The 57671-nt window shown below is 36.5% G+C and carries 55 protein-coding genes, 4 tRNA genes, 2 pseudogenes and 1 riboswitch (1 of these 62 running past the window's edge); of the genes and pseudogenes, 11 read left to right on the forward strand and 50 right to left on the reverse strand.

Annotation, left to right across the window (positions count from 1 at the left end; all coding sequences use genetic code 11):
* Positions 1-238: 238 nt before the first annotated feature.
* Positions 239-1885 (forward strand): DUF2075 domain-containing protein, encoded by a 1647-nt coding sequence (locus tag U8D43_RS14365; RefSeq protein ID WP_335871871.1) that lies wholly within the window; start codon positions 239-241, stop codon positions 1883-1885.
* Entirely contained in the window at positions 1882-2184 is a 303-nt protein-coding gene (locus U8D43_RS14370) for a nucleotide pyrophosphohydrolase (RefSeq protein ID WP_335871872.1), read from the forward strand. The genes U8D43_RS14365 and U8D43_RS14370 overlap by 4 nt, the downstream gene beginning before the upstream one ends.
* A gap of 95 nt (positions 2185-2279) precedes the next feature.
* Here U8D43_RS14370 and U8D43_RS14375 read toward each other — a convergent pair whose 3' ends face one another.
* The 3 genes from U8D43_RS14375 to U8D43_RS14385 all read right to left on the reverse strand — a co-directional run bounded on the left by U8D43_RS14375 (position 2280) and on the right by U8D43_RS14385 (position 5831).
* Positions 2280-3782 (reverse strand): recombinase family protein, encoded by a 1503-nt coding sequence (locus U8D43_RS14375; protein WP_442893612.1) that lies wholly within the window; start codon positions 3780-3782, stop codon positions 2280-2282.
* Entirely contained in the window at positions 3779-3955 is a 177-nt protein-coding gene (locus U8D43_RS14380) for a hypothetical protein (protein ID WP_335871874.1), read from the reverse strand. The genes U8D43_RS14375 and U8D43_RS14380 overlap by 4 nt, the downstream gene beginning before the upstream one ends.
* 308 nt (positions 3956-4263) lie before the next feature.
* Positions 4264-5831 (reverse strand): IS3 family transposase gene (locus U8D43_RS14385; RefSeq protein ID WP_442893613.1). Its coding sequence is split into 2 segments (ribosomal slippage): positions 4264-5348 and positions 5348-5831, totalling 1569 coding nucleotides; the frame shifts between segments, so codons are not numbered across the junction.
* A gap of 74 nt (positions 5832-5905) precedes the next feature.
* Here U8D43_RS14385 and U8D43_RS21055 point away from each other — a divergent pair.
* The 3 genes and pseudogenes from U8D43_RS21055 to U8D43_RS14395 all read left to right on the forward strand — a co-directional run.
* Positions 5906-6013, forward strand: a pseudogene (locus U8D43_RS21055) (recombinase family protein); the annotation flags it as partial.
* Between the two features lie 3 nt (positions 6014-6016).
* On the forward strand, positions 6017-6721 hold the full coding sequence (locus U8D43_RS14390) for a recombinase zinc ribbon domain-containing protein (protein WP_335871876.1): 705 nt from the start codon (positions 6017-6019) through the stop codon (positions 6719-6721).
* 69 nt (positions 6722-6790) lie between these two features.
* Positions 6791-8455: a recombinase family protein gene (locus U8D43_RS14395; protein WP_335871877.1), complete on the forward strand. Its 1665-nt coding sequence runs from the start codon at positions 6791-6793 to the stop codon at positions 8453-8455.
* Here the strand turns inward: U8D43_RS14395 and U8D43_RS14400 are convergent.
* Together U8D43_RS14400 and U8D43_RS14405 are read right to left on the reverse strand one after the other, a co-directional pair.
* A complete protein-coding gene (locus U8D43_RS14400; protein ID WP_335871878.1) occupies positions 8427-9977 on the reverse strand; it encodes a recombinase family protein in 1551 nt (516 codons plus the stop codon). The genes U8D43_RS14395 and U8D43_RS14400 overlap by 29 nt on opposite strands.
* Positions 9970-10104: a hypothetical protein gene (locus U8D43_RS14405; protein ID WP_335871879.1), complete on the reverse strand. Its 135-nt coding sequence runs from the start codon at positions 10102-10104 to the stop codon at positions 9970-9972. Before U8D43_RS14405 ends, U8D43_RS14400 begins: the two co-directional genes overlap by 8 nt.
* Positions 10105-10316: 212 nt before the next feature.
* Between U8D43_RS14405 and U8D43_RS14410 the strand changes: the two genes are divergently transcribed.
* Entirely contained in the window at positions 10317-10565 is a 249-nt protein-coding gene (locus tag U8D43_RS14410) for a hypothetical protein (protein ID WP_335871880.1), read from the forward strand.
* A gap of 324 nt (positions 10566-10889) precedes the next feature.
* On the forward strand, positions 10890-11984 hold the full coding sequence (locus tag U8D43_RS14415; RefSeq protein ID WP_335871881.1) for a hypothetical protein: 1095 nt from the start codon (positions 10890-10892) through the stop codon (positions 11982-11984).
* Positions 11985-12017: 33 nt separating this feature from the next.
* Here the strand turns inward: U8D43_RS14415 and U8D43_RS14420 are convergent, their stop codons facing one another.
* On the reverse strand, positions 12018-12383 hold the full coding sequence (locus U8D43_RS14420) for a DUF7674 family protein (RefSeq protein ID WP_335871882.1): 366 nt from the start codon (positions 12381-12383) through the stop codon (positions 12018-12020).
* 27 nt (positions 12384-12410) lie between these two features.
* On the reverse strand, positions 12411-12938 hold the full coding sequence (locus U8D43_RS14425) for a hypothetical protein (protein ID WP_335871883.1): 528 nt from the start codon (positions 12936-12938) through the stop codon (positions 12411-12413).
* A gap of 152 nt (positions 12939-13090) precedes the next feature.
* Between U8D43_RS14425 and U8D43_RS14430 the strand changes: the two genes are divergently transcribed.
* Positions 13091-13339, forward strand: coding sequence for a hypothetical protein (locus U8D43_RS14430; protein ID WP_335871884.1), 249 nt, complete (start codon positions 13091-13093; stop codon positions 13337-13339).
* A gap of 87 nt (positions 13340-13426) precedes the next feature.
* Here the strand turns inward: U8D43_RS14430 and rlmH are convergent, their stop codons facing one another.
* From rlmH to U8D43_RS14520, 18 genes are all read right to left on the reverse strand, one after another.
* Positions 13427-13906 carry a 23S rRNA (pseudouridine(1915)-N(3))-methyltransferase RlmH gene (gene rlmH / locus U8D43_RS14435; protein ID WP_335871885.1) on the reverse strand — a complete coding sequence of 160 codons (480 nt, stop codon included), beginning with the start codon at positions 13904-13906 and terminating at the stop codon, positions 13427-13429.
* A gap of 83 nt (positions 13907-13989) precedes the next feature.
* The gene (locus U8D43_RS14440) at positions 13990-14148 is read right to left on the reverse strand and encodes a CxxH/CxxC protein (protein ID WP_335871886.1); all 159 of its coding nucleotides are present in this window, start codon (positions 14146-14148) and stop codon (positions 13990-13992) included.
* Positions 14149-14313: 165 nt separating this feature from the next.
* A complete protein-coding gene (locus tag U8D43_RS14445) occupies positions 14314-15528 on the reverse strand; it encodes a S1C family serine protease (protein ID WP_335871887.1) in 1215 nt (404 codons plus the stop codon).
* A 299-nt stretch (positions 15529-15827) separates the two neighbouring features.
* Positions 15828-16622: an MBL fold metallo-hydrolase gene (locus tag U8D43_RS14450; RefSeq protein ID WP_335871888.1), complete on the reverse strand. Its 795-nt coding sequence runs from the start codon at positions 16620-16622 to the stop codon at positions 15828-15830.
* Between the two features lie 5 nt (positions 16623-16627).
* Positions 16628-17431: a two-component system regulatory protein YycI gene (locus U8D43_RS14455; protein WP_335871889.1), complete on the reverse strand. Its 804-nt coding sequence runs from the start codon at positions 17429-17431 to the stop codon at positions 16628-16630.
* Positions 17418-18749, reverse strand: a complete 1332-nt coding sequence (locus tag U8D43_RS14460; RefSeq protein WP_335871890.1) for a YycH family regulatory protein — start codon at positions 18747-18749, stop codon at positions 17418-17420. The genes U8D43_RS14455 and U8D43_RS14460 overlap by 14 nt, the downstream gene beginning before the upstream one ends.
* The gene (gene walK / locus U8D43_RS14465) at positions 18746-20563 is read right to left on the reverse strand and encodes a cell wall metabolism sensor histidine kinase WalK (RefSeq protein ID WP_335871891.1); all 1818 of its coding nucleotides are present in this window, start codon (positions 20561-20563) and stop codon (positions 18746-18748) included. The genes U8D43_RS14460 and walK overlap by 4 nt, the downstream gene beginning before the upstream one ends.
* Positions 20564-20569: 6 nt before the next feature.
* Positions 20570-21280 carry a response regulator YycF gene (gene yycF, locus U8D43_RS14470; protein WP_335871892.1) on the reverse strand — a complete coding sequence of 237 codons (711 nt, stop codon included), beginning with the start codon at positions 21278-21280 and terminating at the stop codon, positions 20570-20572.
* Positions 21281-21777: 497 nt separating this feature from the next.
* Positions 21778-23238, reverse strand: a complete 1461-nt coding sequence (locus U8D43_RS14475; protein ID WP_335871893.1) for a peptidoglycan DD-metalloendopeptidase family protein — start codon at positions 23236-23238, stop codon at positions 21778-21780.
* A gap of 247 nt (positions 23239-23485) precedes the next feature.
* Positions 23486-23558 (reverse strand) — tRNA-Phe (locus tag U8D43_RS14480).
* A gap of 391 nt (positions 23559-23949) precedes the next feature.
* Positions 23950-24026: transfer RNA gene (locus U8D43_RS14485), tRNA-Asp, on the reverse strand.
* 141 nt (positions 24027-24167) lie between these two features.
* Positions 24168-24239: transfer RNA gene (locus tag U8D43_RS14490), tRNA-Glu, on the reverse strand.
* Between the two features lie 10 nt (positions 24240-24249).
* Positions 24250-24322, reverse strand: a tRNA-Lys gene (locus tag U8D43_RS14495).
* Positions 24323-24722: 400 nt separating this feature from the next.
* Positions 24723-25235: a P-loop NTPase family protein gene (locus U8D43_RS14500; RefSeq protein ID WP_335871894.1), complete on the reverse strand. Its 513-nt coding sequence runs from the start codon at positions 25233-25235 to the stop codon at positions 24723-24725.
* Positions 25236-25706: 471 nt separating this feature from the next.
* Complete coding sequence (locus U8D43_RS14505) at positions 25707-26120, reverse strand: DUF350 domain-containing protein (RefSeq protein WP_335871895.1); 414 nt, start codon at positions 26118-26120, stop codon at positions 25707-25709.
* Entirely contained in the window at positions 26117-27391 is a 1275-nt protein-coding gene (locus tag U8D43_RS14510; RefSeq protein WP_335871896.1) for a glutathionylspermidine synthase family protein, read from the reverse strand. Before U8D43_RS14510 ends, U8D43_RS14505 begins: the two co-directional genes overlap by 4 nt.
* Positions 27384-27686 carry a hypothetical protein gene (locus U8D43_RS14515; protein WP_335871897.1) on the reverse strand — a complete coding sequence of 101 codons (303 nt, stop codon included), beginning with the start codon at positions 27684-27686 and terminating at the stop codon, positions 27384-27386. The genes U8D43_RS14510 and U8D43_RS14515 overlap by 8 nt, the downstream gene beginning before the upstream one ends.
* Positions 27687-27774: 88 nt before the next feature.
* Positions 27775-28224, reverse strand: a complete 450-nt coding sequence (locus U8D43_RS14520) for a hypothetical protein (RefSeq protein WP_335871898.1) — start codon at positions 28222-28224, stop codon at positions 27775-27777.
* Positions 28225-28348: 124 nt separating this feature from the next.
* Here U8D43_RS14520 and U8D43_RS14525 point away from each other — a divergent pair, with 124 nt between their 5' ends.
* Positions 28349-29392: an ion channel gene (locus tag U8D43_RS14525; protein WP_335871899.1), complete on the forward strand. Its 1044-nt coding sequence runs from the start codon at positions 28349-28351 to the stop codon at positions 29390-29392.
* A 153-nt stretch (positions 29393-29545) separates the two neighbouring features.
* On the opposite strand, the gene U8D43_RS14530 is transcribed toward U8D43_RS14525, so the two are convergent.
* The 13 genes and pseudogenes from U8D43_RS14530 to U8D43_RS14585 form a co-directional block, all read right to left on the reverse strand.
* Positions 29546-30838 (reverse strand): adenylosuccinate synthase, encoded by a 1293-nt coding sequence (locus U8D43_RS14530; RefSeq protein ID WP_335871900.1) that lies wholly within the window; start codon positions 30836-30838, stop codon positions 29546-29548.
* 599 nt (positions 30839-31437) lie between these two features.
* Complete coding sequence (dnaB, locus tag U8D43_RS14535; protein WP_335871901.1) at positions 31438-32802, reverse strand: replicative DNA helicase; 1365 nt, start codon at positions 32800-32802, stop codon at positions 31438-31440.
* 131 nt (positions 32803-32933) lie between these two features.
* Positions 32934-33383, reverse strand: a complete 450-nt coding sequence (gene rplI / locus U8D43_RS14540) for a 50S ribosomal protein L9 (RefSeq protein WP_335871902.1) — start codon at positions 33381-33383, stop codon at positions 32934-32936.
* Positions 33383-35353 (reverse strand): DHH family phosphoesterase, encoded by a 1971-nt coding sequence (locus tag U8D43_RS14545; RefSeq protein WP_335871903.1) that lies wholly within the window; start codon positions 35351-35353, stop codon positions 33383-33385. Before U8D43_RS14545 ends, rplI begins: the two co-directional genes overlap by 1 nt.
* 44 nt (positions 35354-35397) lie before the next feature.
* Positions 35398-36339 carry a YybS family protein gene (locus U8D43_RS14550; RefSeq protein WP_335871904.1) on the reverse strand — a complete coding sequence of 314 codons (942 nt, stop codon included), beginning with the start codon at positions 36337-36339 and terminating at the stop codon, positions 35398-35400.
* A 404-nt stretch (positions 36340-36743) separates the two neighbouring features.
* On the reverse strand, positions 36744-37694 hold the full coding sequence (locus U8D43_RS21060; RefSeq protein WP_442893614.1) for a methyl-accepting chemotaxis protein: 951 nt from the start codon (positions 37692-37694) through the stop codon (positions 36744-36746).
* Positions 37689-38753, reverse strand: a pseudogene (locus U8D43_RS21065) (HAMP domain-containing protein); the annotation flags it as partial. The gene U8D43_RS21060 and the pseudogene U8D43_RS21065, both read right to left, overlap by 6 nt.
* 109 nt (positions 38754-38862) lie before the next feature.
* A riboswitch (cyclic di-GMP riboswitch) is annotated at positions 38863-38945 on the reverse strand.
* Between the two features lie 334 nt (positions 38946-39279).
* On the reverse strand, positions 39280-39516 hold the full coding sequence (gene rpsR / locus U8D43_RS14560) for a 30S ribosomal protein S18 (protein ID WP_335871906.1): 237 nt from the start codon (positions 39514-39516) through the stop codon (positions 39280-39282).
* Between the two features lie 47 nt (positions 39517-39563).
* On the reverse strand, positions 39564-40085 hold the full coding sequence (gene ssb / locus U8D43_RS14565) for a single-stranded DNA-binding protein (protein ID WP_335871907.1): 522 nt from the start codon (positions 40083-40085) through the stop codon (positions 39564-39566).
* Between the two features lie 71 nt (positions 40086-40156).
* Positions 40157-40444 carry a 30S ribosomal protein S6 gene (gene rpsF / locus U8D43_RS14570; protein WP_335871908.1) on the reverse strand — a complete coding sequence of 96 codons (288 nt, stop codon included), beginning with the start codon at positions 40442-40444 and terminating at the stop codon, positions 40157-40159.
* A gap of 285 nt (positions 40445-40729) precedes the next feature.
* Positions 40730-41830: a redox-regulated ATPase YchF gene (gene ychF, locus U8D43_RS14575; RefSeq protein ID WP_335871909.1), complete on the reverse strand. Its 1101-nt coding sequence runs from the start codon at positions 41828-41830 to the stop codon at positions 40730-40732.
* Between the two features lie 312 nt (positions 41831-42142).
* On the reverse strand, positions 42143-42343 hold the full coding sequence (locus U8D43_RS14580) for a DUF951 domain-containing protein (protein ID WP_335871910.1): 201 nt from the start codon (positions 42341-42343) through the stop codon (positions 42143-42145).
* Positions 42344-42356: 13 nt separating this feature from the next.
* Complete coding sequence (locus tag U8D43_RS14585; protein ID WP_335871911.1) at positions 42357-43250, reverse strand: mechanosensitive ion channel family protein; 894 nt, start codon at positions 43248-43250, stop codon at positions 42357-42359.
* Between the two features lie 631 nt (positions 43251-43881).
* On the opposite strand from U8D43_RS14585, the gene yyaC reads away from it, so the two are divergent.
* The gene (gene yyaC, locus U8D43_RS14590; protein WP_335871912.1) at positions 43882-44508 is read left to right on the forward strand and encodes a spore protease YyaC; all 627 of its coding nucleotides are present in this window, start codon (positions 43882-43884) and stop codon (positions 44506-44508) included.
* A gap of 95 nt (positions 44509-44603) precedes the next feature.
* Here the strand turns inward: yyaC and U8D43_RS14595 are convergent, their stop codons facing one another.
* From U8D43_RS14595 to rpmH, 12 genes are all read right to left on the reverse strand, one after another.
* On the reverse strand, positions 44604-45311 hold the full coding sequence (locus U8D43_RS14595; RefSeq protein ID WP_335871913.1) for a DUF554 domain-containing protein: 708 nt from the start codon (positions 45309-45311) through the stop codon (positions 44604-44606).
* A gap of 291 nt (positions 45312-45602) precedes the next feature.
* Entirely contained in the window at positions 45603-46454 is an 852-nt protein-coding gene (locus U8D43_RS14600) for a ParB/RepB/Spo0J family partition protein (protein WP_335871914.1), read from the reverse strand.
* The gene (locus tag U8D43_RS14605) at positions 46447-47208 is read right to left on the reverse strand and encodes a ParA family protein (protein ID WP_335871915.1); all 762 of its coding nucleotides are present in this window, start codon (positions 47206-47208) and stop codon (positions 46447-46449) included. Before U8D43_RS14605 ends, U8D43_RS14600 begins: the two co-directional genes overlap by 8 nt.
* Before the next feature lie 242 nt (positions 47209-47450).
* On the reverse strand, positions 47451-48323 hold the full coding sequence (gene noc / locus U8D43_RS14610) for a nucleoid occlusion protein (RefSeq protein ID WP_335871916.1): 873 nt from the start codon (positions 48321-48323) through the stop codon (positions 47451-47453).
* A 114-nt stretch (positions 48324-48437) separates the two neighbouring features.
* A complete protein-coding gene (gene rsmG, locus U8D43_RS14615; RefSeq protein WP_335871917.1) occupies positions 48438-49154 on the reverse strand; it encodes a 16S rRNA (guanine(527)-N(7))-methyltransferase RsmG in 717 nt (238 codons plus the stop codon).
* A gap of 18 nt (positions 49155-49172) precedes the next feature.
* On the reverse strand, positions 49173-51068 hold the full coding sequence (gene mnmG / locus U8D43_RS14620) for a tRNA uridine-5-carboxymethylaminomethyl(34) synthesis enzyme MnmG (RefSeq protein ID WP_335871918.1): 1896 nt from the start codon (positions 51066-51068) through the stop codon (positions 49173-49175).
* 111 nt (positions 51069-51179) lie between these two features.
* Positions 51180-51428, reverse strand: coding sequence for a hypothetical protein (locus U8D43_RS14625; RefSeq protein WP_335871919.1), 249 nt, complete (start codon positions 51426-51428; stop codon positions 51180-51182).
* Between the two features lie 82 nt (positions 51429-51510).
* The gene (gene mnmE, locus U8D43_RS14630) at positions 51511-52896 is read right to left on the reverse strand and encodes a tRNA uridine-5-carboxymethylaminomethyl(34) synthesis GTPase MnmE (RefSeq protein WP_335871920.1); all 1386 of its coding nucleotides are present in this window, start codon (positions 52894-52896) and stop codon (positions 51511-51513) included.
* 531 nt (positions 52897-53427) lie between these two features.
* On the reverse strand, positions 53428-54048 hold the full coding sequence (jag, locus tag U8D43_RS14635; RefSeq protein ID WP_335871921.1) for an RNA-binding cell elongation regulator Jag/EloR: 621 nt from the start codon (positions 54046-54048) through the stop codon (positions 53428-53430).
* On the reverse strand, positions 54045-54824 hold the full coding sequence (gene spoIIIJ / locus U8D43_RS14640; protein WP_335871922.1) for a YidC family membrane integrase SpoIIIJ: 780 nt from the start codon (positions 54822-54824) through the stop codon (positions 54045-54047). Before spoIIIJ ends, jag begins: the two co-directional genes overlap by 4 nt.
* A gap of 285 nt (positions 54825-55109) precedes the next feature.
* A complete protein-coding gene (rnpA, locus tag U8D43_RS14645) occupies positions 55110-55481 on the reverse strand; it encodes a ribonuclease P protein component (protein ID WP_335871923.1) in 372 nt (123 codons plus the stop codon).
* A 196-nt stretch (positions 55482-55677) separates the two neighbouring features.
* Positions 55678-55812: a 50S ribosomal protein L34 gene (gene rpmH / locus U8D43_RS14650; protein ID WP_335871924.1), complete on the reverse strand. Its 135-nt coding sequence runs from the start codon at positions 55810-55812 to the stop codon at positions 55678-55680.
* Positions 55813-56678: 866 nt separating this feature from the next.
* Here rpmH and dnaA point away from each other — a divergent pair.
* Positions 56679-57671, forward strand: the 5' portion of a protein-coding gene (gene dnaA, locus U8D43_RS14655; RefSeq protein ID WP_335871925.1) for a chromosomal replication initiator protein DnaA. It continues 354 nt past the right edge of the window; only the first 993 of its 1347 coding nucleotides appear in the window; it begins with the start codon at positions 56679-56681; its stop codon lies off the right edge, out of view.

Consider the following 57671-nt stretch of genomic DNA (forward strand, 5'->3'; position numbering starts at 1 on the left):
AAGCTATCATTTATCTCATTTACAAGACTTCTTTTAATAAATGATCTCCCAATTGATTGGTTATCCGAAATGAGTGTAGTTTTAAAAAACGCCCGGATTTTCTACGGGATTAGTTTGCCTGAAAATGGATAATCAACACGCCTGTTGAAGGGTTATTTTTCTATGGTGAAATATTGGAGAACTTTTGACTCTCCAGTATGATACTATTATCTTAAAAAGAAACAATGAGGCTACAAGTATGAGTGAATTAGTATTTGAAAAGAGAGATTTTACACGGGACTCTGACTATACCGTTAAGCAGGTTCATCTAAATAATTATCCTATCGTCTATATTCTTTATAACGAGAGAAAAAGGCCGTCAGCTTATATCGGACAAACCGTTCAGGCTACAAGAAGGTTAAAGAACCATTTAGAGGATAAAAGGCGAAGGAATTTGAACCGATCTATTTTGATTGGACATGAGAAGTTTAATCAGTCTGCTACGTACAATATTGAGTCAAACTTGATTAATTATTTTATTGCCGATAACCACTTTCAATTGCAAAATGTAAGTCAGACTAGTTCAAGGGAAACTCACAATTATTTTGAGAAATCATTCTATAACGAAGATCTTTTTCAAGCAATTTGGAAGAAGCTTCGTGAAGAAAACATTGTCAGTGAGACTCTTGAAAATCTTCAGAACAAAGATATTTATAAACTATCACCATATAAAGAACTGTCACCTCTTCAGCTGGATATTAAAAATGAAATCCTTGATTTCTGTAAGGAACATATCATGTTAGAAGGCAACCATGTGATTACAGTTGAAGGAGATGCTGGCACAGGTAAAAGTGTCCTCTTAAGCTCGTTGTTTAATACTCTTCAGGATTTATCTAAGGATAGTAGCTCTCTTCTACAAAGATCCGATAATTACATGCTAGTGAATAATGGCGAGATGCTGAAGACGTACAAAAATATTGCTAACAGCTTGCCGAATATTAAGAAAAAAAATCTAATGAAGCCAACACCATTCATTAATGAGAAAACGAAGTCAGGAACATCAGCAGATATTGTTCTCATTGACGAGGCGCATCTACTATTAACAAAGGAAGATAGCTATAACAATTTCAACTATAAGAATCAATTGGATGAAATTATTAAACGTAGCAAAATTACTATCGTCATCTTTGATCCAAAGCAAGTATTGAAAATTAAAAGCTATTGGAACAACAGTTTGCTTGAGGAAATTACCAAAAACTATTCCGCCAAAACCGTGAAGTTAACAGACCAAATGAGGATGAATGCCAGTCCTGAAACAATAAATTGGATTGATCACTTTATCGCCAAAGAAGTACTTCCACTTCCGGTAGATACAGACTCTTCATTTGAGCTTAAGTTTTTCAAAGATGCTGAGTCGTTTAAAGCAGCTATAGAAAGGAAGAATAACGAAATTGGACTATCGCGTATTGTCTCAACCTTTGACTACTTACATAAAAAAGACAAGAAATCTTATATTGTCGATGAAGAAGGAATAAACATGCCTTGGAATAACACAATGAATAATGTAGCATGGGCTGAGAATCCGGAATCGATTAGAGAAGTCGGCTCTATCTACACTGTGCAAGGCTTTGATCTTAACTTTGTCGGTGTAGTTCTTGGCCCCTCCGTTAGCTATAATGGAGAGGAAGACAAGCTAGTTATTGACCCTTCTAGATATAAAGATAAAGGGGCATTTGCTTCACGCTCTGACTTATCACCAGAGAAGAACCAAGAAATCAAGGAAGAAATCATCCTCAATTCCATTAACGTCTTAATGAAGAGAGGAATTCACGGCTTATATATTTATGCTACAGACCCTATATTAAGAAAACATCTATTAGCTTTAGAAAGGAGAGGAAAGGTTTGAGCGATATTCAAATCTTAATCAATAAAATAAACAAATTCCGAGATGATCGTAACTGGAGACAATATCACAACCCCAAAGACCTTGCTATCTCTATTTCTATTGAAGCAGCCGAACTACTTGAAGACTTTCAATGGATCAGTAGCGAAGAAGCAATAAAAACTAATAAAGAAAACATCCGCGAAGAAGTCGCGGATGTCTTAATCTACTCATTGATGTTGTGTTCTGATCTTGATTTGGATATTAATGAGATTGTAGAGGAGAAACTCTTAAAGAATGGAAGGAAGTATCCTATTGGATAAGATAAGGGACTTCCTCTTCCATATTGATTTATATTAATAGATAACAGGATCAACCCTTTTCCTTACTTGATAGCGAAAAAGCATGACAATTATAGCTAACTAACAGGATTAACCAATTCATTAACCTCTTCTAAATCAAAATGATAAATAACATCTTTTATACGACGATCTTTTGTTTTTTCTCCTCTAGTTACTTGAATTTCTTTAATAACAGAATGAAAAAACGATTTCTTTTCATCATCAGAGAGTGTATGGTAAAACTCTTCAAAGTTCTTAATCGAACAATAAATAATATCCATTATAGATTCATTTTGTTTCAACTCTACTTGCTTAGCAATGTCAGCAAGATCACTGTTTATTTTGTTTATTTCAGCTTGCTTTGTTGCTAAATGGGACTTTATCATATCGGTATCTAGATTGAGGGATGTGTCACTAGAGTGTTCCATTATTTTCAACATCTCTCTTTCTAACCTTCCTATCTGTTTTTTTAGTTTACTAGCTTCTTTCTCCAAAGGATTTAATTCATAGCCTAATATTGACTGTGTTACTGAGTAAACAGTTGAGGGAGATACTTTTCTTTTGAGCTGATGCAGAAAATCCTTAAGTACAACCCCCTCAGCATACTCCTTTTTAATGAGATTGGAAGAACAGACACTACTCCCACTATTTTTATTTTTATTGCATTGGTAATACTTGTATTTCTGACTGCTGTACCCTTGAACCATAGATCCCCCGCATTGAGGACATTTAAGTATTCCGCTAAGGGGATAGGAGCCTGGATGTATCTTTCGAGGCGTATAGCTTCTTGCTTGCATTACCTTTCTAGTTTCATCCCACAATGACTTTTCAATGATTGGAGTATGTTTCCCTTTTCTAAGTTTCCCTCGCCATTTAGAATTACCTATATACTGCTGATTCTGTAACACAGTTTTTATTGCATTAACTGTCCATTGATTTTTATTTTTAGTCCTTATACCTTGGATATTAAGGTTAGCAGCAATCTTTTTGTAACCCCACTTTTCTGAAGCACATTTTTCAAATATATATCTGACAACCTTCGCTTCCTCAGGAAGTAATGATAATTTCTTATTTATTACTTCATACCCAAAGATTTTCCCACCTAAAAACTCTCCATCTTCAGCTCTTTTTTCCATTCCGGAATTCGTCCGAAATGAGATGAATTCCCTTTCCAATTCAGCAACCAATGACAAAACATGAACAAGAATCTTTGCCGTGGGATCCTCTGTATTTATACTGTCAGCTATTGATATGACATGTTTGTCAACTGCATTAAGCTGTTTCATAAAATACAATGTATCTAACGAATCACGGGACAATCTGTCTTGCTTGTAGACGATTATGTAATCTATTTCTTCATACTCATCTAAAACTCGGTTATACATTTCAATAAACCCGTCCCTACCTTTGAATGAACTACCCGACTTTAGATCATCTTCGTAAACGTCAACTAGTTCAATATCATTCTGCATGCAATACTTAGTTATCTCATCTTCTTGTTTTTCCAAGGACGTGTTCCCAAAGTCTTTTTCCGACCTTGGACTTCTCCGTTTATACCCTACCGCTCTTTTCTTCTTCATTGTAATTCCTCACTTTCTTTTTTAAGCTGCTTCTCTATGTGGCTCGAATATTTTATTATTAATTCCGCGAAGTTGTGTAAAAAGTCTGAAGCCTTAACCTTCTCCACATCTTTTTCAATCGTTAAAACTGATTTATAATGTTGGTTGTAATCAACCTGTATGTTTTTCTTCATATACAACACCTCTTTAAATTGTTATTCTCTAGAAATCTTCAGCAAAATTTATATCTGAATCAGAGGGCATTTAGACAAAAAAGCACCACTAACAATATCTGGAGAACAGAAATAGATGTTCTTCAAATACATCGTTAGCGGCGGTGGTTGTCAATATAGTTGTCGTATTTAATTACTTTAGTATTTTAAAAGATTGGATGAATCCCCTCGTTCAATCAAAGCTACCGCGCTTCGCTTGCTGTCCTGGTGATGTAGATCGAAAGGAAAGGAACTCTTTCAATCTACATCACCAGGGAAATGGGGGAGTGTTATGGTTTCTTCGATACTTCTGCCTTCCCCTCGTCTCGCATTGGATTTAGCGCTACTTGTTTATTTGGCGTCCAATTTCTTATCCCTCGTGTCCAACGCTCTGGATGCTTTTCCTTCGCTGCTTCGTATACTTCTTTTCGCTTTTCCAATATGGCTATGTGTTCTCCAGTATGACACTGTACAGGTGTCACAAATTCCAGTCCACTATGCAGATGAATCTCGTTGTACCAATGGACAAACTGCTGTGCCCATTGTCTCGCTTCCTCAAGCGATGCGAAACCTTTGTTCGGGAAATTCGGGCGATACTGGAGTGTCCGAAACATCGCTTCTGAGTATGGATTATCATTACTCACACGTGGTCTTGAAAAGGAGCTTTGAATCCCCAATTTCTCTAGTAAACTCAAGAATGTCTCAGCTTTCATCGGGCTCCCATTATCTGAATGTAACACGAGGGGTGTTCCTTGAATTTTTTCATTGAAGGTTGCTTTCTTCACGAGCGTTTCGGCGTGTTTTGCCTCTTCCGATTCCCACACTTCCCAACCGACTACTTTTCTACTAAATAAATCCAGAATTAAATAGAGGCGATAATACATTCCTTTCACAGGCCCCCCAAGCCATGTAATGTCCCATGACCATACTTGGTTGGGCGCGATGGCCAGATGACTCTCAGGAATTCTTCGCTCGGGCTTTTGACTACGACCACGGTGGTGTTGCATCTTTTCTTCGCGTAATACACGATAAAACGTTGATTCTGAGGCGATATAAGTCCCGACGTCCGCAAGCTTTGGCACAATTTGCGTCGGTGGTAAATCGGCGTATTCTTCTTGTTTGACAACCGTCAGTATTTCCTCTTTTTCTTCCTCAGACAACTTATTTTTCGGCGTTGGTCTTTTCGTGATGGAGCGCTGATCGACCTCTACATCTCCCTTTGCCACCCAACGCTCGTACGTTCGAACGCTGATTTGAAGTTCCACGCAAGCCTTCGCTAATCGCGCACCATTTTGATTGGCTTCTTGTATGAGTTCGACAGCTAATACGCGATTTGACGGGCTAATCATTCTTCCTCGTCGTCCCCCCAAATCGCTTGGGCCTTTTTTCGCAAAAGCAATAACGCCGCAGCTTCAGCTAGTGCCTTTTCTTTCTTTTGTAGGTCTTTTTCTAATTGCTTGGCACGTTTCTTTTCATCCTTCAATGCACCATTCAACTGCTTTGCTTGATCGAATGCCTGACCATTTGCCTGAAGGCATACACGTTTCCATGCTTCAATCTGTTCACGATACAGACCCTTTCTACGACAGTAGTCTGCTAACTCCGACTCGTTCATCGCAAACGTCTCCATGACAATTAAAAACTTATCCTCGCTTTTCCATTTATCACTTGTTTGACTATTGCCTGGCGTTGCCACACCAGCTGTGCGTGCTTCCTTACGCCACTTGTATAAAGTAACTTCTGAGATGCCTTCTTCTTTCGCAATTTGTGTCACTGACTCATTTTTTGGTGGCATCATACGTGTAACAATCGCTTCTTTTCGTTCCAGCGAATATCGTACTCTATTACTACTTGTCATATCAATCGACCTCCGTGTTATTTACTTAACTATAACACTAAAGTACCTTACGACATTTATCCTAACAGAGAGGGATATTACAAAACCAAATTTATATCGGGAATACTAAATGGAAAGGTGAATATAAAAAAGGAATCCATGTACCTATCATTGAACAATCACTGTGGGACAAAACGCAAGAAGTAATGAAGGCACGTAGTTATCAACCATTAAAAGTTCATCCCGGCTCCTACCCATTATCTGGATTGCTAAAATGCCCTGAGTGTGGTTCTCCTATGTTACAAGGTAATAGTAGTAAAAAATATAAATATTATCAATGCAGTAAAAATAAAAATAGTGGAAAAGTCGCTTGTTCTTCTAATTTAATTAAAAAGGAATATGCAGAGGAAACGGTTTTTAAAAGTTTTACTATGTATATAAACAGCTTAGATTTATCAGCATCTGTAGATGGAGCGATTGCAGCTACACTCTCTTTTGAACTTGAACCCTTAGAAAGAGAAATGGATAATCTTAAAAAGGAGATAAAACAAATCAAAGTTAAAATGGATAATGTCATTGAATTAATGTATGATACAGAACTTTCTTTGGATAAGGAATTCCTAAAAGGTAAATTAAAAAAACAACAAGATCAATTGAATAGAAAAAACTCAAATCTAATTGAAATAACACAATACATTAAATTTAAACAGAATCAGACATCTAACGAGATTATTAATTTTTGTTCTAACAACTTCAATGATTTTTCTTCATTACTCCTTAATGAAGAAAAAAAGTTGTTACTAAATCATATCATTAAGGAAATTCATGTCACCAACGGAGCAACAACAAACGATAGGAAAATTAAAAATATAGTTTATTACTTTAATAATAATGACTTAGCAAAGTTGTAGGAGAAAGGGAACTTCCCTTTCTCCTTTCTTATTTTTTAATATAGTATTTAGTTAAAAGGAGGAGGTATTTTGAAAATACAAAGAGTCGCAATTTATTGTCGTGTTAGTACTGAAGAGCAAGCATCGGAGGGTTATAGTATTTCCGCTCAACTTCAGACACTTCGTCAATATGCTAGTTTATATGGCTGGGAGATAGCCGACGAATATGTCGATGAAGGAATTAGTGGTAAATCAATAAAGGGACGTCCCGCTATGCAGAGACTTGTATCTGATGTAGACAAGGGAAAATTTCAGGCGGTCTTGGTTTGGAAGATTTCACGTCTCTCTCGCAATATGTTAGATACACTTGTGCTACTAGATCAATTTGAAGAAAACGATGTACAGTTTATTTCTTACTCGGAGAACTTTGATACTGGTAGCCCTATAGGTCGTTTAGTCGTTCAACTTATGGCTTCTATTGCTGAAATGGAGCGTAATACCCTTTCCGAAAACGTAAAGCTTGGAATGACTCAACGAGCCAGAGAAGGATCGTGGAATGGTGGTCTTATTTTTGGCTATGATTCAGTAGAAAAAGAATTAGTAATAAACCCTAAAGAAGCAGCCATTGTAAGATTGATCTTCAATATGTATTCGGAAGGGAAAGGTCTAAAAGCAATTGCTAATTCACTTAATAAAGATGGCTATCGGACAAAGCATAATAGGCATTTTTCTATCAATGGTATTGCAACAATATTAGATAATCCAGTTTATATAGGAAAAATAAGATGGTTGCAAGTAGAGAATTGGGATAAACGAAGAAGAAAAGGTAAAAATCCAAATCCTATTATAGTAGATGGAAAGCATGAATCGATTATATCAAATGAATCATGGAGTATCGTTCAAGCACGTAGACAAAGTAAGTCCTTTAAACAGCGTCAATCAAATGAACCTTTTCTATTAAGTAGTATTCTTAGGTGTCCGGATTGTGGCCAAGGTATGGTTCCATCAATAACCACTTCTACTCGAAAAGACGGATCAAAACATAAACATCGCTACTATGTATGTGGAAATTTTCATAATAAAGGATCTTCCTCTTGTAAATCAAATTCAATTAAAGCTTACGAAGCAGAAGAGTTGGTAATTAATGGACTAATAGACTTTTTAAATGATGCAAAGCAATTCACTAAAACAATTGAAGCTTTGAATAAGCAAACCGTTAAAGCAACCGTGAAAACTAAAAACGAAATTGAAGCCGTAGAACAGAAACTAATTGAAGTAAATGCAATGCAGGAGAGATATATGGAGGCATTTGAAAAAAATCTCTTTCCCATTGCCATTCTTCAAGAACGTCTCCAAAAGATAGCAAAAGAAAAAGCTGATTTAGAACAAAAGAGAAATGAACTTAGCATACATCTAAGTTCATCTGATTCAAAAGTTATATCACCTGATCTAATAAGAGAGTTACTAGAAAAGTATTTGGAGGTGTTTCAACATGCTACCAGAGATAAGCAAAAGCATCTCTTTCAACTGCTACTGCATAATATCTCTGTTAAACATTTAAAAGGTCACTCCCGCTCCATTGATAAGATTACGTTGGAATTTGATTTTACCGAAGTTAACATATCTAATACGTTTACTCTTATCCATGTACTTTTCCACAAAGCAGGTGAATTTACAGATTCAAAAGACAAAATATCACCTTATTTACAACTTTTTTTGCCTCTATTTATGATAAGGTTCTGCTCCCCTTATTAGATAGTAAAGCATTTTCTGAAGAAAACCAGAAGGCGATTTTCTTTATATCCTTCCGATTTTCATCCATTTGTATTTCCTTGATTAAAGCACGAACTAACATTTTTTTCTCTTCACCATCTGCTTTATGGAACAGTTCATTAAAGTTAAGAAGAGCAGCAATTACAATTTCGTTATCTATCTTATTTGAACTAGATAGCTTTTCAATTTCTCTTTTCTGCTGTTTAACCTTCTCTTGAAAAGCCTCAATGTCAGATTGAATATTTATTGATAAACGATTATAGTTTGTAATTTCCATTTTATCATCAAAATAATCTTTATCTAACTTTGCTTGTCTACTCAAAAGAGAATTCAATTTTGATTGATAAATTCCTAATTCCTTTACCATTGGCTCAAAATGATTTTCTTTTTCAGCATCTAACTTTTCAATAATGTTGTTAACAATTTCATCGTCTCGAACCAATTCAGAAATTACGTTTAATACTTTTTGCTCTACCACATCTTTTTTGATTAGGTTTGTACTACAAGCTGATTTACCTTTGCTATGGTAAGCCTGACACATGTAATAGATGTGATAACCTTCACCGTTTCTCTTTTTGGTTTTACACATTACAGTACCCGCACCGCACTTTGGACATTTCAATACACCTGTTAGGAATAAATCCCCTTTAAAATTACGGTTGTTAGAATAAGCTTCCTCTTGCAACTTATTAACGTTTTGAACCTTATCCCATAATTCCTGATTGATTATAGCTTTATGAACTCCATCAACATACGTAGGTTCGGATTTACCTTTTCTCCTTTTGTTATTCCAATCTCGATACTGACCCCATTTTACCTTTCCTATATAAGCTGGGTTTTCGAGAATTAGACTAACCGCTGTGATACTAAACGCATTGCCCTTTTTGGTAACTTCTCCTCGTTCATTTAAAATATTTACGATTGCTTTGTAACCAAGACCTTGTTCTCTTAATAGAAAGATTTCTTCAACAACCTTCCTCTCTTTTTCATTGATAACTAAGGTTTTTTTAACATTGTCATAACCAAGGATTTTCCCACCATTCCATTTTCCTTCTTCTGCTCTCTTCTGCATTCCATTATTTACTCTATCAATAATAGTCGCTCTCTCATACTCAGCAAAGGTGCTGAGTAAAGAGATAAACATATAACCATTAGTGGTGCTTGAGTCAATATCAATAGATGTCACAATCAACTTTTTGTTTTTTGGTTTCAATAGATTGTTACATAATGTCAAGACTTCCGCGTTATTTCTTGATAAACGGTCAACCTTCCAGACAAGTATAGCGTCAACTTTATCTTGATTGATATCCCTTAAAAGACGCTGAACCTCTGGTCTGTTAAAATCCTTACCTGAATATCCATCATCACAATAAACATCAACAACGTTGTACCCTTTACGTTCTGCAAATTCCTTTACTACTGACTCTTGAGCTTTTAATGAGAAATTGTTTGCTTGTTCATCTGTTGACACTCTGATATAAATTGCCGCACGAAGTTTACTCATTTTCGTTACTCTCCTTTTCATTTGCATATTTTTTGATTAACCCTGCAAGTACACTTACTAATTCTTTCTTCTTCATTTCCTCTGTTGTAGGAACGATTAAATTTGTCTTTTCCATTGTGTTGTTCATGTTGAAAACCTCCGAATAAATTTTTTTATGTTTAATACATGAATTTTCAAATCAGCGCTGTTTGTATTTATAAGATACAAAAATAAAAAAGCCATTTGGGGAAAAACGCAATTTATTTTTTTGAATTTAAAAGTTTTTATTTTATGAATTGTTTGACATTTAATAAATTTAGGTTAGAAAGTAAAAGGGTTTTAGATTTAGGGGGTGAGTCTTTGGATTTAAAAGCTAATAAAAACGGGTTATTTTCAAAAGAAGAGGTCAAACGTTCTGGTCTTCCAATTTACGACTTTACTAAAGAAGATGATGTTGGAATTCCTTTTGACTTTTGCACTCGTAGCCAATTAAAACTATTAGAAATTGACTTAAGTGAGGAACAAAGAAACTTGATAAGGGGTTTTGTTCGTCAAAAAAGTTATCGTGGTTTCGCTGCACTCTATTCTTTTAAAGAAATAAGTGAATAGATTTAAGAGAAGGTTTTTTCAGGAGAGGCTCAAGTGCAGAGCGTCTCCCCCAATTGACGCATTTTGCACATTGAGCCACCTCCTAAAAATTATGTACTCAAAAAAAGTTTTTTTGAAAAAACACAAAAAACAATGAGCACACAATTTTGAAGGGAGGAACCCTGAATGCGTAAGTTTGAAAAGTAGAAGAGTCTATTTTTCAAGACTGTTATGCTTTTCTAACTTCCAGCAACGAACGAAGTGAGGCGGTAGTAATAATCGGCTCCTCTAATAGCCGATTAGGTTTGTCATTTTGCAGTTGTTTTTATTTTTAGGGGTTTTAATATGAATGATATACAAGTATTTTTAAATTATTTAGACGGCAAGTATCCTGAAGTTTTTGGTGTATCAATAGATAAAGTATCAATATTGGGAAACTGGTGTTATTGGAATGGTAAACATCCTTTTCAAAGACTACTTGACTCGATAGATACTCCTATTTCTATACGAAAGGGAGACAATACTCCTGAAATTGAAGGATATATATTTGAAAAGATATGGTTTAAAACAAACGATAAAAAGAAGTTTAAAAATGTAAGAGAATTCAAGTTAGAATTCAATCCTAAAAGGATAACTTCCGATGAGGATATTTATTTAAAAGAGAAAATTTTACCTTTACTAAAGAATGTTGGATTTACTAGATTGGATTTTGCCTTTGATGTTGAAGCTGATTTAGCCGATTATATCTACTTCGCTGGTAATAGTCCTAAGAAAATAGGTAAATACATTGGAAAGAATGGTAAGTTAGAAACAATGTACATAGGAAGCAAAGAAAGTGAATGGCACGTTTGTATATACGATAAGAAAAAAGAAAAAATGAAGGAACTTTCAAAGGAAGAAAGAGCTTTAGAAAATGGAATAGAGTATGAGGCAGATTTAACTGATTGGGAACGTGAACAACTTCAAAGGCGGAAACATTGGTGGAGAATTGAAGTTCGCGTTAGACGTGATAAAGCTGACCCTGAAATTGCTGAAGATGAGTTGTTCCAGTCCTTACATATTGTTAAACCTAGCTTTTCTAATGTGGAAAGTATTCAAGAACAAGCACTCATATATTTCTTAAATCACTTTCCTGACAAAATTGAAGAAATGAATTATCGACCGAAAAAAAGAGCACAGTCGTTATTATTAGGCACCACTGAATATGATTTGGTATCTGTATTACGTTTAGCCTTTGCACAAAATAAACATAAGTTAGAAATCCAATTAAAGGATTACTTATCATCTGCTTCGTTACAAACATATGAGATTGAACAAATTTACACAGTAGACGAAAAGATTACATTAGAACAGGGTAAAGAAATTGAAGCTAATAAACTCACTTTTTCATCTAATTATCAATTACGTCATTTCCATAACAATATTAGACCATCATCTTAAATTGATGGTCTTTACTTTCAAATTAAACAACTTTTATTTCAAATATCTTTCCAATTGCTTTTCTATTTCATCAGAAGCCTTTCTTGTTTCTTTCCCCATATATTTATAAGCTTTATTGAGGACTTCTTTATTATCTCCAAGTCTTTCAAGTATAGTAACACTTAATAATTCCTTAACGAATTCATCACCCTTAATTGCCATACTTTCAAAGAACTCGAATAACTTTACAAGGTCTCTTGAATTTTCCTCTTTTACAAGGAAATCAATAAAGTAATCATTACATTCACCAAAGAAAACGTGAGGTAATATTTCATTATTAAATTTAACGTGCTGTTCTAATAATGATTTAAAGTTAGTGAATTCCTTTACAAATTGCTCAGCTAAATTGTCTTTATTCACTTTTACACCACCTAATACTACTTCTATTTATTTTTGCAAGCCTTTTACAGTAAGTTCAAAAGTATCACCATCGAGTTCTAGCTCCACATTGTTATCCCAATTAAGAAATTCATCACATGTAATTGATAGTTTATTGTTGGACCAACCATGAAATTTAATCGTATCCATTTTTATTGGACTTTCCACTGGTATTTTATTTTCTAAGGTTGATTTTATAATTTGAATGTCGTAATAATTAGCTATTATGAAATCTCCTGAAGGCGTAACTGTAAGAGTTTGATATCGAGGGTCCGACTCATATTCAGCTAATTCTCCATCATGGCAATCAATTTTAAATAAGTAATCTGAAGTGAGAACAAGAATAAAGTTATACTTTTTTGAAAGTGCAACATCTCGCGGAAATCCCCGAAAGTTTCCACACCAATCAGTAAAATCATCATTTGTGAATTTAATCCAAGTCCAATCTTGAGAGTTCCACGGACTCGAAATGTCATATATCCTCTCCTTGTATTCACCTGAATATGGCTGGGCTATTATCTCTGCTTTAGTAATCATTTCTTAACCTCCATACGCTATTCAGTTTAAGAATTCTGTTTCAGTATCCTAACAACTAATTCTTTTATAATTAATTTTAACAAATTCTCTAAATATGTATTATTATTTATTCGCTAAAGCAAGATAACTTTCAGTAACAAGGAGTGATTTAAATGTTTTTAAGTGGTAAAGGTCGCGTTATTTCATGCGGTCACTTTAATACAAAAAATAATAAACAAATGAGTGTTTTAAATGTTCAAGTAAATGGTGAGGTTCATAAATTTTTCGGAAGTGGTAAAGTTCATAAATTCAACTTTGGAGATATTATTGAATTTCTAGTAATTGCTCAAAAACAAAAAGGGCAAGAATATACTTTTTATCTTGCTAAAGCTGAAGGAATTAACCAAGATATTGTGAAATAAATAAAACGGCAGTATTTCTGCCGTTTTATACTCGGAGTAATTTTAACAATGAACTATCTAGAATTACTTCAAAACTCTGCTTTACCATCACTTGTGATAAGGTTCACCCCGATTAATCCGAAACGCTCTATAAATCTGCTCCACCAAAACCAAGCGCATCAACTGATGGGGAAAAGTCATCTTCGAAAATGACAACTTCTCATTCGACCTCCTCAAAACCTCATCACCTAACCCTAAGGATCCACCAATCACAAAGGCCACCTTACTCTTCCCATACGTCGCCAGCTTGTCCAAATTATCTGCCAGCTGCTCCGAAGATTGCATCTTTCCTTCGATCGCTAGGGCAATCACATGGGTATCTGCGCCAATTTTACTAAGAATTCGTTCGCCTTCTTTATTTTTGACGATTTCCATATCAAGTTTGCTTAGTTGCTCTGGTGCTTTTTCATCAGCTAGCTCAATAATATCGATTTTGGCATAGGCCGAAAGTCGCTTTACGTATTCATCTATTCCTTGTTTTAAGTATTTTTCTTTTAATTTTCCAACTGTTATGATTGTTATATTCACAGGTCATCCTCACTTTACAAACAACTTATCCACAACACTTATCCACATATCCACATTTTCTATCCACATATGGTATAGGAATATTAGTTCGCCACAATATATTCTGCCTGATTATTACAATATTCACAGGCTGTTGATAACTTTTTTTCTGAATCCACAGCCTCTAATTGAGGTGCCACTTCATGTTCGTCAACTGCCACATCTAGTGCCAGCTCTACGTGTTCTTTACAACAGTAAATCATATTACTTTCTCCCCCTTGTTGATATCAATATGTTCAGTATGTTTAGAAGTAGAAATTATTATCCACAGACATCATAACATGTCATAAGAAATGCGCAAGGCGCCTGGAGCTAGACAACAAAAAGCAGAAAAGAGAAGTCTCTTTTCTGCTTTTTGTTATCCTCACCTATAATCTTGAAGTATCCGTTAACGTCATCGTAATGGTTTGAGTTTCTCCCCCTCTGTAGAAGGTTACCTCCAACGTATCACCTATTTCTTTTTCATTATAAAGGTGCTTTCGTAATTCAATCATGTCTTTAATTTTCACCCCATCAAGCTCTGTGATCACATCTAGTTCTTCTAAGCCTGCTTGAGCTGCGGGGGAGTTTGGCGTCACTTTCTCAATTAACACACCATCGATCACGTCTTCTGGTAATTTTAATGTTTCCGCTTGGTGATAAGCAGAAATTTCATTCACGTTTCTTAACGCTACTCCCATAGCCGGACGACGGATTTTTCCGAATTTCTCTAAGTCCTCTATGACCGGTTGCGCATAATTTATTGGAATCGCCAGTCCAATACCTTCTACAGCCGATTGGGCGATTTTCATCGAGTTAATCCCCACAAGTTGCCCCGAAATATTAACTAAGGCACCGCCGCTGTTTCCTGGATTGATTGCTGCATCGGTTTGTAGGACTTCTGCGTGCCAATCAATCGTTCCGTTTTGGTCGACATCGACAGGAATTGTTCTTTCTACACCGGAGACAATTCCTTGGGTGACAGATCCTGAAAATTGTAAGCCTAAGGGGTTCCCAATCGCGATTACAGGCTCTCCCGCTTTAAGTGCAGAAGAATCACCAAATTCAGCAATATCATTGACTTTTGTTCCTTCAATCTCCAACACGGCTAAATCTGTTAATGAATCGCCACCACGAAGGGTAGCCGGTACTTTTGATCCATCGGCCAAGGTGACCTCGAGCTGATCCGCCCCTTGAATTACATGATAATTCGTCACAATATAAGCGAGATCCCCTGCTTTTTTATAGATTACACCCGAACCCGTTCCTGCTTCTTGTGCTTCGCTAGACCAAAAACCACCTGCTTGAATGTTTGAGATGCCAACAACGGTATCCCCTGCTTTTTCAACAGCATCGGTTACATTTGTCGTCACGTCAACCGATATATTTTTCGTTGCACTCGTCCCATTTTCTGTGATTGACTCTGAATCCTCTGATATGGAAACATTCGAAAGCACATCATAGTCAACTAGTTTAGGAAGAGCCACAACTACTAATAATGCCCCTAATACCAGTCCTACTAAGCTTGCGAGAAAGTATCCGCCTTTATGACTTCTCTTTTTATAATGAGTGCGACTTTCATCTTGTTCATCATAATAACCCAATGTTTCTCATCCTTTCGTACATCTATTCTCTATTGTGAGTTTATATCTTATATTATAATCAGCGTACATTAAAATTTCATGAGAAAGGCATTAAAAATTTCACTAAATTTATTTTTTAAATGGCTTTTTCGAATACATCTAGACTTCAGACGTCTTTTCCGTTTGTTTATTGTACGGAATTGTTACTCAAACAGGTGGTTTCACCCATAATGAAAGGGAAGAGCAACCATGCATACGAAAAAGCCATAAAAAATAGAGAAAAGAATAAACCTCTTTTCTCTTCAACGTCTTGCGCATTACTAAACTAGTGTAAGCTCACAGGCTTTTTTCGGATCTGTATCATACAACGCAAATTGTTCTCCAACCACATGCCCACGGCTTAAGAGTGTTTGTTCTACACTCATTCTCGCTAGATCCTTCATATTGTTGTCCGCACTTAAATGTGCCAGATAGATTCTTTTCGTATTTTCGCCAACGACTTCGCTCATCGCAACGGCTGCATCTTCATTTGACACATGTCCCACGTCCGAAAGAATCCGTCGCTTCACACTCCATGGATACCTTCCCATTCTGAGCATATCGACATCATGGTTACTTTCAAAGACATACACATCGGCATTTGAAATGATGCCTTTCATTCGATCGCTTACATAACCGGTATCCGTGACGACGACGAACTTCTTGCCTTCGTGATGAAAAATATAAAACATCGGTTCGGCTGCATCATGGGAGACACCAAACGATTCGATATCGACACTCCCAAATGATTTCACACTTTCCATATCAAAAATGAATTTCTGCTCCGTAGCTATTTCTCCTACGAGACGTTCCATAGCTTTCCATGTTTGTTCGTTTGCAAAAATCGGTAGTTTATATTTACGTGCCAGAACACCGATTCCTTTTATATGGTCACTATGCTCATGTGTAACAAATATTCCCGATAAATCTTCTATTTTCCGGTCGACTTGTTGAAAAAGGTTCTCCATTTGCTTTCCACTAAAGCCGGCATCAATAAGAAAGGATTTTCCACCGGCTTCGACAAATGTAGCATTTCCCGTACTGCCGCTCGCTAAGACACTAAATTGCATGTTCATGTAACTCACTCCACTTTCTCTTCATTGCTGTTTAAATCTAGCACAGTACCTTCAATCGCATTGACATACAAATGTTCGACTCCTACACTTTCATGCTCAACAACGAAATGCCAGGTTGGCGTAAGTACTTGAGATTCAGTCAATTGAACGAGCGTATGATAGCCAATTTCCATATCAACAATCTCACTATCAGGACGCAATTTTCCTTTCGATCGCAATACTTCAATAATATCAATTGCAGGCAAAATATCCTCTTCCTCCGTATAAGATTCTATGGAAGTAAGCATCGTTTGCTCATAAGATACCACTTCAAAGTCGTCATTCAGATAAAAATCAATATGACCGTAACGATTTTTATAGAGTGGCTTATTGTTGTACACCTGAAAATAGGTAATTATTTTATTCGTCTCATCGTAATAACCAAATCGATAGATATTGCCATTAAAGATATATTGATTAATAACCTCAATCATTTTAGTCCTATTAAATTCTTCCCCTAGGGAGTACGGCTCCTTAAGAATCGACTTTATTTTCGTATTATTATTAATGAGACTGATTTCTTGCATTTCTAGCTGAATCAAATCTTCTTCCAAAAATTTTTTTGTTTTAGCCGAAATACGAGGCTCTTTTTTAACCAATTTATCCAAACTACCATAGGTGATATTATCAACGGCTAATTGCTCTTCAATCGTAGGGTCATGCAGGTTTTCATATTGTGCATTTAGTTTTTTGGCTAAGAGTGTAATGAGAAAAATATTTAATACCGTAAATACAATGATAAAAATAGTTTTCGTCCTATTCCAATCCATTTGCCCTTCCTCCTAATTCTTCAATCGATAGCCGATACCATATACCCTTGTATTGATAGTACCAAGATGGCTCTAGAATAATGACATTCGACGTCGAAGGGCTGTCTGGATCTTTATACAAATGATAACCAATCATCAAATCTTGCAATTCTTTGTCATCGATATTTTTACTATCTTGTAAAAAAGCTATAGCACTTTCTCCAGAGACTAGTTGAACCGGTTCTGATCCAAGATCCACGCGTAAATTAATCTCAAAATAAGGTCGGTCGTAAATATAAATATCCTCTATACCCCATCGCTGCGTCATTTCAGCCATATTATTTTCGTTAAATACTGGGTAACCTTGATGAAATAATCGATAGACTATTCGTCTACTACTCGGATTAATCTGAAAATAGCGAAAATCATCTGTCCAACCACCATGAACATTGATAAAATTAATCGATTTCTCTACAAGATCACTACTAAATAGTAATCCATTGGTTTCTTGACTAGGATTCACGTAGCGAAGCATATTAGATACGTACATCACTTCCATAAAGCTTGTTCCATTCGAAAACTCTTCCCCTTGAAAAAGTAAATCCTTTTTAACATTATTAGGATCCGTAAAAAGCGCGTTCTTAAAATTTTCCGGATCAATTTCATCGTATAAATACTTCTGAATCGGTAGTTCCGAAACATTTACCGGAAAATAGATTCGTCGCTCACCATTTATTACTTCAAAGTCATAACGATCATTACCAAATGCATACCGTACGACATTCTGATCAAAATCCGCTAATACATCTGAATTAAAACGAGCCTCATACAGTGTTTGATTACTATAATCAACAAAATATACATTTGCCGTATCAAGATCACTCTTTGACATATCAATGACAATGCGATCAAAATCAAAGGATTGAAACTCAGTATCCTCAAACTTTAGCACATTCTTGTATATTTCTGATGGAACAAGATCTGGAAATATAACCTCAATTTTATCATTACCATGAATTCTTTCTAAAAACGCATTCGTGTTATATTGTTCACTCACATTTCGAACATCATATAAATTCCACTTTTTTAATTCATTAAGTACTTTATCGAGTTCTTCTTCTTCGACAGATCCGTAAGTTGCATTTCGCTTATGATACAAAAGCTTAAATGGCTTAATCAAAGTGTTATAGTCTTTTTGAGCTTCAATAGAAATATTAAAGGTATCATTGCTTTCAATAGGCTGATACGTAGGCTGATAGGTCCAAATTGTATACGTTAAACCCAGACTCATGACTACTAGTATCGTCAATACGGTTGATTTTACAGTTTCATACTTCATATCCAGTCATCCTCTTGCACGTCGGCATACGGAAGGGTGAAGTAAATCTTTGTTCCTTTTCCTTCTTTACTTGTCGCCCAAATATTACCTCCGTGCGCCAAAATCATTTCTTTCGCAATGGCTAATCCTAAACCCGTTCCACCCATTTGACGAGATCGTGCCTTATCTACTCGGTAGAAACGTTCAAATACTTTTTCTACGTTATCTTTTGGAATGCCTAGTCCTTCATCTGACACGCTAATCCGAATTTGACTGTCTTCTTTTTTGACTTTAAATGTGACAGTCCCACCCTCAGGAGAATACTTCAAAGCATTAGAAATAATATTATCAATTACCTGAGTCAACTTATCTGGATCAATTTCTACAAATATTTTTTCAGATGGTAACTCACGAATAAAGACGACATTCTGTTCTTTCGACAATTCAAAACGATCAATAATACGATCGAAAAACTCCACAAAATTTATCCAATCTTGATTTATTCGGTAATCACGACTGTCTAATTTGGATAATTGTAACAGGTCATTGACTAATCTAATCATTCTCTCGGTTTCAGTTTGGGTGACGTCTAGAAATCGCGGCGCAATCTCTGTGTCTCTCCATGCTCCCTCAGCTAATGCCTCTAGATAACTTCGCATAGTCGTAAGTGGCGTTCTTAGCTCATGAGAAACATTGGCAACGAATTCTCTGCGCTCCATATCGATTTTTTCTTGTTCAGTAATATCATGGAGAACGGTAATCAACCCATTAACAAATCCTGTTTCCTTTTGAATAACGGAAAAATTAGCTCGCAGGATGTACGGATGTTCCTCCGTACTATAATCTAAAATCACCGAATCTTGTTCATTTAATAAACCATCAAATGTATATCGTTCATCTAGCCCTAATAATGCCACAATCGACTGCGATAAAACGGCTTCACGCGAAACACTTAACAGTTCTGCCGCAGGATCATTGATTAAAATAACTCGACCTTTTCTATCAGTTGCAATCACACCATCCGTCATATAAGAAAGAACTGAAGATAGCTTTCTTCTTTCCCCTTCAGTGGTGGCTTGTGCCTCTTGGAGTCGTTTCGTTAAACTATTAAACGTAGTCGCTAACTGTCCGATTTCATCATTTCCATACACTTTTACTTTTCGAGAAAAATTCCCTTTTGTCATCGCTTGCGCCTGCTTCTTCATATCCGAGATAGGCTTTGTAATCGTTTGAGCAAGAAAGACACCAATAATCGCCGTCACAACTAGTGAAATCGCTGTTCCTGTTGCAAGAATTTCATTGATTTGACTCATTTGCTTATATACCGTTTCAACCTTAGCAATTAAGTAGATCACACCAATCATTTCTTGGTCGGCAAAAATGGGGGAGGTGTAAACTAGAAGGCGGTCTCCATTTTGTCTATCAATTTTAAAAATGTCGACTTCTTTTTCAATGGCAAGCGTCCGACTGACCTCATCATCTGTCATCCGGAAACCCTCAACTTCCTGGTTTGACGCTGCGATAATTCGCTTACCATTATCCACAATTCGAATTTCTGAGATATCTCCAGCATCAGCAAAATCGTCTAGTACCGCACGAAGATCTTGTTCTAACGATGGTGAATCTTCTTCCCTCGATTTTAACATCTCTTCCCGAATCGTAAATTCAAGATAATTAACACGTTCCGTAATCGATGTTTTAAAATTGGTCAGTAGGTTATCTTCTAACTCCTGTACAAAATACACGCTAATAATTTGCAAGGCTAAGAAAATTAATAATACATATATAAGAACAAACTTTAATTGAATAGAACGAAAAAAACCAACTTTGTTCATTACCTTCTACTCCTGTTCTGGGTTGCGTAAATAATAGCCTACTCCTCTTCTAGTGACAATCCACATTGGATGACTTGGATTGTCTTCTATTTTTTCGCGTAATCGACGAACGGTTACATCGACTGTACGAACATCGCCGTAATAATCATATCCCCATACGGTTTGTAGTAAATGCTCTCGAGTCATCACCTGGCCAATATGTTTCGCTAAATAATGAAGCAATTCAAATTCTCTATGAGTCAGTTCAATCGTCTCGCCCCGTTTTGAAACAACATAGGCATCTGGATGAATAATTAACGATCCTACGGCAATTTCATTCCCTTTTTCTTCTTCTATTTGTTGCTCAGCAAGACGTTGATGGCGTCGCAAATTCGCTTTAACCCTAGCAATTAATTCCCTTGTACTAAAAGGTTTTGTTACATAATCATCGGCTCCAAGTTCGAGCCCCAACACTTTATCAATTTCAGAGTCTTTAGCCGTTAGCATAATAATCGGCATATCATTTTTTTTCCGAACTTCTCGACAAACCTCCATACCATCACGGTTTGGAAGCATAATATCTAATAAGATCAGGTCTGGCTTTATTTCTTCTACCATCGTGACGGCTTCATCCCCGTCATAAGCACAGTGGACCTCATAACCTTCTTTTTGAAGATTAAATTGAAGAATATCTGCAATTGGCTTTTCGTCATCTACAACTAATATTTTCTTATCCATTCATCCCACTCCTCTTCTCTCTACTAGTATTCTCAACTACTTTGTTTCATTGCTAAACCTTTTCTTTTAAACCATTGTATAATTTAACAGGTGATGTAGTGGTTGAAGACAATCCATCCACTGATCGAAGTATCACTTTATGTTCTTTCTCTCAATTGTTCAATAAATCTGCTTTCTACTAATTTATCATGTAACCTACATGTTTTCATCTTTTTCCATTTTAACAGCGAAAAATCACTGTTTTTATAACATTTCTTCGGAAATACTTTAGAAATTCCCTCTATATGAAATAAAATGCCTCAAGCTTAGCGCTAGAGGCATTTTATTATTTAGACTACTTTCTCACAGATTATAGCTTTATTTCGTTCATCATTTCGTCTATTTTTAATGGAAATCAACAGGGGAATGGGCCATTTAATCAAAAATCAGATGAAATAGCCGCAATGTATACGAAAAGAGCCTAATAAAAAGCTATAAACTTATTGAAAACTGCCTTATTATAGATAGTCTTTCGGGTTGACTAACACACCATTTTTATATACTTCAATATGAAGATGAACACCAGTTGATTGACCTGTGGCTCCCATTAAACCAAGAGAAGACCCTTGAGCAACAGTTTGACCTGAAGAAACATGTATCGCACTTAGGTGAGCATACACTGTCACAAATCCATTTTGATGATCTACAACTACTTTGTTACCGTAGCCGCCACTATCCCATCCAGCAGACGTGACAACCCCGTTATCAACCGTTTTAATCGTTAAATTACTCGGTCTCGCAATGTCCATGCCCTTGTGTACTGATCCCCATCGTGGTCCCATATGACTAGAAACATAGCCACCGTTTGTCGGCCATACAAAATTTCCAGATCCTCGCGAAGGAACAACCTTTGTTCCTTTGATGACAATATAATCAACAGGCTCTGACACTATTTGCTCCTTGGTTATTTCCTTTGCCGTTTGGATTCCGTTAATACTGGTCACTCCGTAAGTGACCGATTTCTCTCCATCTTTTCCTTCTTGTTTCACTTTCGTGTCGCCTTTCCACATCGATTCATCTTCTATTACTTCTTTTTCATATGGAATGGTTTCAATGTTTTTCATTTCCTTCGTTATGGCTAATGAAATAAACGGCTGATGAACCGTAACATTTATAGTATCATCTAGCTGTAAAACCGAATCCTCTGTGAGATCTGGATTTATAGATAGTAATTCCGCAGTTGAAAGATCATGTTCATTTGCAATCGAACCAAGAACATCTCCCGCTTGAACTTGATACTTTTTCTCTTCTAACGTTCCTTTTGTTAGAAACGCAACTGCTTCTTCTACAGATAGAATTTTAGCAGGATCAATGTTTGTTTCAGTGTGTGTAACTTTTTTACTAAAAGAAATATCGATAATTCTTGTTTCATCTTCCGTTAATTCGGGTAGAGGAGAAGAAGATTGAGATTCTTGCTCCCATTGACTTAGTTCATCTTCTGACACATAAAGCAATTTAATGTTTTTTAAGACTTGGTCAGCTTCTTCACTACTTTCAACGTAGGCAACCGTTTTCTCATCAATTTGAATACCAATAGCCTCTGATTGAATCACAATTGATTCTGAAATTTTTCGTAAGACAGAAGCATTATTTATATTTTTCGTAAACACTTGTTCAGGTATGTATGTTAATTCTTCTGCTATTTTTACCGTTTCAACATCATACTTTTTAGCTTGCTCTTCCATTTTAGTATCAATCAACTCTTCAGCCATCGATTGATCAGATACAACACCTAAATATTGATCACTGAAGTAGACGTGGTAGACCGTTTCAAAAGTAGAAGAATTACCATTTGTTGCAGCTACTGAATGAAACGTCAAAGTAGATACTGCTAATGCAGTAATAATTGATTTTTTTACGAGACTTGTATTTAGTTTGGATAATTTGGCGTTCATGATCGAGATTTTCTCTTTCCACATTACGTTATTTCCCCCTAAACGGACAAGAACATCTTCTCTATATCTAAAGTTCTAGTATTCTATAATAATATATTTTTTGCTCTATAAATTTAACACAGTCTAGGTGGTAAAGTGTTATATTTCAACAAGATGTAACATAAATGTATAATAACTGACATTTAATAACTTATATCAACGTTTTTTGGAAATTTAGACAAATAAAAAAAGCACTACGAGAGCTAATATCATCGCAGTACTTTTTAGGAAGTGGCTCGGGACGGAATCGAACCGCCGACACATGGATTTTCAGTCCATTGCTCTACCAACTGAGCTACCGAGCCATAATATGTAATGTTTCAAAAAAAATAATTGTCCATCATCCAGCTCTCAGGATGGATACTCTAGATGCTTCTCGAGCTGTACGCTTGAAGTTAAATCGTTGGGAGCATATTCTTTCGTGCTCTACCAACTGAGCTACCGAGCCATAATAGTTTCGGCTTTCGCTAATCTTTGAATCTCTTCGTCAACTCAATCGTTCATATCCTCAAGCACCCTAGTGCACTCCGGTGTTCTCTCAATCGTTTCTTTGATCTTCTTGCTTATCGAAATCCTCTCATTTTATATGAGATTGGACTTTCAATAAATATAATATGAAGTGATGTTTTGAATTCTACTCTTTATGTCGATTGATGTCAACTAAATCATGAAATCCATAAGTTTATGTATAAAAGATGGCGGTCCGGACGGGACTCGAACCCGCGACCTCCTGCGTGACAGGCAGGCATTCTAACCAACTGAACTACCGGACCAAATTTTTTTCGCGAAGCGAAAATAAATGTCATTACCTCGCGAAGCGAAAATAAATGTCATTACCTCGCGAAGCGAAAATAAATGTCATTACCCCGCGAAGCGAAAATAAATATCCTTACCTAGAAAAACAAATAATCTAATGACCCGTACGGGAATCGAACCCGTGATACCGCCGTGAAAGGGCGGTGTCTTAACCGCTTGACCAACGGGCCTTGCTAAAAGTGAGCCATGAAGGATTCGAACCTTCGACCCTCTGATTAAAAGTCAGATGCTCTACCAACTGAGCTAATGGCTCTCGATATGAGGTATAGAATGATAGTTTATCTATTTTTAAAACGGCATCTACGACGTTCTGCTTTCATATTGCCTATTCTAAATGTAGCTCAAGCTGTATGCTAGAAGATTATGTGCTGAAGAAATGTGTCCTCAGCTCAGGAAGTCTATTCAAGTTGTGGCTCGCTGAGTACAACTCGTAGTTCATACCTTGAAGCTTTGCTCGTTATTCTACCAACTGAGCTAATGGATCCAGCTAATTTTTTAATATTTATTGTGTTTCAGCAACGTTTTTTATATTAACACAATACAATTAAGCATGGCAATACTTTTTTTAAATATTTGTCGAAAAAGGTAAAATCTTCTCACTTACTTTTGCAATTTTTTTTGTGATAGGTGCTCTATGCTATCCAGTTCCATACTTAACTACTTATTTTATCTAACTCTTTGCCTCGATTATCTTTTAGTACAATCACCTTATCTTCATATTGATATATTAATTTTTCCACTTCTTTTTTTCTTTCCTTTTCAAAATCAATCGTCCACTTGAACATCTTCACAAGCATTTGGAAGGAGGGGTGGTAATTAGCCTTTTCTAAACGAAGAATTTGCTTCACAAACCGTTTGATAATACGAAACACTCTTATAGTTACGTGGACATTTAAAAATATGATTCGATCGGCACGATCAAGGCTTGGTTTAACCCAATCGTGGTGAGCTCCTTCTACAATCCATTCGTCCGTTGCAACAATTTCATTTAACTGTTGATCTCTTTCTCTTTCTGTATTTCGAATATCACCACCAATTTTACTTCTTTTCCAAACCATATTATCTAACTCATAATAAGGAGTCCCGAGCGTAGAAGCAAGTGTTTTTGCCAAAGTCGTTTTCCCACTACCTACTGACCCGATAATATGAATCTTTTGCTTTCTCAATTAATTCACCACTTTCGACAATTTACTCCCTATTCCTTTGGTACTACTCTAAAAATTCAACACTGTAAAAGGCTATTTTACAAAGTTTGTTGCTATTCGAACCAGTTTATTAACGGTGATCTAGTTTTGCTTCTGGTCATCTTTTCGTCTATTTTTGATGGAAATCGACAGTGAATTGGTAGGTTTAATCAAAAATCAGATAAACTAACCACCAAGTAGACGAAAAGAGCCTAATATAAGGCTGTTTTCGTAAAGGTTGTGGCTTTTCGAATAGGAATATATCCCCTGATTTGTATGACTTCGTGCTCTTTTCCTAATAAAAACTTCTTCCATTTCTAGATAAAAAGTAAGAAATCAGTCAAAAAAACTTACTGCCTGTTTTTTCTTTATTCCGATAGCAACAAAGTAGACGAAAAGAGCCTAATAAAAAGAAACAGACCTTGCTTTAGTCCGTTTCCATTAATACGCCTGTTAATACGTTAAGCTTGCCGCAACAATAATTCCTACGACGATTCCGGCAGCAAATAAACTAAATCCGACAGCAATATTTCCTTCTTCTACTTTTTTTGCTAAATGTGTTTTAGGGGTTAGGAGATATTCAATGATATAATACGCAACTACTTGAGCAATAATCCCAATTATCCCCCAAATAAACGCATCTAAAAGATTCACACTTCCTGCCCAAACAGTATAAATGATAATCGCAAGTCCAATTGTTTTCCCCCATAATTTTAAAGCAACAGCAAGATTCCCCTCTTTTATCAGCTGTCTTTCTGAAAAGCTTGTTGTAAATGAAAAGACTAGTAGACCTAATAAAATAAGGCCAAATCCTGTTCCAAGATGGGCTAAAAAGTTTAAAAATGCTTCAAATGAAATATAGGTCATGTTAATCTCCTTTCGTCTTGAATTCCTATCGGCAAGAAATAGGAATGATTATCCGTAATAAGTCCTCCCGCGCGTATACCAATCGCCATGGGCATATTGTGCACATAAAAGCATCCATATAATAGATGTACTTTCTTTTTTCCTTTGGCTGTTTGAATCGTATATTGAGGAAGATTTGCAAATTTTTGAAAGACAGAGAGGGCGGAAGTATAGGTTTTTTGCTTATCTTCCACTACTTTTTTTCCATTCTCATTAAATATTACGATAGAGTCTCCTTCTCTTCCGAAAGCGGGTTTGCGCACGAATTGTTCTTTTTTCACTAAAAAAGGTTCTTCCTCTAAATAAGTTGGCAAAAAATAGTCCTGAATCCAACCGTGTTCTTCCAATGAAAAAAAAGCTTGTTTTTCTTGATGAAGTCCCCAAATCACAGCTTGAACAGCTTTTGATTGCAAGAGAAAGGCAGAGGGCGGATTTAATAGGATAAGCATTTCTTCTTCCACTAAACGTAGAAGTTTAACACCTACCCTTTCTTTTGTTGTTACTTCTCGGTCGTCTATCAGATGCTCAATTGGATACGTTGGTCGATATAAGACATCAATCCGCTCGCCATCTGGCGTATATGCTCCTCTCTTTAAAACCAATTTGCCATTGTCGACAATATCCTCAGCTAAGACTTTTAACTTAGAGAGGGGAATAAAGTGAGAAGGAAGGTCACATAATTCTTGTAAGTATTTCGTTGTGTAATAATCTTCAGGATGATCCTCATGAGAAGTAAAAACAATTATGGGAGAGAGAGTTTCCGTCCGTTGACAAGCCTCCAATATTCCCCTTTGCAGAGATTTCATAAGTAACTGTTCTAATCCCTCATTTGCATCTCTTTCCTTAAAATAAGCAGAGACACGTCCATTTACATGAAAGGTTTCTTTCATAAAAGTGGGGGTATCCGTATTAAATTCTAGTAGCTTGATATCATTCTCTGTAACAACAAAATCCATTCTTCCAATTAAGGTCATTAACTGACTTGTGTTCAAACGGACATAGGGGATCGCTTCCTCTGGTATACCTAGTTGAAGAAGGGAATCGTCCTCCATATTCTGTAGTAAAGGAAGGGTTTTTCGATAAATCTGTCCCACTCTTTTGGACGCAGTACGGATTTGTCGTATCCGCTCCTCTGTCTCTAGCTTGATATCTAATAAGGAGTATTCTTCACCAAATAAATCCGGCCAAAAATCTGGAATGGTTAAAAAAAATTTTGTTCTTTCGCTAACCACCAAAACCACCCTTTGTTCCACTTCCAATTCCAGATTGATAACTTTTACTATAGGACTTGTAAGCTGATGATTTTTTTAGGCTAGATTTGTTTTTAAAAAGTTTACCCGCATAATAATAACCAAGATAATGAGCAGAAGAATCATCATCGCAATAATACGTTCCGGTTTCTTCATCCCAGTCCCAATCATCACAATCTGTTCCGGTCGGCTCAGGTGGAAGGTCTGATCCACAAGCTGCTAAGGATACCGTCATAGCGGCAACGACACCTGACATCAATTTTTTGGTTTTTTTCACAATTCTGTCCTCCTTTTCAGATTGATTGGATTTACCTGACCAAATCCCCTTTATACTGAGGCCTCTTTTAGTTAGTGTCTACAGTTTTTTAGGTTAGTGAAAATCCTGTAGGCTTCATATAAAGCACATATGTCCTACGATCCTCGTCAATTTCAGCAGAATCACGTTCCCATTCCATGTTCTCAAGATAATGATAGACCGTCCCTATTACATGAAGAATTTCTAGGTGCCATGAATGCACTTCTTTTTTAATTAAGGGATGATCTTTTCGGTTATTTAGCTCACGATACTCTAAAAAAATCCCTTCTTCTGTTCCTACATTTTCAAATGGATCTTCTTCATATTTTTTCACATAAATAATCGTAATATCATCTTCTATAGCAGAAGATATTTGCTGATAGGTTATACCTTCTTTAATGAAAAATTCACATTCTCTTCTTGCTAAGATTTGCTCTAACTCAATCTGCTCATAATGATAGAGAGGTTCAAAATTTTCATGACTTTTCATTAGACGATACTCAAGAATGGGTCGTTTCATTTGCCACTCCTTTCATTTTTTACGATTCATATTCTGTTTATTTTCTTATTATATACGATTTCTCTGGAAAGAAGTTTCAAGTTTTAGGTAAAATAGAGAGGCAGGGCAGAAAGGAGGAACGTCTTTGAATTTTTTATTACGATTTTGGAAACATCTTGCCAAAGTAGAATTTAGTGTCGCACTCCTATTATCGATCCTTGTCGTCGTTTTTGGCACTCTGACGATCCACTGGGTGGAACCAGAAACCTTTCCAACTTTATTTGATAGTCTGTGGTGGACGATGACGACCCTTACAACCGTTGGCTATGGTGATTATTATCCAACAACGATAATTGGACGCTGGTTAGGCATGTTTTTATTTATTTTTGGAATTGGTGTTTTAGGTCTTCTGATTGGGAAAAACGTCGACGCGATTTACACATTTCGACGGTTGAAAATGGAGGGGAAAATCGTGTATAAGCAAAGCAATCACTATATTTACATAGGCTGGTCTAAAAAAACAGAACAAGCAATCAATGAAATTTTTGCTCATGAACCACATGCTGAAATTGTTCTCATTGAAACACTAAAAGAAACGCCCATGGATCATGATCAAGTTCACTACATTCAAGGAGAACCATCTGACGAGAATACGCTGATGAAAGCGAATATCACTAAATCTAAACGAGTGGCTATTTTTGCGGATGGAAATATTAAGGATCCGATGTTAGCGGATGGCAGAACACTTCTCATCGCCTCAGCTGTTGAATCGATTTCCGTTAAATACCAGAAAAATATTCATACAGTTGTTGAAATCAATGAAGAGAAGCATATTAGTGCGTTTAATCATATCAATGTAGATGATTTTATTATGTCTAATGATGGCGTTTCGCTCTTAATGGCCAAAGCTACGCTACATCCAGGTGCCACTTTGATATTTCGTCAGCTTCTTAGTAAAAAATTCGGCAATAACATTCACGAAATAAAGCCTATATCCTCCTGGAAAACCTATCAAGAAGCAGCCATGTTTTTATTTCAACAAGGAGCGGCCCTTATCGCGGTAAACGATGAAATGGATTTTACTTCTGCCTCAGATAAACCTTTATCGCTACAAGATACTCTCTTTATTGTGTGTAACGATAACACGTATGAGCGAATTAAAAAAGCAAAAAAAAGCGCAAACAACTAAGTTGTTTGCGTTTTTTTGTCTTTTTTTAGTTGGCTCTTTTCGTATACATTGTGGCTAGTTCATCATATTTTTAATTAAATCTTTCATTTCCCTGTTGATTTCCAGCAAAAATAAACGGATTCGATAAGCCACAAACTTTGCGAAAACAGTCTTTTAGTTTGAACTCCAAACACTTCTTACCACATTTGTTTGTGAACGATCTGGACCTACTGAGAATATCGAAAGTGGAATACCAGTTAATTGTGAAACACGTTCTAAATAGTGACGTGCATTCTCAGGTAACTCATGTAAATTTTCACAAGAAGTAATATCCTCAGTCCAACCAGGAAGCTCTTCATAAACTGGCTCACATTGCGCAAGAATATTTAGGTTTGCTGGGAACTCATCGATTACTTTGCCCTGGTATCGGTAAGCAACACATATTTTCAATGTTTCAATTCCAGTTAATACATCAATCGAATTCAATGAAAGGTCGGTTAGCCCACTAACTCGACGAGCATGTCGAACGACCACTGAATCAAACCATCCTACACGACGTGGGCGACCGGTTGTTGTGCCATACTCACGACCGACTTCACGAATCTTATGACCAATTTCATTATCAAGCTCTGTCGGGAATGGGCCATCACCAACACGAGTTGTATAGGCTTTAGAAACACCGACCACATGATTAATTTTCGTTGGACCCACACCAGAACCAATTGTGACTCCACCTGCGACAGGATTTGAAGAGGTGACGAACGGGTATGTTCCTTGGTCAATATCCAACATCACACCTTGTGCTCCCTCAAATAAAACTCGACGTCCTTCATCTAAAGCATCATTTAACACAACTGATGTATCTACAACTTGAGGTGCAATCTGTTGACCATATTCGTAATATTCATCTAGAATTTCATCCATTGTAAAACCGGTTGTATCGTAAAAACGCTCTAACAAACGATTTTTTTCTTCTAAGTTCCGCGCCAGTTTTTCTTCGAAGGATTGACGATCTAGTAGATCAGCAATTCGAATCCCTACTCTTGCGGCTTTATCCATATACGCAGGACCAATTCCTTTTTTAGTTGTGCCAATTTTATTTGCTCCTTTACGTTCTTCTTCCACTTCATCAAGTTTTAAATGGTATGGAAGAATAACATGAGCTCGATTGCTAATTCGTAAGTTCTTGGTCGAGATATTACGATCATGTAAATATTTTAATTCTTTTACTAGCGCCTTCGGATCAACAACCATACCGTTGCCGATCACAGATGTTTTGTCTTTATAGAATATACCTGAAGGGATGAGATGTAGTTTATATGTTTCACCGTCAAACTTGATTGTATGACCAGCATTATTTCCACCTTGATATCTTGCGATGACTTCTGCATTTTCAGAGAGAAAGTCCGTAATTTTTCCTTTTCCTTCATCTCCCCATTGTGTTCCAACAACTACTACTGATGACATATGTAAGCACCTCCGAATGGTCCTTTTCACCATTTTTTTCAAACAAGTTCATTTTAACAGTGATAACTTGAGAAAGTCAACTTAAACACGAACATTATTTATTTTTTGAAACTTTTTGTTCGTTAAGTATATCCTATTATAACCAATATTTTTGTTGAAAATTATTTCCATATACATTTTTGCAAATGAATTTACTTTTAAGTGGGCTCCTTTGGCAAATTTCAGCTGGAATCCTCCATTTTGCTGTGATTCCCCTCAAAAATAGACGAAAAAATGCCCTGAAATAAATCTATTTCACCGTAGTCTGGCTCGAAAAGCAACAAACTTTAGGAAAACAGTCTGATTAAAGGGAACCAAATAGAAAGATAAGGGTCTGGCTCTGATAGGTCCTTTTTAGCACCCTTCAAACAATCTCCTCTTAAAGGGATATTTTAACCACCATTCTCCCTTCCTCTATTGGCTACCGTTCATACCTCACATCATTTATATTCGTAATGAACTAAAAATTCGAAATACGCCTAGATCTAGACATAATAACACTTACTAAATTACCCTTTCTTCTCAAGGAAAAAAGAGACCGATTATATCGGTCTCTTTTACTATGCCCCAGGAGGAGTTCCTGCATCATCAAATCTTCGTTCTAAATTGACAAATTTATTGTATTCTTTTACAAACGCAAGCGAAACCGTTCCCACAGGACCATTCCTTTGCTTGGCAATGATAATTTCAATGATATTTTTTGCTTCTGATTCTTTATCATAATAGTCATCTCGATACAAAAAAGCCACGATATCCGCATCTTGCTCTATACTACCTGATTCTCGGATATCCGACATCATTGGTCGTTTATCTTGACGTTGTTCTACTCCACGAGATAGCTGAGAAAGCGCAATAACCGGCACCTTCAATTCACGCGCTAATGATTTTAATTCCCGCGAGATTTCAGATACTTCTTGTTGGCGGTTTTCTCCTGAACGTCCTGATCCTTGAATTAATTGTAAGTAATCAATTAAAATCATCCCGAGACCTGCTTCCTGTGCAAGGCGGCGACATTTCGAACGAATTTCATTAATTCGAATTCCTGGCGTATCATCAATATATATACCAGAATTAGATAGACTCCCCATAGCCATCGTCAGTTTGCGCCAATCTTCATCATTAAGAGCGCCAGTACGTAACCTTTGGGCGTCTATATTCCCTTCAGCACACAACATACGCATAGCGAGTTGTTCTGCTCCCATCTCTAAACTAAAAATTGCCACATTCTCGTCAGACTTTGTTGCCACATTCTGAGCAATATTTAAAGCAAAGGCTGTTTTACCAACAGAAGGTCGAGCCCCGACAATAATTAAATCATTGCGCTGAAACCCAGCAGTCATCTGATCCAATTCAAGAAACCCTGTCGGAATACCGGTTACATCTCCAACTCGGTTATGCAAGGTTTCGATATTATCATACGTTCTCACTAAGACGTCTTTTATGTCATGAAATGCTCCTGCATTTTTGCGCTGAGCGACTTCCATAATATTTTTTTCAGCTTCACTTAATAAGCTTTCAACCTCATCTTCGCGTGAAAAGCCATCTTGAGCGATATTTGTTGCCGTTCGAATTAAGCGACGTAAAAGCGATTTTTCTTCTACAATTCGTGCATAGTATTCAATATTTGCGGCTGTCGGAACTGATCCAGCAAGCTCACTTAAATAACTTACGCCCCCAACATCCTCAAGCTCTTTTATAGTAGATAACGATTCTGTAACAGTAATTAAATCGACTGCTTTTCCCACATCATTTAATTTTAGCATCTCCGCAAAAATCTTTTGATGGGACGCACGGTAAAAGTCCTCTGGCAGAAGCATTTCTGAGGCAAGGATTAAGGATTGAGGTTCAAGAAAAATAGCCCCCAACACCGCTTGTTCAGCTTCGATATTCTGTGGTGGCACACGATCAGAAAATAACTCATTCATCTATAGTAACCTCCTCTTATTGAAGAAGAAATTCGATTCTTTTTCATAGAAAAAATGTGACCTATAGAAGATCACATTTCTCATCAGGTACTCTATTGTACCATGTTCTTGCCAAAATAGATTTGGAAAATTTAACTTTCTTCCGTAACATGTACCTTCAACGTGGCTGTTACAGATGAATACAACTTAACCGGAACATTCGTATATCCTAGAGAACGAATTGCATCTTCAAGCTCCATTTTACGCTTATCAATTTTAATTTTGTGTTCTTTTTGAAGTCTTTCAGCAATCTGTTTTGTCGTAATGGAACCGAATAAACGACCACTTTCACCTGATTTTGTTTTAATTTCAACAGTCAATTTTTCAAGTGTCTCTTTTAATTGTTTTGCTTCTTCTAGTTCTTCTTGTTCTTTCTTCTTACGTAAGTTTTTTTGGCCTTCTAACTTACTGATGGCAGCATTTGTAGCTTCTGCTGCTAATCCTTGTTTCAATAAAAAATTATGCGCGTAACCATCCGCAACATTTTTCACTTCTCCTTTTTTCCCTTTACCTTTTACATCTTTCAAGAAAATAACTTTCATTATTCATTTCTCCCTTCAAAATATTCGTTAATGGCTTGCAGAAGTAACTTTTCCGCTTGATTTACTGTCATATCATCTAGTTGTGTTGCAGCATTGGTTAAATGGCCACCGCCATTTAAACTTTCCATGACAATTTGGACATTTATATCTCCTAATGAGCGAGCACTAATACCCATAACTTCTTCGCCGCGCTTTCCAATCACGAAGGAAGCAATAACTTCATCCATCGTCAATAATGTATCTGCGGCTTGTGCGATAAGAACGGGGTCGTACAATAAATCGTCATTTCCTTTGGCAATGGCGATACCTTCATACGGAAAATTTACTGTCTCGATGATTTTTGACCGAGCAATATATGTATCAACATCTTCTTTTAGGAATTTCTGCACTAAAACTGTATCCGCTCCCTGTGCACGCAAATAGGAGGCTGCATCAAACGTCCGGGAACCTGTACGTAAGGTAAAACTTTTGGTATCCACAATAATTCCTGCCAACAAAGACGTCGCTTCGAGCATATTGATTTTTTCATGCTTTGGTTGATATTCTAATAGTTCGGTTACAAGTTCAGCTGTCGATGAAGCGTAGGGCTCCATATACACAAGCAACGGATTTTTAATAAAATCTTCCCCGCGACGATGATGATCAATGATAATTTTCTTTTCGACACGATTTAACAGCTTTTCATCAATAACAAGGGATGGTTTATGCGTATCGACTATTACCAATAATGTGTTTTCCGTTGCCATTTCTAACGCTTCTTCTGATGAAATAAAGCGTGAATACAGCTCTGGATATGCTCTTACTTCCTCTATAAGCCTTCTTACCCCATTATCAATATCAGTGCTATTAATAACTACATAACCCTCACGTTGATTAAGCTGTGCCACCTTACGAATCCCTATAGAGGCTCCAATTGCATCCATATCCGGATGTTTATGACCCATCACGATGACTTTATCACTCTCGATAATCAATTCCTTTAGTGCGTGGGAAATCACTCGTGCTCTTACCCTAGTTCGCTTTTCCATCGGATTCGTTTTACCACCAAAAAACTTTACTTTTCCATTTGCTTGCTTAATCGCAACTTGGTCGCCACCGCGTCCTAGTGCGAGGTCTAGACTAGATTGTGCGAGGGTTCCTAGCTCTGGTAAAGAGGAAACGGCTGTTCCAATCCCGATACTTAACGTTAGTGGCACATGTTGCTTCGAGGTTTCTTCTCGAATTTCATCTAAAATCGCGAATTTTTCTTCTTCTAATGTATTTAAAATCTGCTCATTAAATACACCAATAAACCGCTCTTGTGAAATACGTTTTAGAAATACACCGGAATTCTTCGCCCATTTATTTAGAAGTGAGGTCACAAGACTATTCATGCTACTTCGGGTTTGGTCATCCATTCCTTGGGTCAATTCATCATAATTATCCAGAAAGATGATCGAAATAACTGTACGATCGTTTTGGTAGCGCTCTGAAATTTCAGTTTGCTCTGTTATATCGAAAAAGTATAACAGTTTTTCTTCTAGTTTAAAAATGACATTGTACTTACGTTTGTTTAAAGTAATCGTTTCGGATTCAACCTCTTGTTTAATTAATGGTACCAATTCCTCAGCCACATCATAAAGGGAACGTCCCACAACGGAGTTCTCATGAAAGCAGGCCGCAACAAAAGGGTTTGTCCACTCGATAAAATACTCATCACTTATTAGCATAATACCAATCGGCATTTCCATTAGTGCTTCTTCACCGACACGTTTTACTCGATAAGAAAGCGTAGAGATATACTCTTCAGTCGCTCGATAATCATTTCTCTCTACAAATAAGATCAGAAAAAACACGGCACTATAAATAATTAATCCTACGGCTGCTAACCACCAATTGTAAAATACCACAACCAATAGTAGAAAAGCGGTAATCATCATCAATCCATAAATAGGATAGCGAATAATACGCTTCTTAAAATGCAATAACATTCTTTCAGCTCCTAAAACTTATACTTTTACAGCAAAGGCTAAAATCATTTTTGTTGAAGGCGCTGTCTTAAATTAAAACCTAAATCAATTATACCTAATAAACGAATAATATAAAGCAATGGAGCAAAGATTAGCACAAAAATTGTCAAAGTAATTGGAACGGCTTTGGGCCACTTTTGAAGACTACTCCAAAAATAAATGAATGAGAACCCTTGAAGTAAAAATAAGAACTGTAGAATAAAAGATACATTCATAAATGCCATATAGCTGAAACTTCCCTTCTCAAATGGAATAAGAAGGCTGACAATTAGGGTGATTAAATAATACCATAAGATACTTTTTGGTAGCACCATCTCGCGGAAAGGTTGAAATTTTGGCACATTTACCCCTAAACGTCTAGCGATTGGAAAGTTTATCAACATTGAAAGAAATACGGACATCACCGACACAAGGACGAAAATGCTCGGAATTAAAGTGCTCGTTAAAGAAACCATTTCGTTCATTTTTTCGACTACTTTTTCATCTGGAGTTTGACCAATCATTTCCATAAACTTGATGGACTGTTGAATGGATTCACTTAGCAAAGCAAATAGTTCGGTAACAAAATTCATCTCTAAAAACAATACAGAAATGACGTATTGAGAACTAAAGATGATTAAAAATAACACGGTAGAGCTCAATAAAATCATAATTTTCGGTTGCTTTAATTGAATTTGCCAGCCCATCAGTATTCCAATAAACGCAGCAAAAATAGCAACGGGTAATGCTAAGATATTCCCAATAATAAGGGCGAGTCCAATTGAAGCAGCCAAGAGCATTAAACTATATTTTAGTGGATATTTACTGCTATAAAGAATAAACGGTAAAACCATAAACAAGCTAGTAATCGCTCCTAATATTGGAATATACAAAGTTATAAACAGAAGAATTACAAAAGCAGCAATTAAAATAGCACCCTCAGTAATTCCTTTCGTTTTATACAACAAGAACCACTCTCTTTCTAATCAATATGTTTCCATTTTAGACCTGAATCCTCTAGGCTTCAAGTCACTTAGATGGTTTTCTATAAATAGAAAAGGATGTCAGTTGACACCCTCTTTAAACTATCATGATTAAGGTAAGATTGAAAGAAGAATAGCTTTATACAAGGATTGTGGATTTTCAAATAAGAATAAAACCTTCGACTTGTATGACTACAATCTCTTTTCATCACGAAATAGGGACTAATTCAAAAAGCCACAATCTTTGCGATAACAGCCTTTCCTATTGAAAAACTCTTCATTTCTAGATGAAAAGCAGGAAATCAATCAAGAAAACCTTACTGCCTGTTTTATCTTTGTAACAAGAGCAACAAAGCATACGAAAGGAACCAATTCACTTTTTTCCAGCCCTACTGTAATTTAAACCGCTCAATCGCTTTCTTTAACAGTTGGCTCAATTCAGTTAAATCTTCGGCTGAAGAAGTAACAGTTCCAATCGCTTTTACTTGTTCTGTTGTAGAAGCACTCATTTGTTCACAAGATGCTGCTGTCTCTTCTGCAAGAGCGGCCATCGTTTGAACGATAGCTATTACTTCACTTTTTTGTTCTGCTACTTGTTCAATTTCACTATCCATTTGCAAAACAGACGCTTCAATTTCCAAAATAAATGACGATATTTTTTCAAAAACTTGATTAGTTCCTTCTACAACTCCGAATTGTTCCTCAAAAATCTCTTTCGTATCATCCATTTTCGTTACAGCTAAGTTTGAGCCTTTTTGTATTTGTGATATCGTAATTTTCACCTCTTCCGTTGCTGCAACGGTTTGTTCTGCAAGCTTTCTGACTTCATCCGCTACAACAGCAAATCCTTTCCCATGTTCACCTGCTCGTGCTGCTTCAATACTAGCGTTTAGAGCTAACAAGTTGGTCTGTGTAGAGATGTCTGTAATGGTTTTAATGACATGCTCAATAGATGTCACTTTCTCAGCTAACTCTTTAATAACACCAAACATATCTCCAATCAAATTTTGTGAAGAGTGATAGGAATCTTGAAGCATATTCATTTGCTCCCTCCCTATTTGATTCGTTTTTTCTGCGTTTGCTGCAACCAAGGACATATTACGTGCCTTCAATGAGAGCTCATTAATTTGCTCGCTTAATCGAAGGGATTGCTGATTGGTCAGCTCAGCGTCTTCAGCAGACTTAGATGCCCCTGCTGCAATTTCAATGACCGCTTGAGCCATTTCCTCACTAGAGGCATTCGTTTCCTCTGATATCCCACTTAAATTTTCAGCTGAATTTCTCACATCATTTACAGATGTATTAACAAGTTGCAATACCTCTTCCATATTGTCTACCATATGATTAAAACTAGAAGAAAGAAGACCGATTTCATCCTTTGATTTCACCAAGACTCTTTCGGTTAAATCTCCCGACGCTACCTGGTTAACAGAATTCTTCAAGCGGGTGAGAGGCTTTGTTAAGGTTCGAGACACAAGTACGACGATTCCAATTGACCCAACCAAAGTGACTAACGAAATCCAGAGAATAGACTGAACTATTTCATCAGCTACAGCTTTCAAGTCCTCCATTGAATAGGAAGCTCCTACTTTCCAACCGGTTCCTGGAATCGTATCAAACACCATTAATTTCTGGTCTCCTTCAAGTGTGTAATTCATTTTCCCAGCTAACCCTTCAGACTTATACAGATTTTGGATAAAAGAGTGAGTAGTTAAATCTTCTCCCTGACTGGTAGGATGAATAATAGCAATGCCCGTTTCTGAAAGCATAAAAGGAAACCCTTGAAATCCAATGTCCGTGGCTGATATTTTTTCTGTAAGCTTGGATAGACTAATATCTATTCCAACAACTCCAACAACATTTCCATTCACTGTTATCGCTTTTGAAGCGGTCAAAATATATTCTTGTTTTTTCTCATGGTAATAAGGCTCACCCCAAACCACTCGAATTTTTGCTTTCTCTGCATTAACATACCAAGCAGATTTAGTTTGATCTTCACTCATATTTACTTTAGGTACGCTATTTATTTTATTATTTGGTGTCACAACGTAGATATGAAGCGCTTCTTCATATAAATCTAAGTAGTTTTCAAAATCGCCATTAATCTTAGCCAATTCTTCAACATAAGAATTTCCTCGGACGTTCTCATCTGCTTGAATTTGAGCAAACGCTTTCACAGTATCCGTATAAACAAACTGATCTAATCCATGTTCATACTGCTTCAGAAACAGCTGGATGTTTTGACTAAGCTGCCCTACAAGAGTTTCTGCTTGCTGTACCGCATTTTTCTCCGTTTTCACCTTTGTTTGCCACCCCGCAAAAGTGATAATTGCTCCGATTGCTACAATAAATACTAACGAAATAAGTGCTATTAATTTTATTTTTATTGATTTAAACACATTTTTTCCCCTTCCTTAAGTGAAACACTAGGTTGCTAGAACTAAACAAAAAGCCATTTTACTTTCAAAAAAGCCATCTCGATCAAGAGATAGCCACTACTTTTATAAAAATAGCAGCCCGACGATCATAGGTTTACCTTTAGACTCGTAGCTTTGCGTCCCACCTTTTCAAGTAGTTTGCCTTATGTAATTTGTATTAGGTCAATTTTATCATAAATCACAAATAATTTTGGTAGAATTTGATAGAAATTATGACTACTTTATTACGAAATTGCAGTTTGCAGGATATATATTGATATTTTTTAAAAGATATTTTTCCGTAGACATGTGGCTATTTCATTCGATTTTCTAATAAAACTTCCATCTCACAGATGATTTACAACATATTAAATGAAATGATGTTCAAAACAAAGCTATATCATAGCTTAAATATTGACACAAAAATGCACAAAATTTGTGAAAACAGCCTTATAAAAAAACACAAAAAAGAGTAGCGACTGAATTCGCTACTCTTTTAAAATAATACTTATTCACCAGTTACGTATGGTAAAAGTGCCATTGTACGCGCACGTTTAATTGCGCGAGTAAGTCTACGTTGATACTTAGCATTCGTACCAGTTACACGACGTGGAAGAATTTTTCCACGTTCAGAGATAAATTTCTTTAGAAGATCTACGTCTTTATAATCGATGTGAATAATTCCATTAGCTGTGAAATAACACACCTTACGACGCTTACGTCCGCCTCTGCGAGCTCCTGCCATGTGAATAACCTCCTTTACTTTTTAGAAATCAATCAACTATCATAAACTTAGAATGGAAGATCGTCATCTGAAATATCAATCGGTTGACCATCATTTGCAAACGGATCTTCATCTACGCGTGTATAGCTTTGATTGTTGTTGCGGTCTGGTTGTTGATTCTGATTCTGATTCTGTTTAAATGGATTTTCTTGTCTACCGCCACCATAAGAAGAATTACTTCCTCCACGTTGCTCAGTATTTCCACCCGCATTTTTTGGTTCAAGAAACTGAACGCTTTCAGCTACAATCTCCGTAACATAAACACGTTTGCCATCTTGTCCTTCATAATTACGAGTTTGAACACGTCCATCTACACCAGCTAAACTTCCTTTTTTCAAGAAATTAGCTACGTTTTCTGCTGGCTTACGCCAAACGACACAGTTAATAAAATCTGCCTCACGTTGACCTGCTTGGTTCGTGAAAGAACGGTTTACCGCCAAAGTAAATGTAGCGACTGCTGCTCCACTTGGAGTATAGCGTAATTCTGGATCCTTCGTTAACCGACCTACTAAAACGACTCGATTCATCATCAGAATCAACCCCTTTCATTAATGTTTCACGTGAAACATTAAAAAATCTATTAATATTAAATATGGTTGAATTATTCTTCTTCTTTGATTACGATATGACGGATAATGTCATCGCTGATCTTAGCAAGACGGTCAAATTCGTTAACCGCTTCTGATCCAGATTTAACAGTAACCAGTTGGTAGAAACCATCACGGAAATCGTTAATCTCGTAAGCTAAACGACGTTTACCCCAATCTTTAGACTCGATGATTTCCGCTCCATTAGATGTCAAAACGTTAGAAAAACGCTCAACTACAGCTTTTTTCGCCTCGTCATCAACAGTTGGACGGATAATGTACATGAATTCATACTTTCTCATCTTTAAGTCACCTCCTTATGGACTATGCGGCCCTTCAATAGGGCAAGGAGCAATAAAATTATTACTCACAGTAAAAAATTATACCACACAGAAAATAGTAATGCAACAAGAAAAGCGGAAGTGGGTCGGCCTGAGGCGGCAGGACAATGACAGTACACGTAGGGAAGCCTGCTTCACGCAGTGGGCTGGCACTTGTCCCGAGCCTCAGACCCACTGTAGCTGGATCATGGCAGGAACCTCTCAATAATTCCTCATAAGAAAAAGGTGGCAAATGCCACCTTTTTCTTATACGTTAAAACGGAAGTGAATAACATCTCCATCTTTTACGATATATTCTTTTCCTTCTAATCGAACTTTTCCAGCTTCCTTCGCAGCAGTCATAGACCCATTATGGACTAGATCGTCATAAGAAACCGTTTCTGCACGAATAAACCCGCGTTCAAAATCCGTATGAATTACTCCTGCACATTGTGGAGCTTTCATTCCATGACGGAACGTCCAGGCACGAACTTCTTGTACACCTGCAGTAAAATAAGTTGCTAAGCCTAATAAAGAGTATGTTGCACTAATTAGTTGATCTAAACCAGATTCTTCAATTCCTAACTCTGAAAGAAACATTGCTTTTTCATCGTCATCAAGTTCAGCAATTTCAGATTCGATTTTAGCACATACAACAATTACCTCTGCATTGTCTTCTGCAGCAAATGCACGTACTTTTTGAACGTACTCATTGTCAGATGGGTCAGCGATGTCATCTTCGCTTACATTAGCTACATATAGAACAGGCTTAATTGTTAGTAGATGCAAGCCTTTGGCTGTTTTCATTTGTTCCTCAGTGAATTCAACCGTTCTCGCTGGCTTTTCATTTTCAAATGCTTCTTTCAATTTCTCCAAAATTTCATATTCAAATGCAGCCTCTTTATCTTTTTGCTTCGCTAACTTTTGAACACGAACTATTCTTTTTTCTACCGTTTCTAAATCTGCTAGTATTAGTTCTAGATTAATGACTTCAATATCGTCAATCGGATCGACTTTACCAGATACATGGGTAATATTATCATCCGCAAAGCAACGAACTACCTGGCAAATAGCATCTACTTGACGAATATGAGATAGGAACTTATTTCCTAATCCCTCGCCCTTACTCGCACCTTTTACTATTCCCGCAATATCAGTAAATTCAAAAGCAGTTGGGACTGTCTTTTTGGGTACTACTAGCTCTGTTAATTTATCTAAACGATGATCCGGAACTTCTACAATACCTACATTTGGATCTATTGTGCAGAAAGGATAGTTTGCTGATTCTGCTCCAGCTTTTGTAATTGCATTAAAAAGCGTAGACTTTCCTACATTTGGTAGACCTACAATACCTGCTGTTAAAGCCATCTCGGTCACTCCTCATTATTATATCTATTCCATTAGGAATTTTCTTCATGTAAACCTTTCACAATTATAGAGAGAAAGAAGTGAAAATACAAGTCTAACCGAGCAAGGCAAGACTTGTCAGTAGTACACGCTTAAATCTAACCAGATTTTGTAAAAACTTAACTAATACGTCTCAACGAATCTCAACATATAGTATGAAATATTGTTGTACACTTCACAAAAAATAACTTATATTATTAATATAAGTTATTTTTTAAGAACAGTTAATCTGTTATATAATTAAAAGACACCGCATCACGGTGCCTTTTAATTTTAGATTTCTTCATGTTTTTTGAGTATTTTTTTCATTTTTCTTGAAAACTCTTTTCTTGGGATTAACACACTATGTCCACAGCCTTCACATTTAATCCGGACGTCCATTCCCATTCGTATGATTTCCCAAGCATTTTCACCACAGGGATGTGCCTTTTTCATTTCTACTACATCATGAAGTTGGAATTCTTTTTGTTCCATATTGAAATCTCCTTCACTCTTTTACTAACTGCTTTTGCTTTCCTTCTTCCTCTTGGCGGGAGTACATTACAAGACGAGGGAACGGTATCTCAATACCGTGGACATCAAGTACAAGTTTCACATCTTTTCGAATCGCGCGCGCCATGGACCAATGTTGCATAGGCGTAGTTTCTGCCACAATTCGGAATACCACTTCGGATGCTCCTAGATTTTGTACACCTAATAGTTCTGGCGTTTTCATTAAATTTTCATATTTTCCAGGCATTTCGGCTAGTAACTCAAGAATCACCGATTCCGCTTGTTCTATGTTTTCTTCATAAGCAACGCTTACATCAACAACCGCAACACTATTATGAATAGAGTAATTTGTTACTTCATTTATGTTCCCGTTTGGAATTATGTGAAGTTCACCCGTCCAACTTTTAATTTTCGTTGTTCGAATCCCTATTTCCTCCACGAATCCTTCATGGGTCCCAATACGAATATAATCACCAACAGAGAATTGATCCTCGAAGATAATAAAGAATCCAGTAATAATGTCACGAACTAAGTTTTGTGCACCAAAACCAACGGCAAGACCAACTACTCCAGCACCCGCTATTAACGCACGAACATCAATGCCAAAGATTGATAAAAGTGCCATAAAAGCTATGAAATAAACAGCATATGTTAGTACATTTTCGAGTAACCTTAGGAGGGTACTTTGACGTCGTTCTGATACCCGAATTGGTGTTTTCGATCGAACTTTAAATACATTTTGAAGCGTCTTTTTTCCAAAGCGTATTGCAATAGAAGTGACGAAAAATATAGAAATAATCTTTATGCCACTTTTAGCTAAATCCAACCAAAAAATTTTATTAGACAGTATATCTTGGATACCCAAGTAAAATGTCTCAACCATTTGCATAAAACCATTCTCTCCTTATGAAAGAATTACTTTCTTATCTTAACAATAATCTTCCTAATTGAATAGAAACATAACCGTTCTTTATCCAAATAATCAAATTTTTTTAGGTTTTATTCTTAATACAACTTCAAAAAAGGAAAAGAAAAGAAGTACTTTCAACTAACTTGTTATTATTTTGCAAAATTCTGTGAACTATGTATAGAAACATTCTTTTCTCCGTATACTGATACTACTCAAACTAATCTTATTTCTTAAGCTAAGGCTCTTTTCGTATACATTGTGGCTATTTCATCTGATTTTTGATTAAATTGCCCATTTCACTGTTGATTTCCATTAAAAATAGACAGATCTAGCTGCTGTGGCTTGCGGCTCGGGGTCAAATGAATAACCCTCCAGCGATGCAGGCATCACCTCCGAGTTTTTCATTTGCCTGACGCCGCAGGGCAGCCACTTCCGCTTTTCGTGATCTAGCTGCTGTGGCTTGCGGCTCGGGTCAAAGCTATATCACCGTTTACAGACTGATTCGAAAAGCAACAAACTTTGCGAAAATAGCCTTTTATTATTACCTTTTCCGTTTAACTATTGAGTCTTGATTGTATAAGAAACGCTTTAAATTAAAGGAGTGAATTGAATGAATCTAAAAAATGGGATATTTGAAAAACCAAAGGAACCATTTAAAATATTGCATGATGCTGAAAGGGCTGCGTTTCAAATCTCTATGCAACTTCATTCTTTGCTTCCTGTCTTTCATACTCGTCCAGTTGTACTCGTTTGTATCGGAACAGACCGATCAACAGGTGATTCACTTGGACCTCTCGTCGGTTCATTACTAGAAGAAAAGAACCTATCGAATTTTCATCTTTACGGTACGCTAGAGGATCCTATCCATGCAGTCAACTTAGAAGAGAAGCTTAATGAAATAAGCAAAAAACACTTTAATCCTTTTATCATTGGAATTGATGCCTGTTTAGGCCGACTAAAAAGCGTAGGTTCCATCCAAGTTGCTAAGGGGCCTGTTAAGCCAGGTGCAGGTGTCAATAAAGAGCTTCCTGAAGTTGGGGATATGCATATTACCGGTATTGTAAATGTAAGTGGATTTATGGAATTCTTTGTCCTACAAAACACCCGGTTAAACTTAGTATTGAAAATGGCGAAGATCATTTCCCATGGGATTTATCAAGTCAGTCATACCTATACACCAAAACAAACTTGGGCAAGTATTTACTCAGAAGGAAAGACGCAGGAAAAAACCTATTAAGAATACTAAAAGTCTCCTAGAACTGGGCATAAATCTAACAGCATATATGTTTATTCTTTTATTCTGTGAAAAAGCACAGCCCATGGGTGTGCTTTTTAAACAGGGATCACATTTAATATTCCAACAATCATGGCCACCACTGCGATACTAGGTAATAAATTTGCTACTCGAATTGTAGTTACTCCTAACATATTCAATCCGATGGCAAAAATCATAATTCCCCCTGTTGATGTCATTTCTATGATAAATTGTTCCATAATAGGGTCGGGAATAAAAGAAGAAATTTGGGTAGCAAATAAAGCAATTGCTCCCTGATATAAAAATACTGGAATGGCCGAGAAGATAACGCCAATGCCGAGTGTAGTCGTTAAAATTAGGGCTGTAAATCCATCAATAATTGACTTGGTATATAAAATATCATGATCTCCTCTTAAGCCGCTATCTAGTGCTCCTAACACAGCCATTGCTCCAATAACAAAAATTAATGTAGCCGTTACAAACCCTTGTGAGATAGAAGAAGTAGAATTACTTCCTATTTTTCTTTCAATATATTTTCCTACATAATTAAGCTTCTTTTCAAGAGCAAGCCATTCACCAATAACAGCACCTAATACAACACTAATGATGACAATTAAATAATTTTCACTTTTAAATCCCATTTGTAAACCTAGAACTATAATCACTAAACTTATTGCTTGCATCACAATCCCTTTCACTTCATCAGGAATTCGATGAAATAATTTTCCTAGTAGTGCAGCGAGTATGATCGAAAACGCATTCACAATTGTACCAATTAACGCCATTATCTTTATCCTCTTTCTACTACAATTTACTGTAAATTCTTATTAAAAGGCTCTTTTCATATACGTTGTGGCTATTTCATTTGATGTTTGACTTAATCCTCCATTTTATTGTTGATTTCCATCAAAAATAAACGAAATGATGCCCGATATAAAGCTATATCATAAATGATCAACTGATACGAAAAGCAACAAACTTTGCGAAAACAGCCTCTTATATAAGTAAGAAATAACAAAAAAAAACAAATAAAAATTAGACAGTAGAAAAAAATACACCATCAAAAAGATGGTATATTATTCTTCCTCGCTTGGTTGAATTAATGAAAGAATTCTCTCTAAATCATCTTTAGAAAAGAACTCAATTTCAATTTTCCCTTTTTTCTTTGATTGTCTAATGGTAACCGTCGTCCCAAACCGCTCTCGTAAATAACTTTCTTTCTCTTTCATAAATACATCTTTTTTAGGTGTGGATTTTTTTGTTTCACGTGAAACACTCTCATTTAACTCCTGAATTAGGGTTTCGAGTTGGCGAACATTTAAATTTTCGTTCACTACTTTGTTCACGACGTTTTGTAGATTATCTTTGTTTTTTAATCCTAGTAATGCCCGTCCATGACCCATAGTAATAATCCCTTCAGAGATGTACTGTTGAATAGGTAATGGAAGAGAAAGCAAGCGAATATGATTGGCGATATGAGGCCTACTTTTACCCAACCTTTTTGCTAATTCCTCTTGTGTTAGGCCTAGTTTTTCGATTAATAGCTGATACGCTGCTCCTTCTTCAATAGGAGATAAATCCTCTCTCTGAAGGTTCTCCAGTACAGCTAACTCCATCATTTGTTGATCTGATAGCTCTCTTACAACAGCAGGTACAGTTTTAAGTTTAGCCAATTTTGCTGCTTTATATCGTCTTTCTCCTACAACGATTTCATATCCCTTAATGCTCTTACGTACAATTAAAGGCTGTAAAATTCCATGTTCTAAAATAGAATCTTTTAACTCTTCTATGGCTTCTGGCTGAAAAACTTTCCTAGGTTGATAGGGATTGGGACGTAGGGTATTAATCTTTAAGTCTTGAATCGTTTCTTCCATTTTATCGACATGCGAGAAGAGGGCATCAATACCTTTACCAAGTCCTTTAGCCATTTCCGACCACTTCCTTTGCCAATTCTAAATAGACTTCTGCACCTTTAGATTTCGCATCATAAATAATAATTGGCTCTCCATGACTTGGTGCTTCACTTAAGCGGACATTTCTAGGAATAATTGTTCGATAAACTTTGTCCTGAAAATATTTTTTCACTTCTTCTATGACTTGAATTCCTAAGTTTGTTCTAGCATCGAGCATTGTTAATAAAACTCCATCGATCATTAAGTTTTTATTTAAATGCTTTTGCACAAGGCGGACAGTGCTTAACAATTGACTCAAGCCCTCTAGAGCGTAGTATTCACATTGAACAGGGATGATTACCGCATCTGACGCGGTTAGAGCATTGATCGTTAAGAGGCCTAAAGAAGGTGGACAATCTATAATTATAAAATCATATTGATCTTTCACCGGTTCTAGTGCTCTCTTCAAGCGAACTTCTCTAGAAATAGTAGGGACCAATTCAATTTCCGCACCTGCAAGGGATATCGTTGCTGGAACGGTGTCTAGGTTCTCAACGGCTGTTGATAAAATAATATCTTTGACTTTCGCATCATCAACAAGTACATCGTAAATACAGTTTGAGACGCCACCTTTTTCAATTCCTACACCACTTGTCGCATTTCCTTGCGGGTCGATATCAACAAGTAAAACTTTTTTTCCAATATAGGCTAAACAAGCTCCTAAATTAACGGATGTTGTTGTTTTACCTACACCACCTTTTTGGTTGGCAATCGTAATTATTCTACCCAAGGAGTTCACCTACCTTTAGCTTCCTAGTAAAATTAAATTCATGTAATCTATTTTATCAAAGTTTATCATTATATTGCCGTTAAATTCAAAAAAAATACAATTTCCAATTATGGATACCTTTCGTCACTGAATAAACTCCTACGATCGAAAGGACTTTGGTGAAAAAAATTGGACACAAAGAAAAAATGAGAAGCTAAACACATGGCATTTGGCTTCTCACTTTTTCCATATATTCAACTGGTCTACTTTTTCTTAGGGATTTTTATTGTAATCTGATAAAAATCCTCATGCTCTTCTTCTTCAGACTTCAAGTTAATTCCACTATCTGACACCATTGAAAGGGATTGTCTTATTGTATTAACAGCAATTCTCATATCTTTGCTAAATGCTTTTCGACGTGGTTTTGGCTTTTTACCAGAACCTTCAAGAAGTCGAGTGACTCGCTCTTCAGTTTGTTTAACATTTAAGCCTCTATCAATAATCTCTGCGACGAGGGAAATTTGTTTTACAGGATTTTTTAAGGGAATAAGTGCTCTAGCATGTCTTTCGGTAATTTTCTTTTGTAGTAACGCTTCTTGGATTTCATCTGGCAATTTCAATAAACGTAATTTGTTTGCTACAGTTGATTGTCCTTTCCCAAGTCTCTGCGCTAATGCTTCTTGTGTTAAATTATGAAGTTCTAATAATTTCCCATACGCCATAGCTTCCTCAATAGGAGAGAGCTCTTCTCGCTGCAAATTTTCAATAAGCGCAACAGACGCTGTTTCAGTATCATTTAAATTTTTTATTATCGCGGGAACAGACTCCCAACCCAATGTTTGTACTGCTCTCCAGCGACGTTCACCTGCAATCAATTCAAAGTGATCTTTTTTATACTCTCGTACCACTATAGGTTGGATAATACCATGAGTGTGAATAGTTCTCGCTAACTCATCAATTTTATTGTTGTCAAAAACCGTTCTAGGTTGAAAACGATTTGGTACAATTTGAGTGATAGGAATTTTTTTAATTTCTTCCTTTTCTACACTTTCTACACTAACCTCGTTTTCTGATTCTATTGATAGTTCTTGGTCCTTATCTCCAAAACCAAACAACCGAGAGAAAGGATGCTTCATTTTTCCTACACCACCTTTAGGAAACTCCCTTGTTAAATATTCTCTATCTTTTTTTTAGTTCCTTCTTTTATCATCGACTTTTCTTTGCTATCTTTTTATGTTTCACATGAAACATTATTCTAATGGAAGCTTATTGGGGGTCCCTGGTTTACGGGGATATTTTTTTGGTGTTTCTTTTTCCTTTTTGATAATAAGAATGTGTCGATCACTATTTTCTTCTGGTAGTTGAAAAGAATGGATTTTTTCTACTTTTCCTCCTAGAAGAGAAATCGCTTTTTTTCCTATTTGTAATTCTTCTTCTGCTGCTGCACCTTTCATTGCTACAAAAGCACCTCCCACTTTAACAAGCGGTAAGCAAAGTTCGCTTAATACAGACATACGTGCGACCGCACGGGCAGTCACCAAATCATACTTTTCACGATGATCAGGATTTCTACCAAAGAGTTCAGCTCGATCATGATAAAAGCTCGTATTTTCTAATTGAAGCTCTTTAGCTAAATGTTCTAAAAAGGAAATACGTTTATTGAGAGAATCCACAATTGATACATGTAAATTTGGAAAACAGATTTGCAATGGTATGCTTGGAAAACCAGCCCCAGCCCCTACATCACAAATATGTAATTCACGCGTTAAATCCACGTAAAAGGAAGCTGAGATGGAATCAAAAAAATGTTTCAAATAGACTTCTTCCTTATCAGTAATGGCTGTCAAATTCATTTTATTATTCCACTCAACTAGGAGTTCATAGTATTTCTCAAACTGAGAAATCTGCTTAGCAGAAAGGGAAATCCCTTTCTCACTAAGACTCTCTTGAAATTGGCTAATATTCATTTTTTCAACCCTTCCAGCTTATTTATCAGATGATACACGTGCAATTTTTCCTTGTTCGATGTATACAAGTAAAATAGAAACATCTGCTGGGTTTACGCCCGCGATTCGAGATGCTTGTGCAATTGAAAGTGGACGAACTTCTTGTAATTTTTGGCGAGCCTCTGAAGCTAAACCATTAATTACCGAATAATCCATATTTTCCGGGATTTTCTTAGATTCCATTTTTTTCATACGATCTACTTGTTGCAGTGACTTTTCAATATAACCTTCGTATTTCACTTGTATTTCTACCTGCTCCGTCACTTCATCGGAAAGCATTTTATCCGCAGGAGCTAATTCGTGAATATGAGAATAGTTCATCTCAGGCCGCTTCAATAAATCGGCTGCTCTAATTCCGTCTTTCAATTCACTACCGCCAGCTTCACGAATTAACTGTTGAGTTTGTTCATTTGGTTTCAATATAATCGTTTTAAGTCGAGCTTTTTCTTGCTCAATTTGTTTCTTCTTTTCAACAAAACGATTATAGCGATCTTCTGAGATCATCCCAATCTTTCGTCCGATTTCTGTTAAACGTAAATCGGCATTGTCATGACGGAGCAATAAACGGTATTCGGCACGAGATGTTAGTAAACGATAGGGTTCATTCGTTCCTTTTGTTACCAAATCATCAATTAATACACCAATATAAGCATCTGAGCGACTCAAAATCAATTCCTCTTGATTTAGCGCTTTTCTACCAGCATTAATTCCCGCAATGATACCTTGACCCGCTGCTTCTTCATATCCAGAGGTTCCGTTAATCTGTCCTGCTGTATATAAGCCTCTCACTTTTTTCGTTTCTAGCGTTGGCCATAACTGAGTAGGAACAATCGCATCGTACTCTATTGCATAACCTGCTCTCATCATTTGAACATTCTCTAACCCTGGAATCGTTTTTAATATGCTTTGTTGAACATCTTCTGGAAGACTAGTCGATAGTCCTTGTACATATACTTCCTGTGTGTGTCTGCCTTCAGGTTCTAAGAAAATTTGATGACGTGGCTTATCATTAAAACGAACTACTTTATCTTCAATGGAAGGACAGTACCGAGGACCTGTTCCTTTTATCATCCCAGAATACATGGGAGATCGGTGCAAGTTATTATCAATTAATTGATGTGTTTCTTCATTTGTATAGGTTAGCCAACATGGTAATTGGTCGGTAATATACTTTGTTGTCTCGTAGCTAAATGCACGAGGTACATCGTCCCCAGGCTGAATTTCTGTTTTGCTATAATCAATGGATGAGCTATTAACACGAGGGGGAGTCCCAGTTTTAAATCGAACTAGATCAAATCCTAGCTCTTCTAGGTGCTCTGATAATTTAATGGAAGGCTGTTGATTATTAGGACCACTTGAATATTTCAGTTCTCCTAAAATAATTTCCCCTCTTAAGAAAGTACCCGTGGTAATTACCACAGATTTTGCTCGATATACCGCTCCTGTCTGTGTTACGACACCGCTGCATTGATCGTCTTCTACCAATAAATGCTCAACCATTCCTTGAATAAGTGTTAAATTCTTCTCGTTCTCAAGTGTTTTTTTCATTTCATGTTGATAAGCAAACTTATCTGCTTGAGCACGTAATGCACGAACTGCTGGACCTTTTCCAGTGTTGAGCATTCTCATTTGAACATGAGTTTTATCGATATTTTTACCCATTTCTCCACCCAAGGCATCAAGCTCTCGAACGACAATTCCTTTTGCAGGTCCCCCTACTGATGGATTACATGGCATAAAGGCAACCATGTCTAAATTAATGGTAATCATCAATGTTTTAGCGCCTACTCTAGCAGCACCTAAACCAGCTTCAACACCAGCATGCCCAGCTCCGATCACAATAACATCATAATTACCAGCTTCATATTGATGCATAGTTCATCCTCCTTTTACCTGATTCCGTTGTTTATTCATGTTTGTATATTGAATTAATAACAATCCAATTTCGATTTGTTTTAGATTTTTCATTTAGCGGAGGCATCCGCATCACAAGAAAAAGATCGCATTTTCTATAAAACTAGAACCGACATCAGATGGGAAGGGTGCACCTCTGTTTATAGTCGTAGATCTCGAACCCGCTTTTCTTTGTCTAGCTATTGTGGCTTGGGGCTCGGGACAATTGCCACAGCCCGCCGGAAATCTAGATTTCCGGCGGGCTGCGTCATTTGCCTGACGCCCCTGAGCAGCCACTTCCGCTTTTCTTTGTCCAGCTTCGGTGGCTAGGGACTCGGGCATTTGTCAGCACTCTTCGTGAATCAGGCTTCACTTCGTGTTCTGACAGATGCCTGCCGTCCCTGAGCAGCCACTTCCGCTTTTCTTATTTCCCGAGGCAGAATTGGGAGAATAGTTGGTCGATTAGGCTCTCGTGAACACTTTCCCCTATTATTTCTCCTAGTAGTTCCCAAGTTCTAGTTAAATCAATTTGTGCAATATCGATTGGGGTTCCCATTTCCACTCCGGTAATGGCCTCTTCAATTGATTGGTTAGCTTGATGAAGAAGAGCTATATGTCGACTATTAGAGACATAGGTCAAATCGCTTGATTCCAGTGCACCTTCAAAAAATAATGCTGCTATACTTTCTTCTAATTCATCCACTCCTGAATCTTCTAGTAATGACGTGGTGATGAGCTTATGTTGATGAGCAAGCTTCTGAACTTGGTTTAAATCGATTCTTTGGTCTAAATCTGTTTTGTTTACAATTACGATTACATCCATACCTTCAACTGCTTGAAAAATCTTTTCATCTTCAATAGTTAATTCATCGGAGTAATTTAGTACCAATAATATTAAATCTGCTTCCTTGAGAACTTGTCTTGAACGTTCAACACCTATTCTTTCGACAATATCCTCGGTTTCCCGAATACCCGCAGTATCGACTAAACGAAGGGGAACACCTCGTACATTCACATACTCCTCTATTACATCTCGAGTGGTACCAGGGATATCAGTGACAATTGCTTTATTTTCTTGAACTAGACTATTCAATAGAGAAGACTTCCCGACATTTGGTCGTCCTATAATCACAGTAGAAAGTCCTTCCCTTAAAATCTTTCCTTGTTCCGATGTTTGAAGTAATTTCTCAATTTCTGCTCTAATGGAACGTGATTTTTCCAAAAGAATACTATGCGTCATTTCTTCAACGTCATCATATTCTGGATAATCAATATTCACCTCAACATGAGCAAGAGTTTCAAGGATTTCTTGTCGAAGTCTTTGAATAAGTCTTGAAAGACGACCCTCCATTTGATTGATCGCCACGTTCATTGCTCGATCCGTTTTAGCCCGAATTAAATCCATGACCGCCTCTGCTTGTGACAAGTCAATTCGTCCATTTAAAAAGGCTCTCTTTGTAAATTCTCCTGGCTCTGCTAATCTTGCTCCATTTGTAAGTATTACTCTTAACACACGATTAACAGATACTAATCCCCCGTGACAGTTAATTTCAATAACATCTTCTCTAGTAAACGTCTTAGGTCCTCTCATAATTGAAACCATTACTTCTTCAATTATAGAGTCTTCTTTTGGATCGATGATATGACCATAATGAATGGTGTGTGTAGAAAGAGAAGATAGCTTTTTCCCATTAGGTTTACGGAAAATTTTATCGGCAATTGAAAATGCCTCGTCTCCACTTAAGCGAACAATCGCAATTGCCCCTTCTCCCATTGGAGTCGAAATTGCAGCAATCGTATCAAATTCCATGTTTGTTCACCTCTTTCAGATTTTTACTATATATAAATCAATTGAATCATCATATTTTCCCAAAACATTAGAATAACACACTCCATATAGTGCGTATAGTTAAGTGAGATTTGTCCACAATCCCTCTTTTTGCTCCTTATATTCTAACTTATCCACATGTGAATAACAATAAAACTCCACCTTCAAGGTTTCTACCAATCATTTCACTTTTTCATTAGAAGAAAATGTGAGGGCTCTGGAGCTATATACTAAAACCAGCTTACAATTGAAAAGATACTACTTTTAATAAATGTTTCTTTTGGTATGGCTCTTTTCGTATACATTGTGGCTAAATCACCTGATTTTTGATTAAATCGCCCATTTCATTGTTGTTTCCATCAAAAATAGACGAAATGATGCCCGAAACAAAGCTATATCACCGTTTATAGACTGGTGCAAAAAGCAACAAACTTTGCGAAAACAGCCTAATGTGTAAAATAAATTATAGATATGAAAAGAGCCTTTAAGTTTATATAAACTTAAAGGCTCTTTTCATTTATTTGGAGCAATTACAATGTACCGATTCGGTTCATTTCCTTCAGAGTATGTTCTCACATTCTCTATCTTTGAAAGAGCTGCGTGAATAATCTTCCTTTCATATGAAGGCATTGGCTCCAATTTAACAATTTTCTTAGTGGCTAATGACTTTTGAGCTAAGCGCCCAGCCAATTGATAAAGTGTTTCTTTTCTTCTCTCTCGATACTTCTCTGCATCAACGATAACTGTTACGTATTGTTCACTAGCCTGATTAGCGACAAGTTGAGCTAAATACTGAAGAGCATTTAAAGTTTGACCTCGTTTTCCAATAATCAGGGCCAGTTTCTCTCCAGACAATTGAAAATAATATGTTTTTCCATCTTGAATAACATTTATGTCCGGAAAAACCCCAATTTTATTGGTTACATCTAGTAAATACTCTGTTACATCTTCTATTACACTTTGTTTCTTCTTTACTAATACAGTTGCAGGCTTTCCACCAAAAAGGCCGAGTATCGCTTTTTTCCCCTGATCGATAATCGATATATCTGCTTGATCTTCTGTGATGTGTAACTGGGCTAAAGCTGACGCTACCGCCTGGTGAACAGACTGTCCAGTAGCCGTTACTTGTTTCACTTTTTCGTACCTCCCGATGAACTAACTTCCGCTTTTCCTCGTAGTTCAGGACCTTTAATAAAATAAGTAGAAACAATCATAAAAATATTTCCTACAACCCAATATAGGGATAGCGCTGCAGGGAAATTAATAGCAAATATAATAATCATAATGGGCATAATCCAAATCATCATGGCCATTTGTGGATTTTGATTCATCGTTCCTGCACTCATCATCTTTTGTTGAATGAACGTCGTCAGACCTGCCACTAAAGGTAAAATGTAGAATGGATCTGCTTGTCCTAAATCAAACCATAGGAAGCTGTCTTCAGCAATTTTTTCTGTACGGACAATCGCATGATAAAACCCAATTAAAATTGGCATTTGGATAATCAGCGGAAAACATCCGGCTAGAGGATTGACACCATGTTTTGAGAATAATGCCATCGTCTCTTGTTGTAGTTTCTGTTGAGTTTGGGCATCTTTAGAACTATATTTTTCACGAAGCTTTTTCATTTCAGGATTTAGACCTTGCATTGCCTTAGCATTTTTCGTTTGTTTGACCATTAACGGTAAAATTACTAAGCGAATTATAATAGTTACTACGACAATTGCCCATCCATAACTTCCACCAAAGATGTCAGCAAATGTTGTAATTAGCCAAGATAGTGGATAAACGAAATATTCATTCCATACTCCTTCACTTTCAGGCGTAATCGGCTGGTTGTATTCAGTACAACCTGCTAAAAGTGTCATTACACCTATCAGTACTATCAAGGTTAATAATTTCTTTTTCACCTTGAATTTCCTCCCTACTCTTCCAATTTACCTATTAATATGTAGCGTTTAATTTACAAAAAAAATGAAACGCTAATCCATAATATTGTACCATTTCTAACGAGAAAAAAGCTGAAATATTTTCTTTTAACTATTTTAGTGAAGAATCTTACTTTTCACGACAACATATTTGCTGCAAGAAAATAAATTCCAGGGCATCTTTTCACATTTTTTTGATAAAATCCCTACCAAAAAAAAGATTCCTAAAACGATTAAATTCAATAACTACAATATATATAAAGAGCCTCACTTAAAAGTTTTGGTATAACCAATCTTTTTTCTTTTCAAAACTTTGGCACGAGATAAAACATGATTTAAGCTTTTTTTGGTTTCATGAAAATTCATATTGGCCGCCGGTTTTCTGGCGATAATAATATAGTCGTTTCCTTTTACAACCTCATCCTTAAGCTCTAAAAACACTTGACGGATATATCGTTTAATCTGATTTCTTGTGACTGCCTTGCCTACTTTTTTACTAACAGATAGCCCTACCCGAAAAACTTCTTGATCTTTCTTCGGTAAAACATAAACGACATACTGGCGGTTTGCAAAGGATGTCCCTTTATTAAATACTTCTTGGAACTCTTTATTCTTCTTCAATCTAAGTTCTTTTTTCAATTTAAACCCACCTGTACTATGCGTATTATCCTGTTCAAACTAAGAAAAAACCTCTAGCTCCACTATTGCCATAACAAAAGGAAATTAAAACTAAGTATGAACTTCATTTGTTTAACTAACCAAAAGTGAAAGGTTTCCCCCTCACTTCTAGAAGTTTCACTATATGAGAAAAAAGACCACTGAGCAAATCAGTGGCCTAGGCAGACAATACTTTTCTTCCTTTAAGACGACGAGCAGCAAGTACTCTACGTCCGTTTTTCGTGCTCATGCGTGCACGGAAACCGTGTACTTTGCTTCTTTTACGTTTATTTGGTTGAAACGTTCTTTTCATGTATGACACCTCCCTGAGGATTAAAATAAATTCAGTGATAGACAGTCTTTCTAAGTATATAGAAGGATGCCCGGAAATGTCAATAGCTACCCAAATTCTTTTTCGTTTTTTAATTATTCCGCTCCTGTGGATAAAAAAATCACTTCTGTGAATATATCCACAGCACATACTGACAACTTTTTCACAACCTAACAAGCTGTGGAAAAGTTTTTATTCACAGACTTTCAAAATGTGGATAAAAGAGAAAAACCATTGCAACAAGTAGCTTATTCTGATATGATTATTGTGTTTTCACTCTGAATAACCTTTTACTTGTATATGTGTTATCCACAAATTGTGGATATGCTGTGGATAACAAATTAACAGGCCGTGTAGAAGTTTGTCCACATGCAGTGGATATTGTCAAAAAACAAAATCTTTCCTTATTATATGTTTTTCCACATACAAAACACTGTATTTTTATAAAATTTACCCACTTTCTTTATTATGTCTGCCTCTACAAAATATATACAGAAAAATTCAGGGAATTTTAGATACGAAATAAACAGCAATTAATGTACCCCTCATTGCTTTTGATTTCACTATTAATACTTTAACTGAGATCTATTGTCTTACTATGACAAAATTCAAGTAGAATTCACCGTTTGGGATGAGCTTAAACAAATCCAGCATCATTAGTAAGTGAACTTGCACCTTTACTAACCACTCAGTTAATTGATAAAAGGGTTCGTGACATTTCCATAAGAAGATTTAGCCATTCTCTAGGATACAACACTCTGCACAGGGAATGATAAAACTGAGTAAATCCTCACGATTTCAACCTTATAGAGAGAGAATAGAAATACAATGGTAAAGGAGGGAGCGTATTGGAGAATATTGCTGGCCTTTGGGACAAAGCACTATCAGAAATTGAAAAAAAAATTAGCAAACCTAGCTTCGATACATGGTTAAAATCAACTAAAGCACATACTTTGCAAGGAGATACCTTAGTTATTACTGCTCCTAATGAATTTGCTAGAGATTGGTTGGAAGGTCGGTATTCACAACTGATTGCTGGTGTTATTTATGAAATTATTGGTGAAGAATTAAGCATAAAGTTTATCATCCCTCAAAATCAGGAACCTGAGGAATTTGATATTCCGCTACCACCAAAAAAGACTGGTAAAAATGGCGAGACACATGATCTATTGCAAAATATGCTTAATTCGAAATATACCTTTGATACATTTGTTATTGGTTCTGGCAACCGTTTTGCCCACGCAGCAAGTTTAGCTGTAGCTGAAGCTCCTGCAAAAGCTTATAATCCTTTATTCATTTATGGTGGAGTTGGGTTAGGAAAAACTCACTTAATGCATGCCATTGGTCACTATGTTCTTGAACAAAACCCCTCTGCTAAAGTCGTTTACCTCTCTTCAGAGAAATTCACGAATGAATTCATTAATTCAATTCGCGATAACAAAGCAGTGGATTTTCGCAATAAATATAGAAGTGTCGATGTCCTTTTAATTGACGATATTCAATTTTTAGCTGGAAAAGAACAAACACAAGAAGAGTTTTTCCATACATTTAATACTTTGCATGAAGAAAGCAAGCAAATTGTTATCTCGAGTGATCGTCCTCCAAAGGAAATCCCGACTCTTGAGGACCGGTTAAGATCTCGATTCGAGTGGGGCTTAATTACGGATATTACCCCACCTGATTTAGAGACAAGAATTGCTATTTTACGTAAAAAAGCCAAAGCTGAGGGACTTGATATCCCCAATGAAGCCATGCTTTATATTGCAAATCAAATTGACTCTAATATTCGTGAATTAGAGGGTGCACTTATTCGAGTTGTTGCTTATTCATCCTTGATAAAT

This window comes from Bacillus sp. 2205SS5-2, from assembly GCF_037024155.1.
Taxonomy (GTDB): domain Bacteria; phylum Bacillota; class Bacilli; order Bacillales; family Bacillaceae_K; genus Bacillus_CI.

Coding starts and splice junctions, on each gene's coding strand:
- yycF (WP_335871892.1), bottom strand. CDS start 21,280: ATGGATAAGAAAATATTAGTTGTAGATGACGAAAAGCCAATTGCAGAT.
- U8D43_RS14415 (WP_335871881.1), top strand. CDS start 10,890: ATGAATGATATACAAGTATTTTTAAATTATTTAGACGGCAAGTATCCT.
- U8D43_RS14595 (WP_335871913.1), bottom strand. CDS start 45,311: ATGGCGTTAATTGGTACAATTGTGAATGCGTTTTCGATCATACTCGCT.
- mnmE (WP_335871920.1), bottom strand. CDS start 52,896: ATGGAATTTGATACGATTGCTGCAATTTCGACTCCAATGGGAGAAGGG.
- rpmH (WP_335871924.1), bottom strand. CDS start 55,812: ATGAAAAGAACGTTTCAACCAAATAAACGTAAAAGAAGCAAAGTACAC.
- U8D43_RS14380 (WP_335871874.1), bottom strand. CDS start 3,955: ATGAAGAAAAACATACAGGTTGATTACAACCAACATTATAAATCAGTT.
- yyaC (WP_335871912.1), top strand. CDS start 43,882: ATGAATCTAAAAAATGGGATATTTGAAAAACCAAAGGAACCATTTAAA.
- dnaB (WP_335871901.1), bottom strand. CDS start 32,802: ATGAATGAGTTATTTTCTGATCGTGTGCCACCACAGAATATCGAAGCT.
- U8D43_RS14405 (WP_335871879.1), bottom strand. CDS start 10,104: ATGAACAACACAATGGAAAAGACAAATTTAATCGTTCCTACAACAGAG.
- U8D43_RS14600 (WP_335871914.1), bottom strand. CDS start 46,454: ATGGCTAAAGGACTTGGTAAAGGTATTGATGCCCTCTTCTCGCATGTC.
- U8D43_RS14390 (WP_335871876.1), top strand. CDS start 6,017: ATGAAGGCACGTAGTTATCAACCATTAAAAGTTCATCCCGGCTCCTAC.
- U8D43_RS14430 (WP_335871884.1), top strand. CDS start 13,091: ATGTTTTTAAGTGGTAAAGGTCGCGTTATTTCATGCGGTCACTTTAAT.
- U8D43_RS14505 (WP_335871895.1), bottom strand. CDS start 26,120: ATGACCTATATTTCATTTGAAGCATTTTTAAACTTTTTAGCCCATCTT.
- U8D43_RS14425 (WP_335871883.1), bottom strand. CDS start 12,938: ATGATTACTAAAGCAGAGATAATAGCCCAGCCATATTCAGGTGAATAC.
- rpsR (WP_335871906.1), bottom strand. CDS start 39,516: ATGGCAGGAGCTCGCAGAGGCGGACGTAAGCGTCGTAAGGTGTGTTAT.
- rplI (WP_335871902.1), bottom strand. CDS start 33,383: ATGAAAGTTATTTTCTTGAAAGATGTAAAAGGTAAAGGGAAAAAAGGA.
- U8D43_RS14585 (WP_335871911.1), bottom strand. CDS start 43,250: ATGCAAATGGTTGAGACATTTTACTTGGGTATCCAAGATATACTGTCT.
- U8D43_RS14375 (WP_442893612.1), bottom strand. CDS start 3,782: ATGAAGAAGAAAAGAGCGGTAGGGTATAAACGGAGAAGTCCAAGGTCG.
- rsmG (WP_335871917.1), bottom strand. CDS start 49,154: ATGAATATTAGCCAATTTCAAGAGAGTCTTAGTGAGAAAGGGATTTCC.
- rpsF (WP_335871908.1), bottom strand. CDS start 40,444: ATGAGAAAGTATGAATTCATGTACATTATCCGTCCAACTGTTGATGAC.
- U8D43_RS14530 (WP_335871900.1), bottom strand. CDS start 30,838: ATGTCATCAGTAGTAGTTGTTGGAACACAATGGGGAGATGAAGGAAAA.
- noc (WP_335871916.1), bottom strand. CDS start 48,323: ATGAAGCATCCTTTCTCTCGGTTGTTTGGTTTTGGAGATAAGGACCAA.
- U8D43_RS14460 (WP_335871890.1), bottom strand. CDS start 18,749: ATGAAGTATGAAACTGTAAAATCAACCGTATTGACGATACTAGTAGTC.
- U8D43_RS21060 (WP_442893614.1), bottom strand. CDS start 37,694: ATGGTAGACAATATGGAAGAGGTATTGCAACTTGTTAATACATCTGTA.
- ychF (WP_335871909.1), bottom strand. CDS start 41,830: ATGGCTTTAACAGCAGGTATTGTAGGTCTACCAAATGTAGGAAAGTCT.
- ssb (WP_335871907.1), bottom strand. CDS start 40,085: ATGATGAATCGAGTCGTTTTAGTAGGTCGGTTAACGAAGGATCCAGAA.
- mnmG (WP_335871918.1), bottom strand. CDS start 51,068: ATGCATCAATATGAAGCTGGTAATTATGATGTTATTGTGATCGGAGCT.
- U8D43_RS14625 (WP_335871919.1), bottom strand. CDS start 51,428: ATGCCCGAGTCCCTAGCCACCGAAGCTGGACAAAGAAAAGCGGAAGTG.
- U8D43_RS14365 (WP_335871871.1), top strand. CDS start 239: ATGAGTGAATTAGTATTTGAAAAGAGAGATTTTACACGGGACTCTGAC.
- U8D43_RS14520 (WP_335871898.1), bottom strand. CDS start 28,224: ATGAAACGACCCATTCTTGAGTATCGTCTAATGAAAAGTCATGAAAAT.
- walK (WP_335871891.1), bottom strand. CDS start 20,563: ATGAACAAAGTTGGTTTTTTTCGTTCTATTCAATTAAAGTTTGTTCTT.
- U8D43_RS14545 (WP_335871903.1), bottom strand. CDS start 35,353: ATGTTATTGCATTTTAAGAAGCGTATTATTCGCTATCCTATTTATGGA.
- U8D43_RS14400 (WP_335871878.1), bottom strand. CDS start 9,977: ATGAGTAAACTTCGTGCGGCAATTTATATCAGAGTGTCAACAGATGAA.
- U8D43_RS14475 (WP_335871893.1), bottom strand. CDS start 23,238: ATGTGGAAAGAGAAAATCTCGATCATGAACGCCAAATTATCCAAACTA.
- U8D43_RS14440 (WP_335871886.1), bottom strand. CDS start 14,148: ATGATTTACTGTTGTAAAGAACACGTAGAGCTGGCACTAGATGTGGCA.
- U8D43_RS14455 (WP_335871889.1), bottom strand. CDS start 17,431: ATGGATTGGAATAGGACGAAAACTATTTTTATCATTGTATTTACGGTA.
- U8D43_RS14580 (WP_335871910.1), bottom strand. CDS start 42,343: ATGGAACAAAAAGAATTCCAACTTCATGATGTAGTAGAAATGAAAAAG.
- U8D43_RS14450 (WP_335871888.1), bottom strand. CDS start 16,622: ATGAACATGCAATTTAGTGTCTTAGCGAGCGGCAGTACGGGAAATGCT.